We start from the raw sequence: 49,956 nt of genomic DNA, 5'->3' as shown, positions 1-49,956 counted from the left end.
GTGCTTTAGCACTTATGTGGGCATGGCCACCTTTAGGTGGGAGGCTAGTGAAAAAAGAATCACGCACTTCGTGCGTCAATATAAGGCGGCGAAGCCGTGATATTTCTCCCTAGTCTCTAGATCCTAGCCCCTAGATCCTCATCTCTCACTTACACAAGAAAAGCCCCGCATGCGGGGCTTCTTAAGTTTTTGTAGATTGCTTCAGGGCTATTCGCCCTTCGCAATGACAACCAAGGCGAATGCCATGCCAAAACGCTTGCGTTTCGGCATGGCTGAGCCGACGAGTCATGCGCCTGCGAATGACAATTCCGAGAACCTCCTAGCCTCTAGATTCTAACCTCTAGATCCTAGTCTCTTGCCACTCACTACTCTTCTTCAGCGGGACGCTTCGACAGCTGCTTTCTCCTGATGGGGTCGAGCTCTGTCTTGCGCAGGCGCAGCACTTCCGGCGTGACTTCGATGCATTCATCTTCGTTGATGAAGGTGACGCATTCTTCCAGGGTCATGCGGCGATACGGAGTCAACTGGATCATGTCGTCGGCAGATTTGGATCGCATGTTGGTAAGGTGCTTGCCCTTCGTGACGTTCACAGTGATATCAACGTCGCGGTTGTGTTCGCCCACAATCATGCCCGGATAAACTTCGGCACCCGGACCAATGATGAGGTAGCCACGGTCTTCCAGGTTGGAGAGTGCGTAGCTGGCGGCTTCGCCCGGTTCCTTCGCGATAAGCACGCCATTGATGCGTGTCGGGATTTCGCCCTTGTACGGCTGGTATTCCTTGAAGAAGGACTGCGTGACGGCGTAACCCTTGGAAAGGGAAAGGAGTTTGGGACGGATGCCGATAAGGCCACGGCTCGGGACGATGAACTCGAGGGAGACGCGGTCGTTGTCATCGGTGACCATGTTGACCATTTCGCCCTTGCGCTGCTGGATTTCCTGGATGCAGGCTCCGCTGAATTCGTTCGGCACTTCGACCTTGAAGTCTTCGACCGGTTCCAAAAGCTTGCCGTTCGCGTCGTTCTGGAAAATCACCTGCGGGCTTCCGATGGTGAATTCGTAAAGTTCGCGCCTCATGTTTTCGACGAGGATCGTGAGGTGCAGAATGCCACGGCCCGACACCTTGAATGTGGATGCGCCGTCGACCTTTTCGACCAACAGGGCGGGGTCTGCCATGTGGGCGCGCTCCAGGCGTTCCTGGAGCTGGTTGCCCGTCATGAACTTGCCACCGTACTTGCCGGCGAGGGGCGAGGTGTTCACGGTGAAAATCATGGAGATGGTCGGCGGGTCAATGTGGATGCGCGGCAGGTGCTTCGGGTTGCTCGTGGCGCTGATGGTATCGCCGATGTCGAAGGTGTCGAGACCTGCAATGAGAATGATTTCGCCCGGACCGGCTTCGTCGACCGGCTTCGGGGTGAGGCCTTCGTAACGCAGGATCTTCTGCGGGCGGATGGTCTTCACGGTGCCGTCGGTGAAGGCTTGGGCATAGGTCTGGTTCGGCTTGATTGTACCCTGCTGCACGCGGCCCACGGCCAGGCGGCCGAGGAACGTGGAGTATTCGAGCGAGGCAATCTGGAGGAGCGGTTCGGCGGCGGGGTCGCCCTTGGGTGCCGGGATGCGTTCGATAATCTTGTCCATGAGGATGCTGAAGTCGCCGTCCGGGTCTTCCATTTCGGCCTTGCAGATGCCTTTGCGGCCAGAGCCGAACACCTTGTCGAAGTCCAGCTGTTCCTCGTTGGCGTCCAGTTCGCAGAACAGGTCGAATACTTTGTCAAGAGCGCCGTGGGGGTTGCAGCCGTCGCGGTCGATCTTGTTCACCACCACGATGGGGATAAGCCCGAGCTCAAGAGCCTTCTGGGTCACAAAGCGCGTCTGGGCCATGGGGCCTTCGAACGCATCGACAACCAGGAGTACACCGTCAACCGTGCCGAGCACGCGTTCCACCTGGCCACCGAAGTCGGCGTGCCCCGGGGTATCGACGATGTTTACGCGATAGCCCTTGTACATGACGCTCGTGTTCTTGGAGAGGATGGTGATGCCGCGTTCGCGTTCAAGGTTGTCGGAGTCCATCACGCGCTCGTTGACTTCTTCACCTTCGTGGAAGGTTCCGCACTGCTTGAGAAGTTGGTCCACCAGGGTCGTTTTACCGTGGTCGACGTGGGCGATGATGGCTACGTTTCTGATTTTTGTCTGATCCATATTGCTCTTCTTGAAAGAAAACGTTCAATTTGGGCGCAATTTAGAAATTTTGCGCCACTTTTGCAATATCAAGAAGGGTTCGATTTCTTGCCTTGGCTAGAATCCGAGGCTGATTTGGCCCATATAGATGCGTTCTTCGTCTTGACCGGTGTAGTAGCCACGTTCTTCGGCCCATGTGGCGAATTCGAGCGTGAGCACGTGCAGGATCTCGACACCCGCGCCAGCGGTGGGGTAACCGCCTTTGAAGCCCGCCGCCAGGCGGCCGGAAAGGACCCTCAACTGGTTGTTGAGCCCTGGCCAGGCCAAGAGGACTTGCTCGATTTCGAGACCGAGGTTGAAGTGGTGCATAATCTTGTAGTTTCGGTCGCTGTCAAAGGCGTCGGCATAGTCGCAGGCAATGTTGAACTTACGGGCGTAGGCCGTGTTCACGTTGAAAAACCTGGGGCTGTAGTTCACGCCCATTGTGAGGTTCGGCGTAATCTTGTCGCCGGCGAGGTCCTTGAAATACACGTCGCGGAGCGAAAGGCCGAGGCGCACCTCGCGGGTGGCCTGCCACAGCGTACCGAAATCCATACCGATGGAAATGGTCTTCGTGTCAAATACGTGCTTTTCTGCATCGTCAAAGCGGTCTTGCAGTGTGTCGTTGATCGTCTCGTAGTTCGCGATGTCCATGACAATCATTTCGACTTTCTGGCGCTTTGCGCCCTTGATGCCGATACCGAAGGAAAATTCGTTGGTGAAGTCGTAGGCGATACCGCCCTGCATCACGGCGTCCACGTAGAACGTGTCGATAGTGAGGTAGGGGAGCACGAGGCCTGCGTCAATATAAGGTGCAACGTTTCCGTCGACCCAGATGGCTCCGCCCAAGTTGTGCAGGGCCAGTTCCGCATCCATCTTGACCTTCATGGAGAGAGCCTTGTGGTCGTAGCTGTTGAGCGTATGGATAAGCTCTGGATGCGCCGAGAGGGTATCGAGCAACAGGTTCGTTTGCGAGAGCCCTGTCTCTTCGGCGGCCTGGTTTACACGGTTATAAAGTTTTTGGAGGTCCTTCGCATCCTGGTAGGTGGCGAAATACGATTCAAACGGGCCGGCACCGCCGAGGTTGAGGCGCATGTCGAAGTAGTTGCGCGGGTAGTATCCTTGTTCGGGGCGTTTTTCGTAGTTGCCCAACCTGTTGATTTGCGAGAGACCTGCGTAGTTGAAATAGATGGCTTCTTTGTCGTCTACTACGGCAACATGGGCGTTACCCATGGATTCGGCTCGGATAGAATGGTGCGTGGGTGCCTTTGCGGCGAAGGCTTGTGAAGAGAGGGCCAGCGCGAAGAACAGTGCAAGTGCTTTTTTCATTGCCTAGTTCCTCCCTTGGAACCAGTTGAGGAAGTCTACGTCGGTGTAGTTCACCCAGCAACCACCGATGTTCGCCTTGCGCCAGGCAAGGTCGTAGTGGATATTGTTGATGTCGGTATCCCTTCGGGCGAGTTCCTTGTTCTGGACCATGTCGCCGCCCGGACCGGGCACGAACGAGATGTTTAAGGCGAATTTCAGGCGGTGGTCCCTGTTGGCGTCGCGGTCATCCGGTTCGGCATAGAGGAATTCCCACTCATTGGGGTCCATCGCGGTTCCGTTCTTGTCGATGTCGAGCGTCTCGTAGATGCTCCCTTCGGGAATCTTCAGCGAGGCCACGGCACGCTTGACCCAGTGGGTCTTGAATACCAGGACAGATCCGGGGCGCTGGTCCTCGTCGACTTCGCCGTCTCCGTCGTTGTCCTGTCCGTCCCAGACTTCTTCGTCGATGCAGCCGTCACCATCGTCGTCGATTCCGTTCCCGACCTTGATGAATATATCGGCGCGTTCCGGGTTGTTGTTCAGGGTTTCCGACATCTCGATAATCTGGTCGGAGACTGCCATGGTCCCGCTCTTGAACTCCTCGTCGGAGACGGTGTCCACGCCAGAAATGAAACTGCGGAAAATGGGGAAGGTGTTGTCGGGGTCGGTCTTGAGAGCCTGTGCGCTTGCTGCAAGGGAGTTCACGGTTTCAACGGCTTCGGCCGAGGTGATGTTCTGGAGGTTGCTCCACTCAATGGTAATCTGGTTGGATGCGCCATCGAAATTGAACATCCGGTTTGCGTCCGACGATGCCTTCCGGACGAGAATGGCGACGTTTGTAAGCTGGAGAATGGTGTAGCTGTTCGCGATTGTGGAGAACCGGATTTGCTTGTCCGTCTTGCCGGTGGTGTCGCGTTCGATAAACTGGTCTACGACCTTGAGCACGGTGTCTATTCCTACGCGGTATTTTTCCACCTCGAAATCGGACATTTTCATGAATCCGTTCGTGTTGTTTTCCGTTTTCGCGTATTTGAGCATTTCGAAGACATTCAGGCCGTATTGGTTCAAGACTGCTTTGGCAAGCCCGTACCAGGCCCTGGAGTTTGCGGAATCGTTGTGGATGGCTTTCGAAAAATTCAGGGCTGCACGGGTATATTCGGCTTTTTGGATGTCGATGTATCCTTCGTAGATGAGGGCATCCGTGTCGCTGTCGTCAATGCGCTCTTTCCCCGTGGGGTTAAAAATGTTGCAACCGACGACACTAGTCGCAATCATCGCGGCGAGTGAAAAAAATTGAACGTACTTGCTGAGTCTCATAGCGGGTTACGACACTCCTCTTTCCATTAAAAATAACATTTTAATTCAAAAATACTTGTTTTTTGTTACAAGTGCTTTCTTTTTTTTGGTAAAATGCAGAATGAGGGTAGTTTTGGCCCTTCTATAAAAATATATTTGGTCCGAGATGGACATGTATCGCGATTATTTCCCCACAAAGGCATACCGCCATGCCGAGATGCGGCTTTCGGCTCTTTTGCTTGCCGAAAGGGACCGCCTTGACGCACTGGCCGCCAAGTTGGGCCGCGAAAACGCCATCGATTCCGACAACTTGTCCGAACAGTTGCCCGAAATTATCCGTTTTACCAAGGTTTTCCACGAAACTTTCGCGCGCTATCTCGCCGCCGTCTTGCCCCAGCAGCCCCGCCCCATCCAGTGTCGGGCCGCCTGCGGTAACTGCTGCCACCATTACCCCATGTCGGTTTCGCCGTTTGAACTCATTTATATATATGGGGAACTCCGCCGACACGACAATCTGGTCTCCGTGATGGAAGCATGCCAGATGCGCTCGACGCTTTTCGAGAAAATTTTCAACAAGTACCGCGAGACCTGCCCCTCCGATGATGAATCCGAGGACCAGGCGCTCCACGGATACTTCTCCGAATGGATCCCGTGCCCCTTCTCGGACCACAAGGGCGACTGCCTCATCTATCCAGTGAGGCCGGTCTCTTGTCGCATGTACTTCAGCGAGACCGATCCCAAGTACTGCACGCCCGAGTTCCTCAAGACCGACAAGAACGATAGCTACATCGTGTACCTGCCCGACAATATCGAAGACGCCATTTACGGAATTTCTGAACACTATGCTCCGCTCATGTTGCCGGAGTCGTTCTTTGGTGGGCTTTTGGCGATGAACGCCTTCGAGGGGGTGATGCGCTGATGGGTCTGCTTGATTTCCAGATGGATTTGTTCGGTACGCCCAAGGCGGATACCCAAGTTGCGCTGGAATCGGGAATTTCGCCGAACTGCTCGGCGAACGGTCTCGTGCGCTTCCATTACAGTCCGCTTTTGAAGAAGAGCATTCGTTGCAAGGGGGCGTTCCTTTTTGGCCATCCAGAAGTGGTGTTGCCCGAATACATGAAGGCCCCGGAGTTTGCTCCGGCACGCGAACTGGCTGCGGAATGGGCAGAACATGCCGTCCGCCGCAAGACCGCGAAAAACAGGGCCGCAACGAAGGACCTCGTGACGCGCTTCTGGGCTGTGGTGGACCAGGTCCTGGTCGATCGGGGTGACAAGCCCGTCGAAAGCAAGAGCCGCATTCCGCCGATTTGCCCGCAGGGTAAGTACCACAACTTATCCCAGGTGTTGGCCGCTATCAACGAGACTTATTTTGAAGGGGCTCTGTCGTGCCGCATCACGTGGAGCAACCGCGTCGGCGGGCTCAGTTTCCACTCTGTCCGCAAAGACCCGTTAACAGGGGAAGATTTCCACTTGATTAGCATCAGCAGGGGTTACGATGCTGCGAACTGCCCGTTCTACGCAGTGGCAGGAGTCGTTTATCATGAGTGCCTGCATATCGTCGTTCCGATCGAGATGCGAGGGGGGCGCCGAGTCGTCCATGGCCGGACGTTCCGACAGCGCGAACGGCACTACATTTATTACGACGAATGGATCAAGTGGCACAAGGAAGTACTTCCGAAAAACATCCGCGCCATGCGCCGCGGCAAACCGTTGTAGAAAAAATTCCAAAAATCCCTTGATAAAAAAACTCTTCGTACAAATTGGAATAATGCCTTTTTGTGTATTGACATTTTTTTGCAAATAATTAAAAAACATATTTCATTTGGAATTTTTTGTGATAGATTAATTCTAGGCTTTTTTCCCATATAAAATGAGGTCTCCATGATCACGATTCCAAGCTATTGGTATTTCGTTCCTGTTGCGGCCATTTTGGCCTTGTGCATGGCTTACAACTTCTTCAAGAAAATGATAAAGCAACCGTCCGGCACCGACAAGATGCGATCCATTGCTCGGTATGTTCGTATGGGTGCCTACGCTTATCTGAGGCGGCAGTACAAGACGGTGTCGATTGTATTTGTCGCGCTCTTCCTCATTTTCGTGGCACTTGCCTTCTTCAAAATCCAGAATCCGTTCGTGCCGGTGGCCTTCCTTACGGGTGGCTTCTTTAGCGGGCTTTGCGGTTTTCTGGGCATGAAAACGGCCACCTATGCGAGCGCCCGTACGGCGCAGGGGGCGATTTCCAGCTTGAATCAGGGCCTTGTTATCGCGTTCCGTAGCGGTGCCGTGATGGGCCTTGTCGTGGTGGGTTTTGGCTTGCTCGACATTTCGGCTTGGTTCTTCGCGCTCAACTACATCTACGACAACAATGTGTTCGGTTTCGGTGCGGATATCGCCGCCAAGCTTTCGCTAGGCGGCTGGTCGGATGCGCTTATCAATAACGATGCATGGCGTCACGGCAAGATGGTCGAAATTACGACGACAATGCTCACGTTCGGCATGGGTGCGTCGCTCCAGGCGCTCTTCGCGCGTGTGGGCGGCGGCATTTACACGAAGGCGGCGGATGTCGGCGCCGACCTTGTCGGCAAGGTGGAAGCCGGTATCCCGGAAGACGACCCGCGCAACCCGGCGACGATTGCGGACAATGTGGGCGACAACGTCGGCGATGTGGCCGGCATGGGCGCCGACCTCTACGAATCCTATTGCGGTTCCATACTCGCGACGGCGGCGTTGGGTGCTGCACTGCCGGGTGTCGGGCTGACCTACGTGATTTCCCCGATGCTCGTTGCTGCCATTGGTATTGTTCTCTCGATTGTTGGAATTTTCATGGTGCGAACCAAGGAAGATGCCGACACCAAGTCGCTGCTGCGTTCGCTTTTGACGGGGACGCTCGGCTCGTCTATCCTGGTGCTGATTACCCTCTTTGTGCTCGTAAAGCTGGATTTCATCTCGCTCGGTATTTTTGGCTCCGTGCTCTCGGGGCTTGCCGCGGGCGTGCTGATTGGCCAGTTTACCGAATACTACACTTCTGATGCTTACAAGCCCACCCGCGGGATTGCGGGGCAGGCCAAGCTCGGAGCCGCGACGACGATTATCGATGGCATTTCCGTGGGCATGTTCTCGACGGGGCTGCCCGTGGTGACGATTGTCATCGGCATCATTGCCGCGTTCGGCTGTGCGGGCGGCTTCCAGAACATGGCCATGGGCCTTTACGGCGTCGGTTTCGCCGCAGTCGGTATGCTCAGTACGCTGGGCATCACGCTGGCCACGGATGCGTTCGGCCCGATTGCCGATAATGCTGGCGGCAATGCCGAAATGGCCGGGCTCGACGAGAAGGTGCGTGCGCGTACCGACGAACTCGACCAGCTCGGGAATACGACGGCAGCGACGGGTAAGGGCTTTGCTATCGGCTCTGCCGCCTTGACCGCGATGGCTCTGCTTGCGTCTTACGTGGAAGAAATCAAGATCTGGATTGGCCACCTCGCGTCTTCCGCCGAAGGCGTATGGCGCGTGGGGAGCGTTGCGTTCGTGAACCATGCTGACGACCTCTTGAAGGTTGTCGGGAATGTCCCCGGCGTGAAGCTTTTGGATGAGGGAACCCGCGCCATTTCGGCCAACGGCGACCTGATAGGCATGGTGGCGAGCCGCGTCAACTACACGGACTTCATGCATGTGTACAACCTGAACCTCATGAACCCGATGCTGCTTGGCGGTCTCTTTATCGGTGCGATGATGGGATTCATCTTCTGCGCGCTGACGATCAAGGCAGTGGGCCGCGCCGCGAGCGCGATGGTGGAAGAAGTTCGCCGCCAGTTCCGCGAAATTCCGGGCATCATGGAAGGCACGGGCCAGCCCGATTACGCCCGTTGCGTCGAAATCTCGACTGTCGGTGCGCAGCGCGAGATGGTGCTCCCGTCGTTGATTGCCGTGGTTGTCCCTGTGGTTGTTGGTTTGTTCATGGGCGTTGCGGGCGTGTTCGGCTTGCTTGTCGGCGGTCTTGCCAGCGGCTTTGCACTTGCGACGATGCTCAACAATGCCGGCGGAGCGTGGGACAATGCGAAGAAGTTTGTCGAAAAGGGCAACTATGGTGGCAAGGGCTCAGAGACGCACAAGTCCGCCGTCGTGGGCGATACCGTGGGTGATCCGTTCAAGGATACCGCGGGCCCCTCGCTGAACATCCTCATCAAGCTCATGACCATGGTGAGCGTGGTTTTTGCCGGCGTTATCGCGCGTTTCGGCGGTTTCCTGTTCTAAATCCCGAATTTCCCCAAAAATGAAGAAGTCGACCTAACTCTAGGTCGGCTTCTATGGGGTTGGTTTGGAGTATGTTTTTAATATAGGAAATAAATTTCAATGTTTTGTCACGTTTTTGTATAAAAGTTTACTTTTTTTTGATTTTTGTTGAATAATTTACAACTCAAAACGACTGTTTGTAAACTTGCATTTACGTTTTGTGACTGAAAATCGACTGGAATTTGACTGAAATTAAGCCCTGTCTTCGTCTACAAAGTCCGAAAGCGTGACTTTTTCCTCGTTCAAGAGGGCTTCGGTCAGGGTGCTCCCCACGTAGGTCAGCTTGAGCGAGAAGAACGGTTCGCCCCTTTCGAGCAGGGCGAGGAAAATCAGGTCGCCGTCCCAGTGGGGGAGTTCGCGGACCTTCGCCTTGTCGACCCATTCCAGGTTCCCCTCGTCGCATTCCTTGAGTTCCCCCGAGAATTCCGTAGCCGTGAACAGGTGCATGAATTCCGTCTGGTCCATGCCGTCGCTGATGAAGGTGACAATACCGCGGTACTTGGGCCGAATCAGGGTGAGGCCTGTTTCTTCGAGGCATTCCCTGCGGATGCAGTCTTCCGGGGATTCCCATTCCATGAACTTTCCGCCGATACCAATCCACTTGTCCTTGTTGATGTCGTTCTTCTTCTTGACGCGGTGCAACAGCAGGTATTTGCCGTCTTGTTCGATATAGCAGAGAGTGGTGTTAATCATGGGTGGCCTTTTTTCCCAAATATAATTTATGGGACGAACTGAACTTGAAATAAAAGAGGGTGCTTTCGGGCAATTCAGTATATATTTATGGCATGATGAAAAATATCTTGTTCATGGTCGTGATTGTATGCCTTGTCCTGGTTGCTTGCCATTCATCTCGCGGTCCCTATGTATATGAATTGCGTCCTATTGACAAAGCTTGGCAAGATGATCTTGATGACTTTTTTGATAGATATTTAACAAAGCATTCCTCGGAATTGGATTCGTCAAAGGATGGCTACTATTTTGTGTATGATCGGAGTGTTGAATTTGATGAACCGATTATGTGTTTCTTTTTCTATGACAAGGGCGACTCTATAACGATATGTCCGTTTCAAAATAAAGCACGTTGTAGAAATTATGATTTTAAATCGATGGATATCCGTGTGGAGGGTATTGAAAATGCATTGCCTTTATTACCTCGAACGGAAGCTTATGGCGGTCTATTTCGTAGAATATATGGATATAAAAAAGAGGGTAGGTCGAAAACATATTTTCGTTCATATCTGATGGATGCCTGTAATGATTATTACCAAATGGCTCATCAGCCTGTAGACACTTTATGTAAAGATAAATGGAAGCAATCTAATGAAGAGAACATTGAACAATTTGTTTTTAATAGCAAAATCTTTAATAGGTATGAGTATCTAGTAAATCGTCTATTTATAACAGAAAAGATAGAAGGATGGCGCGAAGCAGGCCTTATGCCAGAAGACGAATACGAAGATGTGATGCGTCGACATCAGGAAGAAATGTCAAAGCTCGAACGAGAATACGAAGAGTTGGAATATGTCTGTGACTGATTCCACATCTCAGCACTGATTGCAAAAAAAAATCCCGACGGCCGGAGCCGCCCTCCCGGAGTATAGCTCCGGAGCATCAAGACATTTACTTTATAATACAAAGTAAAAAAAAATAATACAAAATAAAGAATGGTGAATTGTGTCATACAACGTATGTGTGGCAATGTACAAATGTATGGCAATCGTCCGAAAATTGCCGTGTAGAGGGAAAAATGAATAAGTTTATTTTATTTGCAATTCTGTAATTTGAATGTATATTCGTTTATAGGTTAACTTATGCAATTTGTACAACGTGAAAAAGAAAAAAAGAAACTGTTGGATGCGTATCAGGCCATGCGACAGTCCGGCCGACAGCAACTGAGATTCGTCATAGGCGAGGCTGGAACCGGGAAAACAGTCCTGATTAACCAATTTCTCGATGAAATTTCCGCTACCACGGACCAAACGATTATTGTTTCAAGCAGCTGCAATGTACAGTCCGATTACAATATACCCTACCAGCCGTTCAAGGAACTGCTCAAGCAGTTGTTGAAAGACGTCGACGAGGAAGACTCCAAGGATTCCGAAAAGGAAAAATTCAAGGAGGTCTTCCGTTTCTGCGCTAGGACGGTATTCGAGCATGCTCCCGACCTGCTGGGGAACTTCATTCCCGGGACGTCCATCATTTCTGCGATAGGCCAGAACCTTTTCCAGGAAAAGGAGAAGGAACCGGCGCGCTCCATAGACGAGTCAAAAATTCTCGTGCAATATGTCGATGCCGTACGCTCCATTGCGGAGAAATACCGTCTGGTATTGATAGTGGACAATCTTCAATGGATAGACCCGTCCTCCGTGAATCTGCTCTACCAGCTCGTAATCGGCCTCAAGAACAGCCCTGTGATGATAATCGGCAGCTACCGAAGTACGGACATCGACATTATCGTGGGCGGGGAAAAACACTTGTTGAACAAGCTGATTACGGAGGTGAAAATCAGCCTGGGCAATGTCTTTGTCGACTTGGACAAGGTCTCCGAAGCTGATCGTCGCGAACTGATGGATAGGATGTTGGATTCGAACAGGAATATTCTCGATGGTCATTTTCGCAACAAACTTTTCGAGCGTACCAATGGCAACCCTCTTTTCATAAACGAACTCATGAACCTGTTGATTGAAAAGGGGATGGTCGTTTCCAAAAATGACGGGGTATGGTCGAACAATGCGAACCTTGATTGGGATTCCTATCCTGTCCGCATAGAAGGTATCATCCAGGAACGAATCGGTCGTCTGGAGGATTCTCTCGTGGAGGTTCTCTCGTATGCAAGCGTCCAGGGCTACACATTCATAGCGCAGGTCCTTTCCAAGACCATGGATATGCCTGAACGCAACATTCTCATGACACTTTCAAAAATCCTGCAAAAACAGCACCATCTGGTAACCGAGGACGACTGTATCCGTTGCAGCCAGGGGATTGTCTCGAAATTCAATTTCTCGAGCTACATCTTCCAGCAGTATCTCTATCAGGAACTGAGCCAAACCCAGCGAATGATGCTCCATAGTGACATCGCGCGCATTCTTGAGGACTACTTCAAGGACAACATCGAAGAGGCCGCTGGAGACATCGCACGTCATTACGAGATGTCCGAGGAGTACGATAAGGCGGTAAAATACATTAGGATAACCGTCGACAGCATGATGCGCCTTTCCGCTTATGGCAAGGCCGCCACGCTGATAAAAAAAGCCCTGGGCTTTTTGAAGGACATGCCCCAAAGTAGCGAAACGCGACGTGAAACCCTGTATTTCACAGTCCGGCTCTGTATCTGCTACAGAGACATAAAAGGATGGGGCGACCCGGAAGTGGAATGGCTCTATGACCAGGCCTGGAATCTTTGTGTAGAAAAACAGGACTTCGAAAACATCGATATCGTCATCGTGCTTTTCGGCAAATGGACAATTTACCTCGTGAAACTTGATTTGGACCAGTGCCTGCAACAAGTGCAAAAGAACCTTGAGATTGCAGACAAGTACGGGAACCGCATGCTGCACCTGAACTCGCTCATATCCGCGGCGAATACCTATTTCTGGCTGGGGGACCTCGAGAAGACTTGTGAATACGGCGAGTTGTTTTTGAGCGAAGCTGCAATGGACGGTGCGGGTGACGGCGCTCCGGCTCTCGACAGCCTGTTTGCCAACATGTTCCTGATGCTGGCGGAGCAGTTGCAAGGGAAAAAGGAAGAGGCGGAATTGCGCTACCACCAGATACAGGGCGACAAGGCCAAAAACAAGGATGCATTTTACCAGGTCGTGGCGGGGCAGGCTCTTTGCTGGTACAACTGGGGCGAGGAAGACTGGGATGCTCTCCATGGGCAGGCCAGCGAACTGATGCAGACTGCGGAAAAGTACAATTTCTGCTTCTATTACGGAATTGCCAAAATGTTCTACGGCGCTGCTCTTTACGAAAAAAGCGACAACGAAGTAAATGCTGAAAATATCATAAAGGATGGTTACCGGATATTGACTGAATCTAGCAAGTCGTCCCCGACCGCGATGCATTCGCTTTACGGCCTGATTCTCGGCGAGTTCTACCGCAAAAGCGGCAACAGGAACGAGCTCGAAACCTTTATCGACGCCGTGATTCAAACAGCCGAGGCGCACAACGAACGTGTTTACCTGGAAAAATTACATAAACTAAAGGAGGTCAATCATGACTGAATATGCTGTTGGAAGTTTGCCGTATGAACTGCAGAACATTGCTTTGGGGGCCTGCTTTCTTGGCAGTGGCGGGGGCGGAAAACTCAAAACCAGCCTCAAATACATTGATGATTATTTTTCCGCTAACAAGGAATTTCAAAATTTCCAAATAGCTGATTTAATAACTGATTTGAAGGACGCCAAGCCAAATGAATCCGGGATTGTCGTGGCCTATATGGGCGCTCCACAGAAAATGGACGAAATAAAATGCCCCGATGCCGTATGTGAAGGTATCAAAAAAATCATGGATTACAAGAATGCTGACCACATAGATTATATCATACCCGTCGAAATAGGCCCTGTATCTTCGATTACGGCCTGCCTGACCGCCCTTAAAATGAAAATGACTCCTAAAATGCAAAACGTACATGTGCTGAATGTCGATGGCGCCGGCCGAGCCGTGCCCACCTTGGACCTTATCTCCTACACCACGAATGCGCATGTCTCTGTGAACCCGACCTTTCTCTGCAGCGAAAATGAAAATGAAAATAAGAAACCTCCCGAAGCCCCAGTTTACCACCAGATAAAGCTTGAAATTTTCGGTGACAAGAAGCCGGGGGCCGTCTTTTCCGATGACATGGATTCGGGGGCAGCTTCAAAAATGGAATCCCTTGCAAGGCCCGTACTCAACATGGCAGAATTCGACCAGAGAGCCGGACTAGTTATGTGGTATTTTGATAACGTGACCAAACTTAAGGAAGACTACGCATCTGTGCCGGGAACGTTGACTTTCAGCTTGGAACAGGGGCGCGTCATACGGTCGATGCAAAGTGAAAATTGGGAATTTTCCAAAATTGAAGAATTGTTCAAGAGTCAGTCGATTTATCCCGCCATAAAAGAAAATTACCCCGCCATAAGAGAAATGTGCCGCGGGAAATTGATTAGCGCAACAACATCGACTGCAGGTGGTTTTGACGTAGGGGTTATCACCATAGAAGACGAAGGCGATTCCGCGCATCACTACACAATTATTTTTCAAAACGAAAGCCTTATCCTGTGGGATTCGAACTATGCAGACCCCTTGGCTATGGCCCCAGATCTCATTAGCTATTCGATTAAAGATAAACAAAAGCAATATGTCTTTACCAATGGCGATATCATGCTTAACGGCAAGTTAAATGAAGACCTAGAAGGAACAGAAATTATCGTTTATGGTATTGCTGCACCCGAAGCATTGACGGAATCCGATAAAAAAATAATGGATAAACGCAAGGATATCCTGAGCAATACGAATGCAGATGTGGAACATAATGCGTTGCCCGAGCATTATATGAGTATCTTGAATACTGTTGGTTATTACGGAAGATGCAAGTCGTTGAAAGAATAAAAATAAACATCTAAAAAAAATCCCGACGGCCGGAGCCGCCGGGATTCCTCTCTCTCTAAAAGAAACTACTTTATCAATAAACTAGCCTGGGATACGGAATGGCCCTGGGTTATTTGGACGATGTATTTCCCGGCGGGGAGGCTGTTCAGTTCTATGCTGTGCATGCCGCTGGAAAGCGCTTCGCTATGAGCCATTTTGGCGTGTCCGAGGGCGTCGAAAATCTTCACCGTCACAAGTCCCATCCTTGCAATGTTGAAGTTCAGCGTACGCCCCTGGAGGGTAATTGCTGCCGGTGCGGTTGATGCCACGGCGCGGATAGCGTCGGCGCTGCTGCTGGATTTGCCGGAATCGCTCTTCGGGGGTTGGGCGCTAGACGAGGATTCCTTGCTTTCAGCGGATGTCGGGGTTTGCGTTTCGGAGTTGCTCGATGGGGGTGGAGCCTTTGTCGGGCAGAGTGTATAGGTTTCGGCGTTCGTGCTCAGGTAGCTCTTGAGCGTGTCGCCGGACTTGGTAAAGGTGAGGCTTGTCGGGGTGGCTGTGGCGGAGTCGAATGCGGCGGAGCCTTCGTTGATCCTCGATGCCGACCAGTTTGCCCAGGAGAGCTTGTGTTCGTTCATCCAGTTTTGCCATCCGTCGTTGTCGCCGGCGACACTGCCTTTACCGTCGGAGGTGGTGACACCCCATTCGCTCACGAACACGGAGAGGCCCGCGTTCATCGCTTCTACGGCGTTTTCGCCTTCGCAGGGCCAGCTTTGCCCGAACATTCCTTCGTGCTTTCCGGAAAAACAGTGCGTTCCGGCGTAGTAGTGGAACGTATAGGCGGTGTTCTGCTTGGGGTCGTTGATTTCGCTGCCGATGACCCGGTTGGGGTATTGGTCCCATTCCGGCGTGCCGACGAGAATCAGGTTGTCGGAATACTTGCGGATTTCGGCCACCACGGCGTCGGCGTAAGTCTTGATGACGCTCCACTCGATTTTCTGAGGCTCGTTGAAAACTTCGAAAATGACGTTGTCGTACTGGCCGTATGCCTGGGCCATCTCGCCGAAGAACTTGACCGCGTTTTGAGTCTGCGTGTTTGCTGTATGCGAATGCCAGTCGATGATGACGTAGATGTCCTGTTTGATGGCCGCCTCGACGACCCTCTTTACAAATTGGGTTTGCGAATCGGGCTGGACTGCGTAGCCGATGTACTTGCCCTTGGTCCAGTCTTCGTTACCGGCTGCCATGGCCGCGCGCACAATCTGGATTTTCATGTCTTTCACCATGGTGGTTATACCGTCTTCGCTCCAGAAGTCGAGGGCCTCGTCCATGAGGCTCCAGTAGAGGCTCATTCCGCGCACTTGCACCTCGGCGCCGTCCTTGACGCCTTCGCAGCTGCCGTAAATTTGTCCTTTGTTCTGGCTATTTTTGCCTGCGATGAGCTTGCCGTACTGGCTTACGGGACCAACGCGGGTCGGCGTAATGTCGGCAGCGACCGCACTCATACAGAATGCGGCTGCGATGGCAAAAATCGTGAATTGGGTTTTGTTTATCATCTTCCACTCCATTTTCAACCTGTAACCATAATTTACCTGTTTTTTCGCTCTTTTTGCAAAAAATAGGGTGGAAAGTGTTTACCACAGGAACCAGGTGTGCGCAAAAATCCAAAAGAAAAACTTTTCAAGGAAGGTGTTGCTTTTTTTTTAATGAAAATGTATATTATTTAAGCCCGGGGCTGCTATGCCCAGGGTAACCGGTAGCCAGTAAGTTTCACTTACTGGCTACCTTAATTTTAGCAGCATTCCATACTTCCTTTAAATGAATTCTGTGGATTTCTTTATCGCAACTGATGAAGAAAAATTCTTCAAATTCAAAAGGATAGGCGTATTTAGGATTGTCGGATAACGCCTTCATAAACTTTCCTTTTATCGTGTTTATAACATTCTGGACACTATAGTTTTTATCGGTAGCTATGAAAACATAATCCTTACTTTGTGTTGTCGCATATACAAGCCTATCCCAAATTTTCTTTCTTTGCCCTGTCACAAGTTTCATTTCAGCAAACAAGCCGTCAACTATTGCATCAGGCCGACGTCCACCCAAATTCATATTCTTCTTTTCTAGGATAAGCCATACAGAATGGCCTGCATTTCTTAGAATTGTCGACAAATAGATTTCCCTTTTCAATTTTGCGGGTTCATTGCCTTTTTCTGATTCTGCTCGTCTTGTTTTGGATATTTTGACGCCATTTTCTGTATCCCAAATCTCATTCGGGAATAATTTTTTTGCCAAACGTCTTGAAGCGTTTTCTTGTATGGTTCGTTGGGAAGAGTTGTCTATAATTTTTTTTCACATTTATATAGACTTTTTTCTTATTGATGTTGGCCGTTTTTTTTTTTGTAAAAAAATGTGCATTAAAAAATCCCGGGAAAATTGCTTTTCTCGGGGTGTTTTGGGCGTTTTTTGCGCCCGGTGATATCGGCGTTATTGCCTATTTGACGAATGCGCTCAGCAGCTTTTTGGCCTCGTCACCTGCGGCGAAGCGAATTTCGCCTATGGTGTGGTACTCGAACCCAGAGAACTGCTGCAGGTGCAGTGCGGCGAACTCGTGATCCCGTGAATAGCACAGGTTCAGGCGGAAATTCCCGTTGGCGCTTGTCTCCGGACGGCCCTCTTTTTTGAGGACGGCAAAGAGTTCGCTTTGTGTAGCTTCGAGAATCGCCTTGACTTTTTGGCCTTCAGCGGGGCTGTAATCCAGGCAGACTCCCACGACGGGCGAGTTTGTCGGGGTGTAGGTGACTTTGGTCATGAGGCCGAAGCACTTTTTTTCGGTCTTGATGTAGATTTGGCTGAAGAGGGCGCTCGCCATCTCCATTTTGGAAATGTTTTCCATTTTCTTTCTCCGACGGAATAAACCGTCTTGTTAAATTATTTGATTTTTTTCGCTGTTGATTCTGTTGACCGGCGGTCTCCAGAATGGCAATGTGGAGAAAGAATCTTGTTAACAGAGAATGCGCTGTAGCGTGAATACGTAATAGTCTTTAGGGGCTTGGTATGCGAGCGGGGTAGGGAACCCGTTGTGTGCGTTAGTGCGGGGTGTGCTGTGGATGCCCGCAGGTGCCGTGGCTCGTCTGGAAAATCCGGAATCGCGCCCGCCGAATCCTTGGAAGTTGCCGCTCCGTAATGTCCGCGAAAGAGTCTGCTGGCCAGGCCTACGGGTGAGTAAAACGGCTTCCGATGTCGTCTCGCGGGAGAGGAATAACCGTTCGCCAGCAAAGTCGTTGGCGAGGAGATCGTGACTTGCTCCGTCTGAAACCTGGACCGCATCGGAGGAATTCCCGTAATCGTAAACAAAAGACCCTTCGACAATGGCGGCACTGATCGCGAACACCGCGACCGCAATCATCGAGAGAATATTTTGCCTAAGGAATTTCATTTTACCTCAGTGCCGTTTACGCGGCTTATTTTTCCATCAAAATAGATAAAATCGCCGTCCTTGTTCTTCCATACGGCGCGGAAGACGGTCGGGCGCCTGATTCCATCCGAGTATTCCTTGTAATTTACGCACTGCGCTTCCCAGGGAGTGTATACGATGCTCCCGTCGGGGGCGATTTGCCCGCGGTCATTCGTCGTGAACGAGATCATCTCGTAGGAATCGTTGAAGTGGAAAACTCCGGATGTGCTCACGCCCTTGTTCGTGATGGTGGCTTCTACGGTATGCTCGTCAACTTGCTTGAACGTGATGAAATCTTTCAGGAGCGCTTCCGGCAAGAAGAATGCTTCGGCAAGGTAGGTGATGAGACATGCCTTGTCCATTTCGGGGCCAGTCTGGTCGAATAGAGTAAAGAGTTTCACGAGGACGCCCTTCATGCCGCCCTTGCCATCCATGTAGTAATCGTATCCCTGGAAGGGAATGCCGAACATCTTGCTATCGATAAATGCAAGCCTGTCTGGGGAATCGGCAAAGTCTGTGTGCGTGTAATCAATCTTGAGGCGAGGCTTGTTTACGCCCAAGCCGAAATTGACATCCCTGTATTCCATCGATAAGACGTTCTGCCGCTTTGCTCCGATGTAGCCGTTCAATTCCAGATACTTTTGAATTGTTGGCGGCAAGTCCTTGAAATCGTCTGCTGTATATTTATCGCTGGCGACGGCTGCGATTTTTTGCGTCCTTGCTTCGACATCCGTTTTGAACTGTGATTTGACGGGCGAATAGGGAATATTGAACCACACCGCTAGAATCAGGATGAGAGCGGCAACAACAATCAGGACTATCATAAACTTTTTCTTCATCTAGAACAAATCCAGTGAGCTGTCCAGGTAGATTTCTTCGCGCACCTTGAGCTGGTGCTCGGGCCTAGTCATGTAGTAAAGTAGAAATTCCAGGATGATGGCGCTGCCGAGGCTGCGACCCTCGATTTTGAAATGGCGGAATCCAGCTGGCGCGAACACGTTCTGGATGTCGTCTATCCCGATGAATCCGGGGTTCTTCATGGCGTCGGAAAAGCGGTAGCCTCTTTGGGCGGTGGGCGAGACGCATTCATGGTCTGCGCAGTCTTCGCCGAGGCTTTTGCGGCTTACGTTCTCGTAGCAGTTCTTGCGATCGTGGCAACCGAACCAGCAGCATTCGTTGCACAGGAACTCGACCTTCTGCTTTTGCGCGTCCGTGAGCGTGTTCAGCTTGTTAAATTGCTTGTTTAGGCGGAAGTCCGGCACTACATAGCTGAAATCGTCGCGGTCCAGTTCCGCCTTGAACTGTTCGAAGTCCGTGAGCACTTTCGTGGTCGAGGAGACGAAATAGAATCCGGGGTATTTCGCCTTGATGTAGTCGAGCAGGAGGTCTGAATGGACGATGATGCCGGCACGGTCTTTGCCCGCGCCATCGCTTGCACTACTCTCGAACATATTGCACAACGCATTGCATCGCGCATCGTCAAGGTGTTCTTCGCGAATCAATGAATTGCTGAAGGTAAGCCGTGCCGAAATTCCGTATTCTTTCACGAGTGCGGCAACTTTTTCCGGCTCGGCATCCCCGAAACCGACGCGCCCGCCACCCCAGATGCAGTCCTTCGGCACTCCATAGATGGAGCCGATATCGCACCAGTCGTAGAAGTATTCCCGGTGCTCGCGCCAAAGCGGCAAGAAGGCCTTGTACAGGTCGTAGAATTCGAACAGTCCGGGAAGGTGGTAAAAGATTTTCATTGCTACTTCAGGACAATCTTGCCGCTGAAATCGACTGAATTACCGGAAGCGCGGACTACGTAGACGCCTGCATCAAGGGCGGAAAGGTCAAGAGCGGAAGTCCCCTGCACGGAGCCCTTCTTGACTATCTGTCCCCGGAGATTGATAATCTCGACGGAGGCGCTGGACGTAATCCCGGTGAAGGAAACCCTGCGGCCGGCAACGATGGTGTTTACGCCCGGAGCGGAACGGAGAGCCCTGGGTGCATCGCTTATAAGCGGCTTATTAGGTAATGGTCCGATTTGGTATATGTGGAAACTTCCTTCCGTACTGTCCCTGGACTGGATCTTGAATCTGATTGCGACAAGCTTGGTGGCGGCCTCCGGGCCGGTAATCTTCTCTCCCTTGCCCCAACCGCCCTGTGCGAATTCTTCCCAGGGAATTTCCTTTGTGGTGCCACCGGTACTCTTGGGGAGTTTGTAAACCGGTTTGTCGTTTCCTAGTGCCTTGTTGACATCCTCTCCGAGATCCAATTCAAGTACGGGAGCGAAGGTGCATGTATAACTGATCTTTATGCCGCCCCAAGCGCTTGCGTCACCTGGTACTGGGGTGCTGTCCGTTAGACTTGCGTAACCGACGACGTTGAAACCGACTCCGACGTACGGGTCGAAGTCCAAGGCTGCACCGGAAAGCACGACATGGCCGCAAATGCCGTGGCAGAAGTCAACTATGGGTTGATAGGAGTTTTCATCCCATTCAGAACCCTTTTCGACCGGCCATATGATTTTGGAAAGGCCGCTATCAATGGAATCGTTGAACTCGAACCAGTAACCAGCCGTTGCGGTTGCGTTATCAAGTTCTGTATTGACCTTCTCTGTTTCGCCATCCCATTGATAAAAAGCCATTGCTGCAATGGACAGTGCAGCAATGGTAGTGTATAATAACCTAATATTCATAGCATCCTCCTGTCAAAAATAACTTTAAAAGTCTAAGCGGCTTATTTGAAAATTCAAAAAAAACTCAATTCTGTGATGCAAGTGTCATGAATTTGTGTTTTTTTTAATTTTGTATCATAAAAAACTTGACTGATGATACAAAATAGTTTATATTAAGAGTACAAGGTTAATGATTCATGTTAGGAGTCTTTATGAAACCGATAACGGAATATAACGATTATCGCTGCTGCATGCAAGATTTTTACGATGAACGTAAACGGACGAGTTCGTTTACTTGGCGAGAATTTGCCCGTTTGGCGGGCTTCACTTCGCCAACGTATTTAAAGCTGGTCTGCGAAGGGAAAAGTAGTCTTAGTGAACTAGGAATTGAAAGAGTGGCTTCGGCCATGAATTTGGGAGGTTTTGAATGTGCTTATTTCCGCTATTTGGTGCGGTATAACCAGGCGAAGGATGACGAAACTAAAAAGAACGCCTTCGCCAGCATGAAGGATATCGCGAAAGCCAACAAGATTCGTGTGGTGGACAGCGATGCCTTCACTTATTTTGAATCATGGAAAAATCCGGTCCTGCGCGAACTCGTGGCGATGATGCCGGGGGCTACTCCCGAGGCTGTTGCCGAAATGTGCTGGCAGCCAATTACTGCTGATGAGGTTCGTAAATCCTTGGACTTTATGGTGAGCGTTGGAATCTTGAAACGTAAATCCAAGAATGTCTATGTGCAGACGGATAAGGGCTTGGTCGGAAATTCCGAAGTGATGCCTTTGGTGGTGCGCTCCATGCACCGCGAAATGGCGGGCTTTGCTCAGAAGGCCATTGATGCATTTGGCATCCAGGAACGTGATGTTTCCGGTGTGACGATGGGGATTGACCGCGAAGCCTATGAACAGATTGTGCGGGAATTGGACTCCTGCCGCAGAAAAATTGTGGCTATTGCCAACATGAGTAAGGACCCATGTCAAGTTTATCGCTTGAACTTGCAGATGTTTCCTTTGTCGAAAATTACACATAAAAAAAATGAGGGTTAATATGAATAAATACATGACAACAAACGTTTTATGTTGGGGGTTGTTGGGTGCCCTAGCATTGACTGCGTGTTCGCATGACGCCGGGATGTCTCAAAATTTCGGTACTACCGAAGAAAAGAACGCATTCTGGGACGAATCGTCCAACCTTAAGGCATGGAACGTCATGAAAGGCTCCGAAATTAAGCTGAATGCGAGCAAGAAGGCTTTGGCGGGGCGAGTTACTCTTGATAAATCGATTGACGATAATTCTGCACGTGCCGGTATCGCCTATGATGTTTCCAACTCCGATGGTTCTCCTACTGACCTTTCTAAGGGCAATGACGGTTTGTGCATTGCGTACCAGTCCGATTTTGTCGTAGAAGTCCGTCTTGATGTGGACGACTATGCCAGTTCCTCTGTGAACAAGGATTTGCCTTCTGTAAGCTTGAGCATGAAGGATACGGTAGCCGGAAGTCATTGCGCATCTTGGGATGATTTCATGATGAAATACTCGGATGACGTAGAGGGTTCCAAGTATGTCAAGAAGGTGCGTTCTGTGCAAATCGTTTTTGTGGGCGAGTCGGGTTCAATGGGTGAATTTAGCATTAAACGTCTGTCTCCTTATGTTCGCTCGGATTTGTGGTTTGGCAAATCAGACGGCGCTCGCGTAAAGACAGGTTATGCTAAAGGCGATGAAGGAACTTCTGGTACGATGACTTTCTTTGAAGATTCTTCCCATGCCTATTATGAATGGATGTATGATCTCCCCGAATTCGACTTCTTTCCCGAAGATTATACGGAGCTGGACAAAAGAATTGAACATCATGAAGGTTATCATGGACATGTTATCTTTAATGATGTTAACTCCAATCCGGATGTCGGTTTTGAATTCCTTGTTGCGGGTAAAACTACTATAAACGATCAGGACTTTATATACACGGCGGACGTGTCTGGTTTGTGGAAAGGTTTGTGCCTGGAATATGAATCGCAAATGGATATTGTAATGGAACTTATTCCTGGGGATTCTTCGGCAGGAACCCTTGAAAATAATGTCAAGACAATGACTTTTGCGAAAAATGATGATTTGGAAAAGACATGCATTCAATTTGCGGATGTCCTAGTTGGTTCCGATAGCAATATCCTGAAACATCTGGCAAAGATTCGTGTGAAATTCGCAAAGGAAAATAATGCCGGAACGGATGTTGCAATCAGACGAATTAGCGCCCTGGTGCCGGAGAATCTTTCTATCAGGGAAACTGGCGAACCCAAAGAAATAACGCCGACGGAATCTTCTAATTACAAGTCGGGAAAGAGTTTCTTGTGGGACGGTTCTACTGACGGTGACCACGTAAATCTCGGCATTTTCGGGACAAAGGCTGGCGGAGTTTGGACAAATTCTCCCGAAGAATCGGAAAAGTATAAATTCGGGTTCCCCGAAGATGTCGTGGCCGATGAAAATGGATATGTCATTGCTTCTTTGGTGAGTAAGTATCATGGTTTCCAGGGCTATGTAAAATCTGATGAAGATAACGACGATATTGCAACGATTGGCTTCAACACCGTTGGCCCGAACTTGGAACAAGCCGATATTAGCGCTTGGAATGGCTTCTGCATCCATTACATGGTTGATAGCGAAATCAGAATAGCGCTCGTCACGGATGCTGCGGCAAATAAATACTGGTATGCAGAAGTTGATTATTCCGATGATATGGTATGGGGTAAGGTGTCTTGGGATGCCTTCAAGAATATTGACGAAGAGTCCAATGAAAAAATCGAAGATGTTATAGGTAAAATCTCCCAAGTCCAAATCCGATTCCCCCACGATGGCGAATTTGTCGTTGACAAGTTTGGCTCCTATGACCAGTGTGGTAAGTAAACTAATCTGAGGGTTATCTAGAGCATAATAGCCGCGAGAAATCGCGGCTATTTCTGTGTAATTCGGTGGATTTGGGACTTTCGGATTACTTGTAGTACACGCAATTCGTGGTGCTCGAGCCGAAGCATTGCTTCTGCATGCCATCGACGCTGCTCACGGCGGCGGGCTGGCCCACGTTCGAGACCATCTTGCTGCCGTTGAATGTCGGCTTGAAGGCGATTTCGGAAGTGCCGTAGTAGTTGCCGGCAGTGAAGGTCACGCTGTACTGCGTGCCTTCTTCGGAGTTGTTTGTGCCGAAGCCGAGCATCTTGCCGCCCTTGATATTTGTTTCGCCGTTGGAATCGACCATGCCGCCCATGCCGCCGTTCATGCGGCATTCGATGATGACGACTCCGCCGGTCATGTCAATATCGCCGTTGCTGTCCATGCCGTCGGTGTCGCCCGTGCCCACATAGAGGTAGTGGAAACCACCGGTAACTTTGATCTTGCTACCGTCGCTGCCGAAACCGAAGCCGCCACCGCCACCCGGGCCTCCGCGTCCGCCGTTGTTCCCGCCGGTGCTGCTCGATGCGTTTGCTCCGGCCGCGTTCCAGGCGTCGTCCGTGGTGATCACGCTCGTGACGCCACCCTCGAAGTTCATGTAGGCCGCTTCCATGCCCTCGTAGGCCATGGTGACTTCCACGGTGCCGCCCTTGATGGTCAATGTTTTTTCGGCGTGGATGCCGTCGTCGTCTGTCTTGACTGTCGCGAATCCGCCGGTGATGGTGAGGTCGCCGTCGCTGTGGATGCCGTCGTCACGGCTGTTGATTTCGATTTTGCCCGCCTCTATGACGATGTTCGAGTCGGCCTTGAATCCCTTCATGCTTGAGTCGGGGGCGCAGGAGTTGCCTTCCATGCCGAAACCGAAGCCGCCGCCCGGACGCCCGCCTTGGCCGCCTCCGGTGCTGTTGCCGAGGCATGTCTGGCCGCCGCCTGCCGTAATCTTGATGGTTGGTTCTTCGGTGGTCTCGCCCTTGGTGATAAGCACGGTGTTGTTCGCGCTGATGCCGTCGTAGCCCGCCGTGATGGTGATGGTACCGCCGGCAATCTTGACGTTGCCCTTGCCCTGTGCGAGCGCTGCGGCGTCATCTTCGTCGCTCTTGATGCCATCGCCCATGGCTGCGTTCACGGTGATAGTTCCGCCGTTGATGGTGAGCGATGCCTTGCCCTTGAGGCCGCAGTTTGCGGCGGTGACGTTCAGGGTACCGGTGCTCTTTTTGATTTTGAGGTCGTTGCTCGTGTGGATGCCGTTGTTGTAGTTCGCCTTGACGGTGAGGCTTCCGCTGCCCTTGATGCTCAAGTCGTCTTTTGCATAGATGGCGGCCTTCGTCGTGTCCGTTCCGCTGTTGACCGTGTATGTTTTGGAGCGCGTCGCGCCGTCTTCGACGGAGTTCGTGGTGCCCTTGACTAGGTGGAGCTCCGCTTTTTCGGCGTTCTGCACGTAGATGGGCGCGTCGCTGCTCTTGAGCGATACCCCGTTCAAGAAGAGGTCCACCTTGCCGGTGTCGGTCGCCGCGGTGTTCACGATGACTTGGTAGTCGCTGGCTGTGCCCGTGAGGTAGTAGTTGCCGGAGCACTTGACGGTGACGACTCCGGCCGCCTTCTCGAGGCATCCGTTGTCGTTGGCGATGGTGACATCGGTACCGCTGAACGTGAGAGTCGTCTCGGAACCGTCGAGGTTCACGTTGTCGTCTTCCTCGTTGTCGTCGGAACCTTCGCCGGGCTTTACTGTCGGAATGGTCTGAGATGCAGAACTTGCGGGGGAGGTGCCGGCACTTGTCGCCGTCGCTGCGGAGCCGGGCTTTTGCGCGGGATCGCTGGCCTGCGAGCCCGAACTGTTCGGGTTCGTGGCGGGAGTCTTTTCGCCGGTCTGCTGCACGTCGGGGGTGTCCGTTGTCGCTCCGCTAGAAATTTCTGTGAGGTTTCCGTCGCCCTGGAGCGCGGATTCCTGCGGAGACACGCTGGAGGAACTGTCACTACAGGCAATGATGAATACGGATGCGATACCGAACGGGATAGTCTTGAGAATACTCATGTTTTAACCAACCAATAAGTGCGCTTGTTTCTTCAGAAAATAAGTTTTTCCCTATAACAGCCATATGGGCGAAAAAAATTTTTTACACCCGATGTGAATGATTTCACGGGTTTTTGATTGGTTTTTGGGCGGAATGGGGGCTTTGGTTACATTTTTTTGAAAATACTGAGGACTTTCTGAACGGTTGCCTGGGCTTTCGACTTGCCGTAAGGCGCATGGAAAAACTTGACCACGTCGACGGGGCACTGTTTCATGACGTTCCTTTCATGGCTAAATGTCTTGAATCCGTAAAATCCGTGATAGTTCCCGATTCCGCTGTTGCCAACCCCTCCAAAGGGAACAGAAAGGTTCTCTATTTGGATGATGCAGTTGTTGACGCATGTGGAACCGGATGTCGTTTGCGCGATGACGGAACGGATTGCCTTCGGGGATTTTCCGAAAACGTACAGGGCAAGCGGTTTGGGGTTGTCTTGGACGTAGTGTAGGGCATTTTCCAGGGAATCGTAGGCGAGGATGGGCAGAACCGGGCCGAATATCTCGCCAGACATCACCTTCATTTGGAGCGTTACGTCTTTGAGTACGGTGGGGGCCACGTAGCGTTCTCCGATGACGCACTTGCCACCGATGGATATTGCAGCCCCTTTCTCGACAGCGTCGTAGATGAGCCCTTGGAGTTTTTCTGTTGTGGCCTTGTCGATGATTCTTGCGAAGTCAACGCTGTTCTTGCGGTCTTCTTCGGTCTCGCCGTACATGGCCTTGATGCTTTGGGCGATTTCGCTTGCCAAGGATTCAACCTTGCTGCGGGCGCAAAGGACATAGTCCGGCGCGATGCAGGTCTGCCCGGCGTTGATGAACTTGCCCCATGCGATTTTTTTTGCGGCATCTTTCACATCGGCATCGTCGAGGACGATGACTGGGGATTTCCCGCCCAGTTCCAGCGTGAGACCGGCATGGACCTTCTGGCTCATTTCGCCGACATGGGCTCCGATTTTGGAACTGCCGGTAAAGAACATGTGGTCGAAGGGAAGTTGCAGTAATGTATCGCCGATTGCTGAGCCGGACGCTTCGATGACGGCGATTTCGTCTTTTTCGAACAGGGATTCAAAAAGCGATGCGAGGAAGGCGCTGACGCATGGCGTCTTGTTGCTCGGTTTTGCGATAATCACGTTGCCTGCGGCAATTGCCGATGCTATGGGGGATACCAAAAGGAGCAACGGATAGTTCCACGGCGACATGATGAGTACACGGCCCTTGGGCTCGAATCTTGAATAGCTGTGGGTTGTCGGTAAAATGAGTGTTCGTTTGGCGGGCCGGTCCTTCATCCATTTTTTGAGGTGGCCAATCGCGTAGTCAATTTCTTCTATAGCGGGGAGGAATTCTGTTGTCCAGGCTTCGAAACGGCTCTTGCGGAAGTCTTTCCAGACGGCGTCAAAAAATTCATTTTTGCGTTTTACGAGGGCTTTGCGGAGCTTCTTGAGTTTGGCAATGCGTTCCGGTGCCGTAGTCGCAGCGACAGACCAGCGTTTTCGTCCCTGGTCTTCAAAGATACGATTAATTTGTCTTGAATCGATGAACTGCATGGTTGTTGAGAGAGAGGAGGGTGGAGTAATAACTAAACTAGAATTATTTCGGCTTTTCTCTGTGTTCCGAGATGCTTATTTAATTGTTACGGCCTGTTTTTGGGGGGAAGTAGCTTATCGTATGCTTTTTTTTTATGTACATTAGATGTATGGCTTCTTTAATCGAATACAAGGGAAAGACTCCCAAGATTGGTGAACGTGTGTTTATTGCCGAGGGCGCACGCCTTATCGGTCATGTGGAAATCGGCGACGATTCTTCCGTGTTCTATAATGCGGTTCTCAGGGCCGACCTTGCCGAAATCCGCGTCGGGCAGAGGTCCAACATCCAGGACAATGTGACGGTCCATCTCTCCACGGGAGTCGGTGTCCATATCGGCGACGACGTGATTGTCGGGCATAACGCCGTGCTGCATGCCTGCACCATCGAAAACCGCGTGCTTATTGGCATGGGGGCCATTGTGATGGACGGGGCGCACATCAAGTCCAACTGCATTGTCGGGGCAGGGGCGCTCGTTACGCAAGATAGGGAATTCCCGGAAGGTTCGCTTATCGTGGGCACTCCGGCGCATGTCGTGCGGAGCCTTACCGAAGACGAAATCCGCAAGGCACAGGAAAACGCCCAGCATTACCTCCAAATCAAGGACGAATTGTTGAAAGGGGAATGATTTTTATATCTTTTGGGTAGAAAAGGTAGATTGTGTACAAGTTCTTTTTTCTCATCAATCCGATAAGCGGTGGCGGCCAGGGCAAGGTCATCTATAAGTTCCTCCCTGAAATCATGGAGTCCATGAATCACGCGGACTCTGAATGGAAGGCCGAATTCACCGACAAGGATAGGATGGAAGAACAGACCCGAGAGGCTCTGTCCAACACAGAAACCCTGATTGCTGTCGGCGGTGACGGAACCGTGTCGGCAGTCCTTTCCACGATGCTTTTGAGTGGTTATGCGAACAAGGTGAAAATCGGCCTTATCCCGCTCGGGACAGGCAACGATCTTGCCCGTGTGTTGCACTTGTACAAACCCTTTGTCGACCGCGGGCTGTTGTTCCTGGTCCGCAGGCTCCTTCTTGCGCGCCCGCGCCCGTTCGACCTGTGGCAGGTAAACGGGAAACTCGCCATGGCGAATTATTTTTCTGGCGGCATCGATGCCCGTATTGCGCATGATTTCAACCAGGACCGCGCGACGGGGGTTATCGCCTCGAATTCCGTTTTTTTTAACAAACTGCATTATGTGCGCCGCTTCTTTGCCGACCGCTCGTACCATCTCAAGGCGACTAAGGTGCGCTACGTAGACGAGACTGGCGAGGCCAAGACAGTGGATATTTCCGGGAACCGTACAGTCATCATCGGTAACATCCCGAGTTACGCGAGCGGCAGCAATCCGTTTTTCGATTCCGATATGGCCGATGGACTGCTAGACCTTGTTATTGTGCCCAATATGTTTAATTTCCTTTCTTCTATTGCTTTTGGCTCTGTCCCTGTGATTGGTTACCTCTTCAAGAAATTTGTGCAGAAATCAATCAAGGTGCAGTCTGTACAGATTGAACTCGATCCTCAAGAATTTTTGCAACTCGATGGGGAAGACGTGAGCGGGAAACTCGGTGACCAAGTCGTCATCAAGTTCGCAAGCCAAGTGCAAATGCTTTCGTTGGGGGCATGATGCGCCCGGTTACGCTTGCAGAAGTACTTTCCTTTATTGACAGTCTTGAAGGTTCGGGCTATGCTCAAGTTGCATCGGCCCAATCGCTTGATTTTACATTGACCGGCTTTGCCCCGATTGCCTCGGCCGGAGAGTACGACGTGTCGTTCTGGACGGGCGATTCTTCGGTGGAGACGGGGCTTTTCGGGAATGCCGGTGGCGTTACGGCTGCGATGTTCGAATCGGTCCGTGCCGGGCTCCTCTTTGTGCCCAAGGCGTTTGCCGCCTCGGTAGAAGGCGGCGCCACAAAGGCTTTCCCGAATGTGAAGTTTGTCTGTGGGGTGGAAAATCCCTACCATGCGATGGTCCAGTTCTTGGAACATTTTGCCACTACTGTTTCCCAGAGCAAGCCCCATATTCCGGCTTCGGCCAAGGTTCATCCGAGTGCCGTTGTCGAAGGTTGCCTAGGCGAGAATGTCGTTATTGGGCCCGGTTGCGTCGTGATGGCCGACTCCGAGATTGGAGACGGTAGCGTGCTCGAGGCGAACGTCACGATTTATTCGAATGTCAAGGTAGGCCGGGAATGCGTTTTCCAGGCGGGTTCTGTCGTGGGGAGCCGTGGTTACGGTTTTTACATGTATGGTGGCGAACGCCGGATGGTGCCTCACCTTGCTGGAGTTGTCATCGGCGACGGATGTAGTTTTGGTGCCAACAGCGTTGTGGCAGCCGGGTTCATTTCGCCGACAAAAATCGGGAACCATTGCCACTTCGATTCGTTTGTCCAGATTGCCCACAACTGCTGCTTGGGCGACAACATCATGATGGCTTCGCAGTCGGGCCTCGCAGGTTCGGTCACTGTCGGGGACAATGTTGAACTCGCAGGCGGTGCGCAGTCTGCCGGGCATCTGACTATTGGCAGCGGGGCGAAGGTGGCCGCAAAAGCGGGTATCACCAAGAACATTCCCGAAAATGCTGTGTACGCCGGTTTCCCTGCCGAAGATATCGCCGTGTGGAGGCGTTCCGTGGTCCGCTTGCGACAGATGGGGAAGAAGTGATGGGCAAGGGACGTGCAGGCAACAATACTCGCGAGGTTCTATTTACTTCGCCCTCGCTCAGCTACAAGTCCACCTCGGTGGAGGTGAAACTCCGCGACGCGAGCGTGACAAGCGCACCGAGCGTGAACTGGTCTGTGGGCGGGCATCCATTTTACAGCACATCTGCGCATAAGCTTTATGGCGATTTGCTCCATTCCGTGAGCCGGACAACGATTTATGAACTCGACGATGGCCTAGGCAGTGCCGGTAAGCTTCGCCTTTGTTCTCCAGAGCATCTTGCCCCTGTATTTTTGATGTGGCCGGATCGCATTTTCGACGTGAATCTCGTATCGGCGGATGAACCGGAAGTGCCGATGATGGACGGCAGTGCTTTGCCGTTCTTCAGTCGCTTGCGCCGTGAGGCGGGCGTTCCACACGAACTTTCTTTTTACGATGTGCCTTTGCGTGCCGAGTGGGATTTGTGCCGCCGTCCGGGCGAAGCCCCGACCGGGTGCGTGCGTATTACGCCTTCGGAGGCGTTCGAGGTGGAATACGTTCTGGATTCTGTCGGCTCGTCTGCGTCTGTCTCGATTTATTCGGCCGAGGATTTGTTCTCCGTGTTCATGGCGCGGACGTTCATCACGGAAAAAGATTACAGGGAGGCCCGCGAAGCGGGGCTCCTGGCCGGTGTCGATGAATCCTGTGGCCTTTTGCTGCCGGATGGCTCCGCAAATAAGAATTTGTACCGCGTAGACGAGGAACCCGCAAGGCACAAGGTGCTCGATTTGTTGGGCGACCTTGCGTTCGTTTGCCCGTCGTTACCGAAAGTACGCATTGAAATTTTAAACGGGGGCCATGTGTCCCATCACCAAATAGTAAGGAGGTTGTTACCTTATGTCTCTCTTAGAATCCCTTCGCAAGTCAGATAAGCCGGGAATCCTGTACGACGCCGATGTCGTCCATGAAATTTTGCCGCAGAAGTTCCCCTTCGCCTTTGTCGACGAGGTCATTTCGCTCGAAGTCGGTAAGGAAGCCGCCGAAGGTGTGGAAGCCGTGAACCCCTCCATTGTTGCCACGTTCCACCTCACTGGTGACGAAGGCTTTTTGAAGGGCCATTTCCCTGGTAACCCGGTGATGCCCGGTGTCATCCAGATCGAGGCGATGGCCCAGGCGGCTACCATCCTCACGATGATTGTCAAAGAAGCCGATGTGGCCGGCAAGCGCCCCGCATTCATGGGCGTCGAGGAATGCCGTTTCCGCGCCCCCGTCATCCCGAAGGCTGACCTTGTCTTGAAGGCGACGCTTACCTTTGCGCGCCGCGGTATCTACAAGTACAATGGCGAAATCTACCAGGGCGATACGCTCATGAGCAAGGCGAGCTTCAGCGCGGCCATGGTCTAGTATGATGAATGTCCTTATCCTAGCTGCGGGGCTGGGGACGCGCCTGCGCCCCCTGACTCTCGATATGCCGAAACCGCTTGTGCCCGTGGTGGATGCCTCGGTGCTCGAACTGCAGGCGCAAAAAGCCCGGCAGCTGGGGGAGGTTGTTCTGCACGTGAACGCCCATTACCTCGCCGATCAGGTGGAAGCCGAGGCCGCACGTCTCGGTTTCGAAAAGGTCTGGCTCGAACCCGAGATTCTGGGAACGGCGGGGCCTCTCAGCCGCATTTACCGCGCCGGGTATCGCGGCGGGCTCTTGGTGATGAACGGCGACGCTTATTGTCAGTTTGATTTGGCTCGGTTTGTCGAGGCGGCGGTCTCGGCTGGGGCCGACTTTGCACTGCTCGGCGTGGATTTCCCGAAGGTGAACACGCTCCGTGTGGATTCGCGGGGGAGGCTTTCCGGGGTCCTCAAGAATTTTGGCGAGAGCGAGGGCGAGGCGGTTACGTTCTCGGGCGTGTCGTGGTATAGCGACGCGGCCCTTTCGAGGATGGATGCTGCCGAGTTCAATATCGTCAATTTCTGGAAGTCCGAAGTGGACGCCGGAAGGCCTCCCTTCGTGGACATGAGCCAGAAGGATGCTCTCTGGATAGACATGGGTTCGCCTGAAGGCCTCAAGCGCGCCTGCGACGCCCGCCGCGAGGAACTAGGCATTGACAGCTGGGTGGGCAACGCACCTTCTGCTGACTCGCGTTTTGTCCGTTCGGTGGTGAAGTGTGTTGCTGATATTCCTGCCGATGCCTCCTTTACGGACTCCATCCTTTACGAGGGGGCGACCGTGCAACCGGGCGAAAGTGTGGTCCGCGAAATCCGCGGCAGGGGCTTTTGCTGGAAACTTTAGCCGCCAAGTCTTGTGGGAAATCACAAGAAGTGCCTTTTTTTGTGCTTTTTTCTGAAAAAAACTGTTTTAGGCGCTCTCGAAAACATATATTGAACGTATGAATAAAGAAGAACTTGTTTTATCTCCCAAAATAAACGAATACCTTTTTGCTCATGGCTATTCCGACGGCTTTGAGGTTGAACCCATTGCCGGTGCCGGTTCTGGCCGCCGTTATTACCGTATCAAGAATTCCGAACGGTCTTGCGTGGTGCAGGTTTCTCCCGAGGTGAACGACGATTTCAACCGCTTTGTCGAGTATTCCAAGATGTTCCTGGATTACAAGCTGCCTGTTCCCCGTGTCTATTGTGTCGATGCTTCGGCTTGCCAAATTCTCCAAGAAGACCTGGGCAAGCGCAGCCTTTACGATTACGTCAATCCCAGTGCCCAGTCCGGAAGCGTCCGCATCCTTTACCCCGAAGTGATCGAAGCGCTCATCCGCTGGCAGAACGCATCCCAGTCCCTGTTCAGCAACCACACCAACATCTGGCTGTACCGGTTCGATTTTGCCGCCCTCAAGTGGGAGACGGATTACTTTACCCAGAACTTCCTGATGGACTACAAGGGCATCAAGGAAATTCCGGTTGCCGTCACGAACTTCTATTCGCTCCTCGCTGTTTCTGTCGAGGCGCAAACCAAGGTGCTCATGCATCGCGATTTCCAGTCGCAAAACATTATGGTGCGTCCTAATTCCGAAATCGCATTCGTCGATTTCCAGGGGGCTCGCCGTGGTTCCATGTTCTACGACATTGCTTCGCTGCTTTGGGACCCTTACGTTTGCCTCCCTCTCGACATGATCAAGGATTTCTTTGAATACTGGCACACCTACTATGCTGGCGCCCGCATTTATTCCAAGGAAGATGCCTGGATGTGCTTCATCCATGCTAGCCTCCAGCGCGTGATGCAGGCTTTGGGAGCGTATTGCTTCCTTTCTAGACAAAAGAAAATTCAAAAGTTCGAACAGTACATTGAGCCGGGCAAGAAGCAACTCTTGGCGTTGTTCTCGGAATTCAAGCTCATTGCCAATGCGACTGACAAGGAGCTCTTCCCGTTCATGGAAGAAGCCCTTTCGTAGGCCACATGAAACCGATATCTTGCAAATTCTATAAAGAAACCGTGGATTTTGGGCGGGCTTTGGGCCTTGCCTACGAATCCCTTGTCAATTCGCCCCATGAATTCGATTCCATTGCCGCGTGGACCAAGCTTTCGGAACGCGTGTCGCAAGGGGTCTACATGGGGGACGGCTTGCTTTTGCCGCATACGCGCATCCCGGGTTTGCCCGCTCCTCTGATGGCTTTTGTCGTTGCTCCGGAAGGTTTTTCGGGAGTGACCATCCCCGGCAGGGAAACGGCCAGGTTCATGTGCCTGCTGCTTTCTCCGGCCGAGTCGGCGACCGTGCATACCCAGGCCATTGCGGAGATGGCTCGCCTCATTCTTGACAAGGAATGGAAGGAAAATGCGCTCGCGTGCCAGTCGGACTCCGAAGTGTCCAACCTTTTTTAGCTCAGTTGAAATTTTAGCTTAGAACTGTATCGAGCCGGACAGCGTTGCCCGGTAACCTTCGTAGTCGCCAAAATAGCGTGTGTACGATGTCCTGAGCGTTGCCCAATACCACGGGGAGATGCCGATGGCCCCGCCGAGTTCGTTGTATCGGAGGGTGGAATTGTCGTTGAGGAATTTCTTGTCGGTACGGTCTTCGGGCCCATGGATATCCGTGATGTTTCCGCCGAAGGCGGTATCCTTGGCGACAGTTCCTGCGATAAGAGTTCCCTTGATAAACTTCCATGTGGCGCTCAGTTCGCTGTGGATTTCTTGGGCGTTGGGGCCAAGGTCGCTGCCTAGGCTTTGCGCATAATTCGCATACGTGTAACCGCCGCCTTTGTGGTGTGTGTACACCCAAGGTTCAATTCGAGTATATTCAGCAAACCAGTCCAGTGTCACGGGGCCAACTTTCAGGTTGTCGCGAGCGAGACCGATTGTTGTCGCCCACTTGTTGCCCCACCAGGAATCGTCAAACATGGATGTCGGGGTTTTCATGTCGTCCCAGAGGAGTTCCGCATAAAGTTCCCAGTTAGGGATAGTTTTCACGCTTAAATCGAAGGCGAGCGATATATTGTCCTGGTCGCCCAAAATGTGTTCCTGGAAATTGTAGAGCATGAACGGAAGGACGTATGTCCATTCAAAGTCGCGGTCGGTGCTGTCGGCATCGGCGTTGGGGTTGGTGTGCGCCGGTTCTGTTGTGGAACCGTACAAGGCCGTCTCAGAAAGGCCGAGCGTGATGTTTTTGGGCAGGTGTAGGTCAAGCCGGTGGGCATGCATGTATTTGCCTTTGTTCTTCTTTTCGAACAATTTGGCGGCGTATTGCGTGTATTCTATGGGCCCGAGTTCCAAACGGTAGCCAAAATACGGCGTAGGGGCTGGCACCCAGATACGGCTTGTCGAATCTTGCCATGGGCGGTTGATGCTCTTGTCTCCGCGCAAGATGACATGGTTGTATCGTGCGGGCCCAAATTCTAAAAAGTCAAATCCGGCAAGCAGGGTGATGGGCTTGAGCTTGTAAGATATATTGGCGGCAAACTGGTCCCATGTGCGTCTGTTCTCGCTTTGCTTGTTGTAGGGGAGACCTTCGTTGGGGTTGTAAAAATGGTCCGCGATTTCCCTGTTGGTGTGGTCCGTGTTCACTTTGACAAAGGCTTCAAAATTAAAAGCGTCGGTGAATTTGCCGTCGAGGAACAAGCGAACCGATGCGGAGTTGTCGTAATGTGTCGGGGCGTTCGAGAGGTTCGTGACGGTGGCGGAATCGAACAACTGCGCGTGGATGTTCACCAGGGCGCCCCGAGAAGTGTCTGCGAGGGTGAATGCCGTAGAATCTTCGAAGCCTTGGTAGGCAAGCGCCTGCGTAGCTAGCGTGATTGAAATCGCCAAGGTGGTAGAGAGAGTCTTAAACGAGGGGCGTTTTAGTGGGCACATAGGGCTTCCTTGAGCAAAGTCAGATGGTTCTTGGCGTATTCCGCAAATTTCTTGTTGAACAGGGCGAAAATGCAGGTGGGGAGGAGCCGGACGAAACTGCGGCAGGAACGGAAAACTCTGGATAGCAGGATGCCTTTTTGCCCCATGTGTTTGCCGAACACGTATTGCTGGGATCTGTCGTGCTGTAGAGCTCGGCTGAGATTGCTCTTGGCCGACCCGCCGCCCAGGTGGATAATGCTGCATTTGCTCTGAATATAAAAATGGTAGCCAATCTGGATTGCACGTTGGGCGAGGTCCCAATCTTCGTAATACATGAATATTTTTTCGTCAAAGCCGCCCAGCATTCCGTAAAGGTTCGCGGGCATCATCCAGCAAACGGCGCTTGCCCAATAGGTCTTGTAGAAAGTTGTGTCGCCGCACAATTGGGGCGTGCCTTCCAGGTGGCGTGATGCAGCGGATTCCATCCGGAATGCGTTCAATAAGAATTGCAGTGGGTTGATTTTGGCGAAATAGTTGTGCTGTGGAGTCCCGTCGCTGTTCCGTACGGTAGGAACGACGATAACATCGCCGAAACGAATTTGTGCTTCGGTCAGGGATTTGCGCAACTCGACAATTACAGCGCTATCAAGGCGTGTGTCGTTGTTCAAGAGGCAGAGGACATCGAACTTTATGCCGTCATCCTTGAGCCCCTGGACTGCAGCGTTGTTTGCTCGTCCGAACCCGAGGTTTTCTGTTTGGGGGTAGACTCTTACGTGCGGAAATTGCTCGCGAATGTTTTCTACAGTTCCGTCGGTGCTCGCATTGTCGGCCACGGCAATGACAAAGTCGTCTTGCGGGAGAGAGGCCAGGTCCGAGAGGCAGTTTTGCGTTATCGGCCAGCCGTTATATGTGACAATGACGATGGCAGTTCTGCTCATGATTTTTTCCAGATTCTTTTTGCGAGCGGAAGCCCGATCGCAGTGAAGAAGATTTTCTTGATTAAAGCGAACGTTTTAACCTTATTGAAAAGTACGTTTTTATTGGCAAAAATCCAAGGTATTTCGCTAGGTAAGAAGTTTTTATGTAAGCGTTTCTGCGTCAGAGTCAATAGATGCTTCGTGAAGTGAATTTCATCGGGTGTGAGGGCGAGCCGTTCTGTGTTTGCAAGAATCATCTGTAGCCAGCGTTCCTGGATTGCAAGAGTCTTGCTCATGGCAGGTGCAGGCCTTCCGCCAACGGCATTTGAATCGTGCAGGCGGTATTGTACCACGGCATCGTCAATCGCCTTGATGCCGCCATTCCTTTCGGCTATCATCGCAATCCAGCAATCGTGAACGGTAACGCCTTCTGGGATTGGGAGAATTTTGTCGAGAAGTTCAACCTTGAAAAGAGAAAGGCAACCTGTTACGTTGTTTATTCCCGCAATTTGTGCTTTGAGCGGAATTGATTTCTGGATGAGAGCTTGTTTGCGCCATGAGTCGTGGATGATTTTCCCGTCTTTGTCGATGATTTCTGCGTCCCCAAAAATAAGAGGGTATTCACCTATTTCTTTTTCCAGTTTTTCCAGTTTGTCTTTTTTCCAGACGTCGTCTTGATCGGCGAGTGCAATCAGGTCGCCGGGTTGTGTGAACTGCCTTGCGTACTCGAGTCCGGTAGCGAATGCCTTGCAGTGCCCGCCATTCTTTGCCTGCTTGAATATTTCGAGCGGGAGCGTATCTTTGAACGATTCTAGAATTTTAATGCTGGAATCCTGCGAGGCGTCGTCAATGGCAATTATCTTGTCGGCTGGACGTGTCTGGATCTCAAGAGACTGGAGCATCTCCTTCAGGAATCGCTCGCCGTTGTAGGTCGCAAGGACTATACAGATGTGGCTCATTTCAGGATTCCCTCGGTAATTAACTTGTCAAAAATCTGAATGACGTTTTTCTTGAAATCGTCATCAGTCCGATCGTGGAAAAGTTTTTCCCTTAAATCTAAGAATTGTTGCTCGTTCCAATTTTCAGCGTAACGCGAAATTTTTTCGGCTGCATCATCGGCTGAGCCTTCTTTGAAGAGCATCCATGGGGGTAGGACGTAGTCATCTGTGTATTCGGCATCGGCAACCAGTACGGGGCATCCACATTGTAGAGCTTCGAAAAGGACGATGGGCCCGCTTTCGAAATGCGATGGAATCAAGAGAAGGTCTATGTTGTTCAGGAGTAATTCCTGTATTTTTTCTGACGGCATCCAGCCTGTGAATTCGACAAGATCTTCGACCGCTTTTTCTTTTATTTTCTTCCGAAGGATGTTTTCATGGGGGCCTTCGCCGACAATCATGAAATGGACATCAATGTTTTTTCTTTTGAGCAAAAGAGCGATGTCTGGCAGGATGTCGTGCCCTTTTTGTTCAAAGAAAATACGCCCGAGAATTGCAATGTTCAGAGGCAATTGCGGTTTCTTGGCTGGAGCCAAGATGTCCCAAGCGAGCGGGTTCAGCAATGTCTCAATGTTTTTATCGACGAATCGTGCGATGAGGCGCTTTTGGTAGGGCGAGTTTACAATCCAGTGATCGACTTTTTTATAAATCCCCTTGGCGAGAAAGTCGCGTAGCTTGCCTAGGTTGGCATGTGTTTCGTTTTGCGAAAAGGCGAGGGGTAAATAAGATACAATCGGGATTCCGAGTTTATTTGCAGCCCAGAGCCCTGGCAGGCACCGCTCAATATTGCCCGGGCAGAGAACCAAATTGCGAGTGTTCTCTTTCTGGAATAATTCTTTTGCTTTCTGAGTCTTCCCTTTGAAGCGGTCACGGAAAATAGGGAAGGGAGTTTCTGCATGATAAGGAAGCTTGACTTGCTTTACACTTGCAGGCAGGAATTCTGCAAATTTATCACATGAATAAAAAAATGTGACATCGCATGTCTCTGCAACGATGGCGGCAATCCTTGCCGAAAGGATTTCTTGCCCACCCCATTCGGGTGCATCGCTGTAGAAGCTAATGGATTTCTTGCAGATGGAAGACATTAATCGTAATATAGAAAGTTGCTATATTCTAGATGATGGTGAATAAAAAAAAGGTCCTTTTTGTCTGCGACAAGAACGAGCGAACGAGTTTCGGTCGCTTGACCGTTAATTTGGTTTCGGCTGTGCGAGACCATTTTGATGTACATGTGCTTTGGCTCAAGACTCCTAAGTTTTTCTCGGACGAAAAAGGTGCCGATGCTCCGGTCGCTGATGCCCGTGGCTTTACCTCGCACGAGATTTGGGCGAAATCGCTTTATTCAGGTTTCTTTTCGTTTCGGAGCCCTCTCCAGAAATTGCTGCGCAGCCTTAAGCCGGATATGATTTTCTTTATTCGCCCTGAACTGGGTTTCCTAGTGCCTGTTGCAAAAAAGGAAAGCCCTTCGGCAAAAACAGTGATGTTCGTACACGATACTTTTGCCGAGACGCTTTACCCGCATAGCATTAAGTTCCGCCTGCTAAATTTGTTCTATATTCGCCCAACAGTCCAAGCGGATTCTTTTGTTTATAATTCCCAATGGACTCGCAGCGAGGCTGCAAAGTTTTTTGGCCCACTCATGTCGGAAAAGCCGGGCGAGATTATCGGTTGCCCGATAGATTCCGAACTGTTTAAGAAGCCTGAAACGCCAGTGACTGCAGAGGCCAAGGCGCAGTTCCGCCGCAAGCGCGGCATGCGGAATTTTTATGGGATGTGCTTGAACGTGAGTCTCGATGAACCGCGCAAGAATATCGATACATATTTCGAGATGGCGAGGCTACGCCCTGATGTCGCTTTTGTGCGCGTAGGGAAATTCTCGGAACGTCTGAAAGCGATTGTGAATGAGAAAAAACTTTACAACGTGTTCCATTTCAAGGAATTCGATGCCCGCGAACTTGTGGAATTCTATCGCCATGCGGATCTCATGGTGTATCCGAGTTTCTTGGAAGGTTTCGGACTCCCGCCTATAGAATCGATTGCCTGTGGTACACCCGCTGTATGTGCAAAGGCTTCGGCGGTTAGGGAAAATTTGGAAGGCGTCTGCCCGCTTGTGGAAATCCCCGATGATGCGCCTGCTTATGCGGCGGTTTTAGACCGGGTCCTTGCGGGCGAAAATGTCGTTGATGAGGTCGCTGCCCAGGAACTGCTTTCTCGTTGCTCTATGGAAAGTTTCTCATCGCGCGTTGTCGGGTTCTTTGGCAGAATTTGCCCATAAAGAACGTGGTTAGCCCAATTCTTCAAGGAATTTCTTGTCCAGTTTGCTGAGGAGTATAGCCTTATCTCGCTTTTCCTCGAGTTCTTTTCTCCGTTTCCAAAGCCCGTATAATGTGCCTGCATGTCGCATTAGGAATTTCCGATTTGTCCATAATCCAAGTGATTTGAACATTGCGAATGTGAATTCGTCAAGGGATTTGGAATTGTCGAAAAGTGTGTCGTCAACAGCTTCAGATGTGTTTGCTACGAGATATGGCACGGAGAACATTTTTCCACCGGCATGGAGCATTCGTAAGGTGAAATCTACGACCTGAGCCCTGTAAGAAAGGCTTGCATCAACTTTGCCGGTCCGCTGGACGATGCGCCTGGAATATGCGCCAATAAGCGGGTGCGGTGCTGCGACGAATCGCATTTTTGCATTTTCATCAAGCATGCACATGCCGTTGTGGGGGTCAAGCCTGAACCCCGAATGGAATGTATTGTCTTTCAGACAATGGATTCTTGGGGCGAGAGCGTCGACCATGGGGAACGAGGCATTGCATTCTGCAAGGTTGTTCAAGAATTCGCGCGTTATCTTGACTTGTTCGCTTGCCACGACAATCCATTCGGCTTCGCTTGCTTCGAAGCCTTTGTTTATGTCGTCTACAAAGAACCAGCCGAGGGAGGGATCGGTAAATGGCGGTGTTGGTTTTGCCCCGTCTGCGAAGCGCTTGCTCACGACAATGACGTCGAATTGGCGGAGCATGAGGAAATTCCTAGAACCCCAGCCGGAGGCCTATGCGGTGTTCCATTCCGAGGCCTTCGGCCAAATAGGAGAATGCGTAGTCAAGAGCGAACAGGTTGGAACTGTATCCCAGACCCAGGCTGAACAGCCTTGCCGTGTTGGCTTCGTCGGGGCGGCTGTTGGATGCGGCCAACTCCTTGATATCGCGAACGAGGTCAAGCCAGCTGCGTGTCCAGCCTCCGCGAATGGTGAAACTTTTGCCCAGGGCGTATTCGGCACCGATGTCGAGAATTGGAGGCGTAAAGCGCGGGAACTCCGTTGCCGTGTACATGGTGAGGCGACGGATGCTCTTGGGCTTGAAAAATGCCGATGCCGTGAAGGTCTGGCTCATGGCGTAATAGTCTTCTACGCCGTCGTCAGAGTAGTCGCGCAACATGGCTCCGAAATCCTTACCTGCAACTGAAAGGCCGATGCTGTTGCTGTTGTTCTGCCAGGCAATACCCCAGTCGAATGCGGCGCCGATAGCGGTCCTGTCGGTGTTTCGTTCTTCGGCGAGTTTTTCGGCGACCACCTTGATGCCAGCACCGAACTGGATGTGCTTCATCGGGAAGGCGAGCCCAGCCGTGAACAGGTGGCCGAAGGGGTTGTAATTTTTGTTTGTATATTCGCCCAATTCGTCTACACCCTGGATTTCACCGACATCGTACCAGTTATAGGATATCTGGATGGCGTAATCCTTGTACTTTGTCGTGTAGAACAGGGAACCTTGGTTTTCGGCGAAGTCCCCGGTTTGCCAGTGGGCTTCTACGACGTGGTTTTTGCCTTCTTGCATGCGGAGGGCGGCCAAGTTCATCTGCGAAACGGTGGGGTCCGTGCTGGGCATGGCTCCGGCGGAGTGTTCCAGAGCGGCGTTACGCGGGCTGTCGAACGTGCTTACGAAAGAGAACGCTTCTTCGCCGGAATTGTCTTGTGAAAAAAAGGCATGGCACAAGGCCGGTGCAATAGACACGAGTGCGGCGCAAAACGAAACTCTTTTCAACAGGTTCATGCCTCAAATTTAGAAAAATCCATAAAAGCTAAAGTGCTTAAAATGCATTTTTTTGCCTTTTGCCTTTACAAAATAGGCGTTTTTTAGTATATTTGGTTCGCTCGGGCTATTAGCTCAGTTGGTAGAGCAACGCCCTTTTAAGGCGTGGGTCGAAGGTTCGAGCCCTTCATAGCTCAGAAAACCGGCTCCGAAGTCTCGGGGCCGGTTTTTAGTTTGGTCTTTTATGGAAACTTTATCGGAATTTCTTCAGGAGTCGGCTAGCGGGTCCATTGCGCTTTTCGATGGCGTGGATTCCGGTTCGCTGCATGTGTGCGGAGCGAGCGTCCCCATGCTTGCCATGGCGGTCGCGAGCCGTTTCCTGAAGCGCCCAGAGCCCGTGCTCGTTGTCGCGAAGGACTACCGGAGCGCCGAGGTCTGGGTCGAGAACCTCGAAAGCCTTGTGGGCGAGGAATTTGTCCGATTTTTCCCTTCACTTGGGCTCAAGCCTTATGAGTCCAAGGTTCCGTTCGAGGGTGTGCTCGAAGAACGCCTCAAGTTTTTCCGCGATATCGGCCGTAACGACCGCCCGTTCGTTGTCGTTTGCCCCTTGGATGCCCTGCTTGCGAAACTCCCGAAGCCGGGAACTGTGCTGGAAAACGTTTTCCGCATAAAGGTGGGGGATGTTTTTGAACCCTCCAAGCTCAGGCCGTGGTTCCTGGATCATGGGTTCATCGAACAGCCCGTGGTGAGCGGGGTGGGCGAGTTCTCCATTCGCGGCTGCATCGTGGATGTGAACTGCCTTTTGTATCCGCACCCCATCCGTATTGAGTTTTTTGGCGACGAGGTGGAATCCATCCGTTCCTTCGACATCTTCAGCCAGCGCTCTGTAGAAGAGAAAAAGTTTGTTGACCTGTTCCCGATGGGCGAGTTCACGATTCCGGAACGCGAAGCGGCCCTGATGGGGGATGCCGTACACGACATCTGGTGGCGTAGGGACCGTTACCAGCCACTCACGTCGAGCCTTTTGGATTATTTGCCTCGCGCAGCGCTTGTGTTCGAGGAACTTTCCGTGCTTTCGGAGACGGCGAGCAAGATGCACCTTGCTTACGAGGCCGCCTACGAGGGCGCACGTGGCCTCGTGGCCGAGATTTCTCCCCCGAATGCGTTCTGGTTCAAGATGGGCGAACTTTCTGCGAATTTCGCCCTGCGCCCGTGCCTCGATATGACCAACGTCGAGGCCGATGCGTCAAACTGGTTCAAGGTGAACCTCAAAAAGCAGGACTTTTCCTCGACCGGAACCGACGCCGTTGCAAAAGAAATCGAAGATTTTTACGCCCGTGGTGGGCGAGTCTACGTGGTCGCACCGACGCAGGGCGGCCTGACTCGCCTGGAACACTATTTCGAGGACCTTCCCATTGAAGGTTACTTTGTCGGCAACATTTCGGAAGGTTTCTGGCTCGAAGACGACAAGGTCGCCTTCTTGACCGAAACGCGAATTTTCAACCGCCATCCCAACAAGGCTCGCAAGCGCAAGATAGCAAGCTCCGTCTCTGGTGCCTTGATGGTGGAATCGCTGAACCGCGGGGATTTTGTTGCCCACGAGGATCACGGCATCGGCCGTTATCTGGGACTTGTCCGTGTAGAAGTGAACGGAGGCCTTGTTGACTGCGCCCTGCTCGAATACGAGGGCGGCGACCGCCTCAAGTTCCCCGTGGCCGACCTCCAGAAGATAGAGAAGGTCGACTCCCCGCAAGATAACCCGCTCAAGCTCGATCGCCTGGGTTCCAAGAATTGGGAAAACAAGAAAAAGCGCATGAAGCAGAAGGTCGTGCAGATTGCGCGCGAACTTGTGGACCTTTATGCCCGCCGCGAACTCGTGGAAGGTTTCGGCTTCCCGCCCGATGGCAAGTTCCAGAAGGAATTCGAGGACGCCTTCGAGTACGACCCCACTCCGGACCAGGTCAAGGCGACCGACGACATCAAGCGTGACATGGAAGCCCGCAAGCCCATGGACCGCCTCATCTGCGGCGACGTCGGGTTCGGCAAGACGGAAGTCGCCATGCGCGCCGCCTTCAAGTGCATCCTTGCCAAGAAACAGGTGGCCGTCCTCGTGCCGACGACTATCCTCGCCGCCCAGCACTACGAGAATTTCTGCGACCGCTTTGCCGCTTTCCCTGCCGTGAACATCGCGCTCGTCAACCGCTACAAGAGCCCCAAGGAAAAGAAGGAAATCCTCAAGCGCGTGAGCGAGGGCAAAGTCGACATCGTCATCGGTACACACGCGCTGCTCTCGGCCAAGAACGAGTTCAAGGACTTGGGCCTCCTCATCATCGACGAAGAACAGAAATTCGGCGTGAAGCAGAAGGAAAAGCTCCGCGAGCTGCGTCTCGCCGTCGACACGCTCAGCATGAGCGCCACCCCGATCCCGCGCTCGCTTCACCTGAGCATGACCGGCGTCCGCGATATCTCGCTTATCAACACGCCTCCCGTGAACCGCCTGCCCGTCGAGACCGTCCTTTTAAAGCGCGACGATGAAGTTATCAAAAATGCCATCCTCGATGAACTGGCCCGTGGCGGACAAGTGTTCATCGTGAACGACCGCGTGCAGACGATTTATACGTTGGCCGAAGAAATCGAGGCCCTGGTGCCGCAGGCCCGCATCGCCGTCGCGCACGGCCAGATGGACGACCACGACTTGGAACGCGTGATGGATGCCTTCCTCAGCCGCAAGTTCGATGTCCTCGTGAGCACGAGCATCATCGAGTCCGGCCTCGACGTGCCCAACGCGAACACAATTATCATTGTCAATGCGCACCATTTCGGCATCAGCCAGCTCTACCAGATGCGCGGCCGCGTCGGGCGCAGCAGCGTGCTCGCGAAGGCTTTGCTCGTCATCCCTGCCCGCGGCGAGATCTCGCAGGAATCTATGACCCGCCTAAAGGCCCTCGAGCAGTTCACCGACCTCGGCAGCGGTTACCAGCTCGCCATGCGCGATCTCGAAATCCGCGGAGCCGGCAACCTTCTGGGCCAGGAGCAGCACGGCTTTATCGCCGAAGTCGGTTTCGAAACGTATGTCCGTTTGGTCAAGGAGGCCGTCGAGGCCCTTCGCGGTGGGAGCCCGCTCGACAAGCCTATCCAGCCTCGCGTGGAACTGGGCGTGGACGCCTTCCTCCCTGAAGACTACATCCAGGATGGGCTTACGCGTATCTCGCTTTACCAGCGCATCTCGCGCACCCGTTCCACTGCCGAGGTCGACAGTATATCGCAAGAACTTGTGGACCGCTTCGGCCCACTGCCCGCCGCTACGAAGATGCTCCTCGCTGTCACCGAAATCGGGCTTTTGGCAGGGCGCCTGCGCATTCAGGGCTTGGTGCAGCGCAAGGGAATGCTCGCTGCGACATTCGCGGAGTTCCCGCCTCCCGACTTGCGCGTCGTTTCGGAGATGACTTCGCTTTGCCCGTTCCCCATCCGCATCCTCGGCAGCACGCCCATGCAAGCTGTCATTGAACTCGGCAACGGCACGCCCAATATCTACGCCGAAAAGACGCTCGAAGCGTTCCGCGCTTTTGCCGCTATCGAGACGACTCCCGCTAAACTCTAAGTTTTTCCCAAAGGGATTTCGTAGCAAGCCAGCGCTCCTTGAGCGTTTGGACGGCTTGTTCCACGCTGTATTCTACCGTAGCGTTGCCCGCGAATGTCGTCTCGTCGGCGTCGGTCTCGAACCGCATGCTCTCCGCCGGAATCAGGGGAATGGCCGCGAGCGTCGACTTTTTCTTGAAACTGTCCGCATGCAGGCTGAAAATCGCCCCCATCGGGAGGGCCGCCCGCACAATACCCGCGTCGCCGCCAAACCGGTGGAACACTGGCCTTGGCACCGGATTTGCCGGGTCTGAAAACTTTGCCGCCTTGAGCAATGCGACAACTCTGCCGTAGTCACCTACGCAGTGGATTTGCAGGTCTCTGCCAAACTCCTTTGCAAGTTCAATTTGCCTTTTGAACACAGCCTCTTGCACGCCGTTTTCTCCGTATCCCGGGTAACGTCGGTCCAGCCCGCACTCACCGACGGATGCAGCCCCATCTGCCTCCAGGTACCCCTTGAGCTGTTCGAAATCGGCTTCGGAAACCTGGGTCGCTATCATGGGGTGGATCCCGTAAGACGTTTTGAACGGCTTATTATCTGTGGATAATTCTTTTTTCAGGTTGGCAGTACTTTCCCATTCCCACGGCTCGCAAGCGATGGCGATAAAGCCGTAATCCCCGCTATAAAGCAATTGCGTCAGTTGCTTTGGGTGGGGGAGCCGTGCTAAATGAATGTGAAAATCGAGCATGATAGCTTAAAATACATAGAAAACTTGGATAATTAAAAATAATTGCTTGTTTTTTGAATCAAAAAAGCCTAGTTTAAACTTGTTGGTTCGCCAACCTAGGTTTATTCCGACCACATCATTAAAGGAGTCGCTATGCGCGATTTGCTAGAAAAAGCTTTGAATAAAGGTTTGTCCGTCTGTTTTTCATCCGAAAACGGCTTTGATGTAATACGAATCTCTTCCGGTAACGACGTTGTCGCAAGTTGCAGCCTCGGCTCTACCAGCTTCCGTGCCTCTGTCGAGGAATCGCTTCAGGCGCTACTGCTAGATTTGGAACGCAAAGGTTTCTGATTCCGGTTGCCACTAAAACGCTAAACACTTTATTTGTAAAATAAAAAGAAGGCCCCCGCTCGGGAGCCTTGTTTGTTTATACTCAAACGATTAGTTGATTCGACCAATCAGGTTGCCGGAAAGGGCGAAGTCCTTGGTGCAGCCGAAGCTGTGGAAACCAGCGGACAGGCTGAAGCGGTCGGTGAAGGCCTTTTCGAGGTAGAGGGCACCGAGCACGTCCTTGATGTGCTTCGGATTCTTGATACCCCAGTATTCAGGATGATCCTGACGGTCGCCGATGTATTCTGCTTCGAGGATGATGCGGTCAACAACCTTGGTCTGGAACAGGAAACCACCCGTCACCGGGATGACCATGTCGTCGTCGCTGGAAATGTCAAGCAGAGCAGCTTCGGCAAAGAGGCTCACGGCGTTCTTGACGAGCGGGAGGCTTGCCTTCAACGAAGTGTTGTGCTTGACCTTGGAGTCGGAGTCATACACCTTGTCGAAGAGGTTGCTGCGGTAGGCGAGCTGGATCTTCAGTTCGCTCAGGCCTTCGAGACCGTGGAAATTGAAGGCAGCACGGAGGTCGCCGTTATCCAGGTTCACAGCTTGGCTGATGAAGGCAAGGGTGAAGTCCATGTTGTCTGTCGGGGAGATGCCGAACTGCAACTGGTTCTCGGACTTCTGGGTGGAAAGGAATCCAGCCAGGTAGCCATCGATGTAACCACCGAAGTAGTCACCGTTCTTGTCGGTGTTGTCCCAACGACCGACCTTGAAGTTGAACAAGTCGGTGCTCTGGTAGGCCCAAGCTTCGTCGAGGGAGAAGTAGTCGTCCAGGGTGCCGTTTTCGTTGTTGCGGAGGGCTTCTTGCTTGGCGTCCTTGCCACCGAAGTTTTCGTCCCTGAGGTCACCCGGGTAGAAGGCGACGGCCAACTTGCCCTTGAAGTTCTCACCTTCGGCGAGGATAGCGAAGTTGGCTTCGCCCTGCCATGTTTCGAGGTTGTCGTTGTTGGTGTCGTCTTCGCTATTCCAGAACACCTTTTCGGCGCTCAATTCGAAGTCAGCGAGAATGCCGAATTCGGCCTTGTCCGTCGAGATGACGGCGTTTTCAACGAGTTTTTTCTTTTTGCGGCGTTTTTTCTTCTTGGGCTGATCCTGCTGATCCGGAGCGGAGATGAATCCCTGTTCGTCGGTGTTGGCGGCAATTTCGGCTTCGGTCGGAGCAGCCTTTGCAGTGTCGCTTGCAGCGACTTCGGCTGCGGGTTCGGCCTTTGCGGAGTCAGCCGGTGCGGCTACGGGAGCTGCGGCAGCTTCTGCCGGCTTTGCTTCTTCGGCGGGAGCGGCCTTTGTTGTGTCAGCCGGTGCAGCGGCAGGAGCGGCAGCCTGTTCGGCAGGCTTTGCAGCTTCGGGCTTAGCCGGTTCTGCCTTCGCGTCCTTGGCCGGAGCGGCGGGAGCGGCTGCGGGCTTGGCCGGTTCTGCCTTTGCGTCCTTGGCCGGTGCGGCAGGAGCGGCTGCAGGTGCTGCAGCGGGCTTGGCGGCTTCGGCAGCCGGAGCAGCCTTCGCGTCCTTTGCAGGTGCAGCAGCAGGAGCTGGCTTGGCCGGTGCAGCGGCGGGAGCGGCAGCAGCCGGAGCTGCTGCAGGTGCAGCATTAGCATTAGCAGCAGCCTGCGGTGCGGCAAACACGGATGCTGCCAGCATGCAGGATGCTAGGAAAATTTTCTTCATGACACAATCTCCTTTTGTGGATGGCATTTTACGAATGTTCCAATTGTAAAATTCAATTAGAATTATAAAAATATTGTTACCAAGTAGGTTTAAAATATTACCTTTTTTTTGAAAATGGTGTGTTTTTTTGTTCGAAGAGGCGGAATTTTGAAAATTTTACTTGCAATTCTGGTCACATTGGGTTGTGCATGTTGTTTTGGACAAGAAACTTTGAATGTCTATAAGAAGAACGGCAAAGAAGTTGACGAAAGTAAACCTGTGGGTACACTTTCCATGTCGGACTGGATTACGGAATTGCCTATTCCGAAGGATTCGGTCAAACGTGTCCGTATAGAGAAAGAACGTCGCGAAGTTATCGGCAAGAACGGAAAGAAGAAAATCCAGAATGTGACCAAGCGTTATATTTCCTGGCGTCCCCGCGATCCCAAGAACCCGCCGCCCTTTGTTCCCATTGATTGCAAACACGGAAAGGTGTTTGTGAAACGTGCCGAACTCGCCCGATTCTTGCAAGAGGCGAAGGACCTCAGTGGCGAATATGCGTCTGCCACTGGCAGTGTCTTCTTGAGAAAGTCTCCGAACAATCCCAAGCGGTTCGACGTGATTATCCAGAACGGCCCTGTGACTGAACGTTCAGAAATCGAGATGGGTAATCTGGAAATCCAAGAGAGCAACGGGCATGCGCGGTTGTCCTACCACGAGGAAGGTTGCAATATCGACATCGCTGTCAATAACCGCAAGGTGAAAGTCGCACAGCGCGGTTGTTATGAATACAATGTGGGCAAGTACAAACTCGAAGGCGAGTACCCCACATACAAAGGCAATGCCCGCAAAGCCGAAGTATTTGAAATGCCCGAGCAGAAGTTCAAGTTCAAGAAGTACTTCTGGTGTGGTAGCGGCTTTGACAGTTGCGAAAAGGTGAAGGACGACAACGGCGTTATCACTATCACCTGGAGCAAGGACGGCAACGGTTTTGTCGAACGCCAGGCAGGCGAGGAAGTCCACACTTATCGTCCGTTCGAGCACATGATTCCGCACAAACGCGATTACTACAAAGGTGAAAAGCCCATTGCCATCAAGACCAAGCGCACCGACATGAGTGGCGAGTGGATGATTTGGTATTTCTACCCGAAGGCCGAACGCCTCAAGATGGTCCGCGCCGGTATGCGCGAAGATATCGCTTACATGGAAATCTACGAATGATAAATTCCATCGAGCAAAGCCGGATACTGTTCCTTGATTCTGGACCGCTGGTCCGGCTGTTGCAGATGCACCCGGACTTTTATCCGGCGGTGTCGGGCGTGCTTGACATGGTGTACGAGAAGAACATGCAAGTTCTGGTATCGTCCGTTACCTTGTTCGAGATTAGCCAGAAGGCGTTCGCTGCGAACGAAGGCGTGCTTGCCCGGCAGTACCGCGAGTTCTTCGAACATTCTGCGAACGTGAAGGTGTGCCCGGTAGATGCCGAGGTTTCTGTAAAGGCCGCCGAACTCTATGCCGCCTCGCAGAAGACGAACCACAAGATTACCGAGGCGGAGTCCCTGCGCCTTGCGACCGCGTTCGTGAACGGCGCCGACTGCATCCTCACCGAATGCGCAAACTTCCGTGACGCAACCGATGCCCTCGTCGTGACGTTGGACGAAGTGTAGCATATTCCTAACCACTATTTACTTGCATTTCTAAGCTGAAAACTATAATATCAAAGTTATAGAATTCTATTTTATATAAAAATGATTGGGGGTAACTTGATGAACAGGATTATGCGCATTATTCTTTTTTGTGTGGCTTTATTTGCCATGCTGTCCGTTGGCTGTTCCGATGAAAAAAAAGAAACACAGAATTTGCTGCAGACAGAACAATCTGCACCCCCAAAGGGGAAGTTTGTAATGTCGGAAGAGTCGAAAAATCGCTTGCGGGAACGTGCGCTAAAACAAATCGAGGAACGTGAACGAATAAAGAAACTTAATCCGCAAATTGAGGGGAAAGAAGAGAAAGAGGAACCGCCTCGCATTCAGACCTTGCATTCTGTCGACGAATGCTATCGCGCATGCTACGCTGCGAAGATTCTTGATCAAGAAGGCGATTCTCTAGATGACCAAAATGTGCGCGTGCATATGAAAGTGCGCATTCTTGCAGACGAATGTGAAAAATCCTGCCGTCCCTTTGAAAATATCATTCCCGTCAATGCGTGTGGCAGGGCCTGCCTTGCAGCGGGTGATGAATTTATTCTACGCTCGAACTACATTATGGACAGTACGACTTTCGCTAGATTTGTTCTTGAAATTTGCGATGAAACTTGTCCGTGTGCAAATCGTTTTGATTCTTTATCGTATAAGAAAGAGATTCGACGTATTTTAGACAGCCTTATG

Annotated in this window: 43 protein-coding genes and 1 tRNA gene (1 of these 44 running past the window's edge); 23 read left to right on the top strand and 21 right to left on the bottom strand. The window is 52.0% G+C overall.

Features of this window, described 5'->3' with window-relative positions; translation table 11 throughout:
• Nucleotides 1-365 precede the first annotated feature (365 nt).
• The 3 genes from typA to Q0Y46_RS04225 all read right to left on the bottom strand — a co-directional run bounded on the left by typA (nt 366) and on the right by Q0Y46_RS04225 (nt 4,841).
• Nucleotides 366-2,198, bottom strand: coding sequence for a translational GTPase TypA (typA, locus tag Q0Y46_RS04235; protein ID WP_297945288.1), 1,833 nt, complete (start codon nt 2,196-2,198; stop codon nt 366-368).
• Between the two features lie 96 nt (nt 2,199-2,294).
• Complete coding sequence (locus Q0Y46_RS04230; protein WP_295678146.1) at nt 2,295-3,545, bottom strand: hypothetical protein; 1,251 nt, start codon at nt 3,543-3,545, stop codon at nt 2,295-2,297.
• A gap of 3 nt (nt 3,546-3,548) precedes the next feature.
• On the bottom strand, nt 3,549-4,841 hold the full coding sequence (locus tag Q0Y46_RS04225; protein WP_297945285.1) for a hypothetical protein: 1,293 nt from the start codon (nt 4,839-4,841) through the stop codon (nt 3,549-3,551).
• Between the two features lie 145 nt (nt 4,842-4,986).
• On the opposite strand from Q0Y46_RS04225, the gene Q0Y46_RS04220 reads away from it, so the two are divergent.
• The 3 genes from Q0Y46_RS04220 (at nt 4,987) to Q0Y46_RS04210 (ending at nt 9,071) form a co-directional block, all read left to right on the top strand.
• Nucleotides 4,987-5,739: a YkgJ family cysteine cluster protein gene (locus tag Q0Y46_RS04220; RefSeq protein ID WP_297945283.1), complete on the top strand. Its 753-nt coding sequence runs from the start codon at nt 4,987-4,989 to the stop codon at nt 5,737-5,739.
• Nucleotides 5,739-6,536: a hypothetical protein gene (locus Q0Y46_RS04215; protein ID WP_297945280.1), complete on the top strand. Its 798-nt coding sequence runs from the start codon at nt 5,739-5,741 to the stop codon at nt 6,534-6,536. Before Q0Y46_RS04220 ends, Q0Y46_RS04215 begins: the two co-directional genes overlap by 1 nt.
• A 168-nt stretch (nt 6,537-6,704) precedes the next feature.
• A complete protein-coding gene (locus tag Q0Y46_RS04210) occupies nt 6,705-9,071 on the top strand; it encodes a sodium-translocating pyrophosphatase (protein ID WP_366522471.1) in 2,367 nt (788 codons plus the stop codon).
• 231 nt (nt 9,072-9,302) lie between these two features.
• Here the strand turns inward: Q0Y46_RS04210 and Q0Y46_RS04205 are convergent, their stop codons facing one another.
• On the bottom strand, nt 9,303-9,803 hold the full coding sequence (locus Q0Y46_RS04205) for an 8-oxo-dGTP diphosphatase (protein WP_297945274.1): 501 nt from the start codon (nt 9,801-9,803) through the stop codon (nt 9,303-9,305).
• A 92-nt stretch (nt 9,804-9,895) separates the two neighbouring features.
• Between Q0Y46_RS04205 and Q0Y46_RS04200 the strand changes: the two genes are divergently transcribed.
• From Q0Y46_RS04200 to Q0Y46_RS04190, 3 genes are all read left to right on the top strand, one after another.
• On the top strand, nt 9,896-10,645 hold the full coding sequence (locus tag Q0Y46_RS04200; RefSeq protein ID WP_297945271.1) for a hypothetical protein: 750 nt from the start codon (nt 9,896-9,898) through the stop codon (nt 10,643-10,645).
• Nucleotides 10,646-10,921: 276 nt separating this feature from the next.
• On the top strand, nt 10,922-13,333 hold the full coding sequence (locus tag Q0Y46_RS04195; protein ID WP_297945268.1) for an AAA family ATPase: 2,412 nt from the start codon (nt 10,922-10,924) through the stop codon (nt 13,331-13,333).
• Complete coding sequence (locus Q0Y46_RS04190) at nt 13,326-14,699, top strand: DUF917 family protein (RefSeq protein WP_295678155.1); 1,374 nt, start codon at nt 13,326-13,328, stop codon at nt 14,697-14,699. The genes Q0Y46_RS04195 and Q0Y46_RS04190 overlap by 8 nt, the downstream gene beginning before the upstream one ends.
• 65 nt (nt 14,700-14,764) lie before the next feature.
• On the opposite strand, the gene Q0Y46_RS04185 is transcribed toward Q0Y46_RS04190, so the two are convergent.
• The 7 genes from Q0Y46_RS04185 to Q0Y46_RS04155 form a co-directional block, all read right to left on the bottom strand.
• Complete coding sequence (locus tag Q0Y46_RS04185) at nt 14,765-16,234, bottom strand: cellulase family glycosylhydrolase (protein WP_297945265.1); 1,470 nt, start codon at nt 16,232-16,234, stop codon at nt 14,765-14,767.
• A gap of 214 nt (nt 16,235-16,448) precedes the next feature.
• A complete protein-coding gene (locus tag Q0Y46_RS04180; protein ID WP_297945262.1) occupies nt 16,449-16,970 on the bottom strand; it encodes a hypothetical protein in 522 nt (173 codons plus the stop codon).
• Nucleotides 16,971-17,169: 199 nt separating this feature from the next.
• Nucleotides 17,170-17,571 (bottom strand): hypothetical protein, encoded by a 402-nt coding sequence (locus tag Q0Y46_RS04175; RefSeq protein WP_297945259.1) that lies wholly within the window; start codon nt 17,569-17,571, stop codon nt 17,170-17,172.
• A 108-nt stretch (nt 17,572-17,679) separates the two neighbouring features.
• Complete coding sequence (locus Q0Y46_RS04170; RefSeq protein ID WP_295678160.1) at nt 17,680-18,114, bottom strand: hypothetical protein; 435 nt, start codon at nt 18,112-18,114, stop codon at nt 17,680-17,682.
• A complete protein-coding gene (locus Q0Y46_RS04165) occupies nt 18,111-18,971 on the bottom strand; it encodes a DUF6544 family protein (RefSeq protein ID WP_295859286.1) in 861 nt (286 codons plus the stop codon). Before Q0Y46_RS04165 ends, Q0Y46_RS04170 begins: the two co-directional genes overlap by 4 nt.
• Nucleotides 18,972-19,880 carry a hypothetical protein gene (locus tag Q0Y46_RS04160; protein ID WP_297945256.1) on the bottom strand — a complete coding sequence of 303 codons (909 nt, stop codon included), beginning with the start codon at nt 19,878-19,880 and terminating at the stop codon, nt 18,972-18,974.
• A 2-nt stretch (nt 19,881-19,882) separates the two neighbouring features.
• Nucleotides 19,883-20,815, bottom strand: a complete 933-nt coding sequence (locus Q0Y46_RS04155; protein ID WP_295859281.1) for a T9SS type A sorting domain-containing protein — start codon at nt 20,813-20,815, stop codon at nt 19,883-19,885.
• A gap of 191 nt (nt 20,816-21,006) precedes the next feature.
• On the opposite strand from Q0Y46_RS04155, the gene Q0Y46_RS04150 reads away from it, so the two are divergent.
• On the top strand, nt 21,007-21,840 hold the full coding sequence (locus Q0Y46_RS04150) for a TIGR02147 family protein (protein WP_295678165.1): 834 nt from the start codon (nt 21,007-21,009) through the stop codon (nt 21,838-21,840).
• An 85-nt stretch (nt 21,841-21,925) separates the two neighbouring features.
• Entirely contained in the window at nt 21,926-23,695 is a 1,770-nt protein-coding gene (locus Q0Y46_RS04145; protein WP_295678166.1) for a hypothetical protein, read from the top strand.
• Between the two features lie 85 nt (nt 23,696-23,780).
• Here the strand turns inward: Q0Y46_RS04145 and Q0Y46_RS04140 are convergent, their stop codons facing one another.
• Together Q0Y46_RS04140 and Q0Y46_RS04135 are read right to left on the bottom strand one after the other, a co-directional pair.
• On the bottom strand, nt 23,781-25,769 hold the full coding sequence (locus Q0Y46_RS04140) for a carbohydrate-binding domain-containing protein (protein ID WP_297945251.1): 1,989 nt from the start codon (nt 25,767-25,769) through the stop codon (nt 23,781-23,783).
• 146 nt (nt 25,770-25,915) lie between these two features.
• A complete protein-coding gene (locus Q0Y46_RS04135) occupies nt 25,916-27,349 on the bottom strand; it encodes an aldehyde dehydrogenase family protein (RefSeq protein WP_297945249.1) in 1,434 nt (477 codons plus the stop codon).
• 149 nt (nt 27,350-27,498) lie between these two features.
• On the opposite strand from Q0Y46_RS04135, the gene Q0Y46_RS04130 reads away from it, so the two are divergent.
• From Q0Y46_RS04130 to Q0Y46_RS04095, 8 genes are all read left to right on the top strand, one after another.
• A complete protein-coding gene (locus tag Q0Y46_RS04130; RefSeq protein ID WP_297945246.1) occupies nt 27,499-28,014 on the top strand; it encodes a gamma carbonic anhydrase family protein in 516 nt (171 codons plus the stop codon).
• Between the two features lie 32 nt (nt 28,015-28,046).
• On the top strand, nt 28,047-29,009 hold the full coding sequence (locus Q0Y46_RS04125; RefSeq protein ID WP_297945242.1) for a diacylglycerol kinase family protein: 963 nt from the start codon (nt 28,047-28,049) through the stop codon (nt 29,007-29,009).
• The gene (locus Q0Y46_RS04120) at nt 29,006-30,043 is read left to right on the top strand and encodes a UDP-3-O-(3-hydroxymyristoyl)glucosamine N-acyltransferase (RefSeq protein WP_297945239.1); all 1,038 of its coding nucleotides are present in this window, start codon (nt 29,006-29,008) and stop codon (nt 30,041-30,043) included. Before Q0Y46_RS04125 ends, Q0Y46_RS04120 begins: the two co-directional genes overlap by 4 nt.
• Nucleotides 29,998-30,951 carry a UDP-3-O-acyl-N-acetylglucosamine deacetylase gene (locus tag Q0Y46_RS04115; RefSeq protein WP_297945236.1) on the top strand — a complete coding sequence of 318 codons (954 nt, stop codon included), beginning with the start codon at nt 29,998-30,000 and terminating at the stop codon, nt 30,949-30,951. The genes Q0Y46_RS04120 and Q0Y46_RS04115 overlap by 46 nt, the downstream gene beginning before the upstream one ends.
• Nucleotides 30,917-31,423 (top strand): 3-hydroxyacyl-ACP dehydratase FabZ family protein, encoded by a 507-nt coding sequence (locus tag Q0Y46_RS04110; RefSeq protein WP_295678174.1) that lies wholly within the window; start codon nt 30,917-30,919, stop codon nt 31,421-31,423. The genes Q0Y46_RS04115 and Q0Y46_RS04110 overlap by 35 nt, the downstream gene beginning before the upstream one ends.
• 1 nt (nt 31,424) lies before the next feature.
• Nucleotides 31,425-32,303, top strand: coding sequence for a sugar phosphate nucleotidyltransferase (locus Q0Y46_RS04105; RefSeq protein WP_297945231.1), 879 nt, complete (start codon nt 31,425-31,427; stop codon nt 32,301-32,303).
• Between the two features lie 97 nt (nt 32,304-32,400).
• Entirely contained in the window at nt 32,401-33,414 is a 1,014-nt protein-coding gene (locus Q0Y46_RS04100) for a phosphotransferase (protein WP_295678178.1), read from the top strand.
• 5 nt (nt 33,415-33,419) lie between these two features.
• The gene (locus Q0Y46_RS04095; protein WP_295678179.1) at nt 33,420-33,842 is read left to right on the top strand and encodes a PTS sugar transporter subunit IIA; all 423 of its coding nucleotides are present in this window, start codon (nt 33,420-33,422) and stop codon (nt 33,840-33,842) included.
• An 18-nt stretch (nt 33,843-33,860) separates the two neighbouring features.
• On the opposite strand, the gene Q0Y46_RS04090 is transcribed toward Q0Y46_RS04095, so the two are convergent.
• The 4 genes from Q0Y46_RS04090 to Q0Y46_RS04075 are packed head-to-tail and all read right to left on the bottom strand — an operon-like array spanning nt 33,861 to nt 38,288.
• Complete coding sequence (locus Q0Y46_RS04090; protein ID WP_297945228.1) at nt 33,861-35,309, bottom strand: capsule assembly Wzi family protein; 1,449 nt, start codon at nt 35,307-35,309, stop codon at nt 33,861-33,863.
• The gene (locus Q0Y46_RS04085; protein WP_297945224.1) at nt 35,297-36,226 is read right to left on the bottom strand and encodes a glycosyltransferase family 2 protein; all 930 of its coding nucleotides are present in this window, start codon (nt 36,224-36,226) and stop codon (nt 35,297-35,299) included. The genes Q0Y46_RS04090 and Q0Y46_RS04085 overlap by 13 nt, the downstream gene beginning before the upstream one ends.
• Nucleotides 36,223-37,164 carry a glycosyltransferase gene (locus Q0Y46_RS04080; RefSeq protein ID WP_297945221.1) on the bottom strand — a complete coding sequence of 314 codons (942 nt, stop codon included), beginning with the start codon at nt 37,162-37,164 and terminating at the stop codon, nt 36,223-36,225. Before Q0Y46_RS04080 ends, Q0Y46_RS04085 begins: the two co-directional genes overlap by 4 nt.
• The gene (locus tag Q0Y46_RS04075) at nt 37,161-38,288 is read right to left on the bottom strand and encodes a glycosyltransferase (RefSeq protein ID WP_297945218.1); all 1,128 of its coding nucleotides are present in this window, start codon (nt 38,286-38,288) and stop codon (nt 37,161-37,163) included. The genes Q0Y46_RS04080 and Q0Y46_RS04075 overlap by 4 nt, the downstream gene beginning before the upstream one ends.
• Nucleotides 38,289-38,323: 35 nt before the next feature.
• Here Q0Y46_RS04075 and Q0Y46_RS04070 point away from each other — a divergent pair, with 35 nt between their 5' ends.
• On the top strand, nt 38,324-39,478 hold the full coding sequence (locus Q0Y46_RS04070) for a glycosyltransferase (protein ID WP_297945215.1): 1,155 nt from the start codon (nt 38,324-38,326) through the stop codon (nt 39,476-39,478).
• 9 nt (nt 39,479-39,487) lie between these two features.
• On the opposite strand, the gene Q0Y46_RS04065 is transcribed toward Q0Y46_RS04070, so the two are convergent.
• Both Q0Y46_RS04065 and Q0Y46_RS04060 read right to left on the bottom strand, forming a co-directional pair.
• On the bottom strand, nt 39,488-40,222 hold the full coding sequence (locus tag Q0Y46_RS04065) for a hypothetical protein (protein ID WP_297945212.1): 735 nt from the start codon (nt 40,220-40,222) through the stop codon (nt 39,488-39,490).
• Between the two features lie 10 nt (nt 40,223-40,232).
• Nucleotides 40,233-41,249 carry a hypothetical protein gene (locus Q0Y46_RS04060; RefSeq protein ID WP_295678197.1) on the bottom strand — a complete coding sequence of 339 codons (1,017 nt, stop codon included), beginning with the start codon at nt 41,247-41,249 and terminating at the stop codon, nt 40,233-40,235.
• A gap of 103 nt (nt 41,250-41,352) precedes the next feature.
• On the opposite strand from Q0Y46_RS04060, the gene Q0Y46_RS04055 reads away from it, so the two are divergent.
• A tRNA-Lys gene (locus Q0Y46_RS04055) sits at nt 41,353-41,425 on the top strand.
• Nucleotides 41,426-41,472: 47 nt separating this feature from the next.
• Nucleotides 41,473-44,829 (top strand): transcription-repair coupling factor, encoded by a 3,357-nt coding sequence (mfd, locus tag Q0Y46_RS04050; RefSeq protein WP_297945207.1) that lies wholly within the window; start codon nt 41,473-41,475, stop codon nt 44,827-44,829.
• Here the strand turns inward: mfd and Q0Y46_RS04045 are convergent.
• Nucleotides 44,819-45,556, bottom strand: a complete 738-nt coding sequence (locus Q0Y46_RS04045; protein ID WP_297945204.1) for a TatD family hydrolase — start codon at nt 45,554-45,556, stop codon at nt 44,819-44,821. The genes mfd and Q0Y46_RS04045 overlap by 11 nt on opposite strands.
• 132 nt (nt 45,557-45,688) lie before the next feature.
• Between Q0Y46_RS04045 and Q0Y46_RS04040 the strand changes: the two genes are divergently transcribed.
• Nucleotides 45,689-45,886 carry a hypothetical protein gene (locus tag Q0Y46_RS04040; RefSeq protein WP_295678203.1) on the top strand — a complete coding sequence of 66 codons (198 nt, stop codon included), beginning with the start codon at nt 45,689-45,691 and terminating at the stop codon, nt 45,884-45,886.
• A 90-nt stretch (nt 45,887-45,976) separates the two neighbouring features.
• Here Q0Y46_RS04040 and Q0Y46_RS04035 read toward each other — a convergent pair whose 3' ends face one another.
• Nucleotides 45,977-47,590, bottom strand: coding sequence for a hypothetical protein (locus Q0Y46_RS04035; protein ID WP_297945201.1), 1,614 nt, complete (start codon nt 47,588-47,590; stop codon nt 45,977-45,979).
• A gap of 147 nt (nt 47,591-47,737) precedes the next feature.
• Between Q0Y46_RS04035 and Q0Y46_RS04030 the strand changes: the two genes are divergently transcribed.
• The 3 genes from Q0Y46_RS04030 to Q0Y46_RS04020 all read left to right on the top strand — a co-directional run.
• Nucleotides 47,738-48,790, top strand: coding sequence for a hypothetical protein (locus Q0Y46_RS04030; RefSeq protein ID WP_295678205.1), 1,053 nt, complete (start codon nt 47,738-47,740; stop codon nt 48,788-48,790).
• Entirely contained in the window at nt 48,787-49,236 is a 450-nt protein-coding gene (locus Q0Y46_RS04025) for a hypothetical protein (protein WP_297945198.1), read from the top strand. The genes Q0Y46_RS04030 and Q0Y46_RS04025 overlap by 4 nt, the downstream gene beginning before the upstream one ends.
• Nucleotides 49,237-49,335: 99 nt before the next feature.
• Nucleotides 49,336-49,956, top strand: partial view of a hypothetical protein gene (locus Q0Y46_RS04020; RefSeq protein ID WP_297945195.1) — the 5' portion only. 162 nt of this gene lie beyond the right edge of the window; 621 of the gene's 783 nt are visible here — the first part of the coding sequence; the start codon lies at nt 49,336-49,338; the stop codon falls past the right edge of the window.

Origin of the sequence: uncultured Fibrobacter sp. (assembly GCF_947305105.1) — a bacterium.
In the GTDB taxonomy this organism is placed as follows: domain Bacteria; phylum Fibrobacterota; class Fibrobacteria; order Fibrobacterales; family Fibrobacteraceae; genus Fibrobacter.
This window is presented reverse-complemented; position numbering and strand designations above follow the sequence as displayed.

Coding starts and splice junctions, on each gene's coding strand:
- Q0Y46_RS04080 (WP_297945221.1), bottom strand. CDS start 37,164: ATGAGCCACATCTGTATAGTCCTTGCGACCTACAACGGCGAGCGATTC.
- Q0Y46_RS04220 (WP_297945283.1), top strand. CDS start 4,987: ATGGACATGTATCGCGATTATTTCCCCACAAAGGCATACCGCCATGCC.
- mfd (WP_297945207.1), top strand. CDS start 41,473: ATGGAAACTTTATCGGAATTTCTTCAGGAGTCGGCTAGCGGGTCCATT.
- Q0Y46_RS04100 (WP_295678178.1), top strand. CDS start 32,401: ATGAATAAAGAAGAACTTGTTTTATCTCCCAAAATAAACGAATACCTT.
- Q0Y46_RS04120 (WP_297945239.1), top strand. CDS start 29,006: ATGATGCGCCCGGTTACGCTTGCAGAAGTACTTTCCTTTATTGACAGT.
- Q0Y46_RS04205 (WP_297945274.1), bottom strand. CDS start 9,803: ATGATTAACACCACTCTCTGCTATATCGAACAAGACGGCAAATACCTG.
- Q0Y46_RS04035 (WP_297945201.1), bottom strand. CDS start 47,590: ATGAAGAAAATTTTCCTAGCATCCTGCATGCTGGCAGCATCCGTGTTT.
- Q0Y46_RS04195 (WP_297945268.1), top strand. CDS start 10,922: ATGCAATTTGTACAACGTGAAAAAGAAAAAAAGAAACTGTTGGATGCG.
- Q0Y46_RS04025 (WP_297945198.1), top strand. CDS start 48,787: ATGATAAATTCCATCGAGCAAAGCCGGATACTGTTCCTTGATTCTGGA.
- Q0Y46_RS04170 (WP_295678160.1), bottom strand. CDS start 18,114: ATGAAATTCCTTAGGCAAAATATTCTCTCGATGATTGCGGTCGCGGTG.
- Q0Y46_RS04040 (WP_295678203.1), top strand. CDS start 45,689: ATGCGCGATTTGCTAGAAAAAGCTTTGAATAAAGGTTTGTCCGTCTGT.
- Q0Y46_RS04105 (WP_297945231.1), top strand. CDS start 31,425: ATGATGAATGTCCTTATCCTAGCTGCGGGGCTGGGGACGCGCCTGCGC.
- Q0Y46_RS04185 (WP_297945265.1), bottom strand. CDS start 16,234: ATGATAAACAAAACCCAATTCACGATTTTTGCCATCGCAGCCGCATTC.
- Q0Y46_RS04155 (WP_295859281.1), bottom strand. CDS start 20,815: ATGAATATTAGGTTATTATACACTACCATTGCTGCACTGTCCATTGCA.
- Q0Y46_RS04150 (WP_295678165.1), top strand. CDS start 21,007: ATGAAACCGATAACGGAATATAACGATTATCGCTGCTGCATGCAAGAT.
- Q0Y46_RS04140 (WP_297945251.1), bottom strand. CDS start 25,769: ATGAGTATTCTCAAGACTATCCCGTTCGGTATCGCATCCGTATTCATC.
- typA (WP_297945288.1), bottom strand. CDS start 2,198: ATGGATCAGACAAAAATCAGAAACGTAGCCATCATCGCCCACGTCGAC.
- Q0Y46_RS04135 (WP_297945249.1), bottom strand. CDS start 27,349: ATGCAGTTCATCGATTCAAGACAAATTAATCGTATCTTTGAAGACCAG.
- Q0Y46_RS04110 (WP_295678174.1), top strand. CDS start 30,917: ATGTCTCTCTTAGAATCCCTTCGCAAGTCAGATAAGCCGGGAATCCTG.
- Q0Y46_RS04160 (WP_297945256.1), bottom strand. CDS start 19,880: ATGAAAATCTTTTACCACCTTCCCGGACTGTTCGAATTCTACGACCTG.
- Q0Y46_RS04145 (WP_295678166.1), top strand. CDS start 21,926: ATGTCTCAAAATTTCGGTACTACCGAAGAAAAGAACGCATTCTGGGAC.
- Q0Y46_RS04065 (WP_297945212.1), bottom strand. CDS start 40,222: ATGCTCCGCCAATTCGACGTCATTGTCGTGAGCAAGCGCTTCGCAGAC.
- Q0Y46_RS04095 (WP_295678179.1), top strand. CDS start 33,420: ATGAAACCGATATCTTGCAAATTCTATAAAGAAACCGTGGATTTTGGG.
- Q0Y46_RS04175 (WP_297945259.1), bottom strand. CDS start 17,571: ATGGAAAACATTTCCAAAATGGAGATGGCGAGCGCCCTCTTCAGCCAA.
- Q0Y46_RS04075 (WP_297945218.1), bottom strand. CDS start 38,288: ATGTCTTCCATCTGCAAGAAATCCATTAGCTTCTACAGCGATGCACCC.
- Q0Y46_RS04070 (WP_297945215.1), top strand. CDS start 38,324: ATGGTGAATAAAAAAAAGGTCCTTTTTGTCTGCGACAAGAACGAGCGA.
- Q0Y46_RS04230 (WP_295678146.1), bottom strand. CDS start 3,545: ATGAAAAAAGCACTTGCACTGTTCTTCGCGCTGGCCCTCTCTTCACAA.
- Q0Y46_RS04200 (WP_297945271.1), top strand. CDS start 9,896: ATGATGAAAAATATCTTGTTCATGGTCGTGATTGTATGCCTTGTCCTG.
- Q0Y46_RS04165 (WP_295859286.1), bottom strand. CDS start 18,971: ATGAAGAAAAAGTTTATGATAGTCCTGATTGTTGTTGCCGCTCTCATC.
- Q0Y46_RS04090 (WP_297945228.1), bottom strand. CDS start 35,309: ATGTGCCCACTAAAACGCCCCTCGTTTAAGACTCTCTCTACCACCTTG.
- Q0Y46_RS04085 (WP_297945224.1), bottom strand. CDS start 36,226: ATGAGCAGAACTGCCATCGTCATTGTCACATATAACGGCTGGCCGATA.
- Q0Y46_RS04190 (WP_295678155.1), top strand. CDS start 13,326: ATGACTGAATATGCTGTTGGAAGTTTGCCGTATGAACTGCAGAACATT.
- Q0Y46_RS04060 (WP_295678197.1), bottom strand. CDS start 41,249: ATGAACCTGTTGAAAAGAGTTTCGTTTTGCGCCGCACTCGTGTCTATT.
- Q0Y46_RS04130 (WP_297945246.1), top strand. CDS start 27,499: ATGGCTTCTTTAATCGAATACAAGGGAAAGACTCCCAAGATTGGTGAA.
- Q0Y46_RS04215 (WP_297945280.1), top strand. CDS start 5,739: ATGGGTCTGCTTGATTTCCAGATGGATTTGTTCGGTACGCCCAAGGCG.
- Q0Y46_RS04045 (WP_297945204.1), bottom strand. CDS start 45,556: ATGCTCGATTTTCACATTCATTTAGCACGGCTCCCCCACCCAAAGCAA.
- Q0Y46_RS04225 (WP_297945285.1), bottom strand. CDS start 4,841: ATGAGACTCAGCAAGTACGTTCAATTTTTTTCACTCGCCGCGATGATT.